Here is a 57,671-nt window from a genome sequence, read left to right as displayed (position 1 = left end):
AGATGATGGACTGCTCGAAGGCGGATGTAAGGCTCAGCCACTGCTGAAACGGGGATTGAGGTCATGACCCTTACTTCTTTATCCGTTTTGCTTTTTAAAACACCTCTCAGCATCAAGCTGTTAATGATTGTTCCAAGCGTCCCGATGCTATCGGCTTCCACTCTTTCAATTCCCCACTTATCTGCCAAACTTCCACGAAAAATATTTCCTCCTCCCACTACTAAAGACACTTCAATACCCATATTTACAATGGATAAGATCTCGTTTGCAATATGCTCAAGCTCTGACGTCCCAAAATTATTGCCTTCGTTATCCGCCAAAGCACCACCGCTTAATTTTATTAACACTCTCTTATATCCCATTTTCATTCCCCCCTAGCATAAAAAGAGCTAAAAAGTAAATAAATTACCTTTTAGCTCTTAATAGGAAAGGAGAAATAAAGCGATAAACCAAATTAAAAGTGCTCATTTCTCCTCCCCCTTTCTTTGTATTCAGAATTTTCCTTCTGTTAGTTTATAGAAAATAAAGGAAATGGTCAAGGGGATAATGAGTATTCCCTACCCTTCCCTTCCTACAATTAGTGAAATTACTTTTGCTGCCTCACCTTTCGTCAGTCAATCTTTGAATGACTTCATTTACTTGAAGTAAACCAAGATTACCCTCCTTCCTTTTTCTAAGTGACACCGAGTGTTGTTGGATTTCTTTATCCCCGATAACCATCATATATGGCACTTTCTGCATCTCGGCTTCCCTGATTTTCAACCCCATCTTCTCAACGCGATCGTCCAGTTCCACCCTGAATCCTTCTCTTTCAAAAAGTGACTTCACTTCTTGGGCATATGGGATGTGATTTTCAGAAATTGGAAGGATTTTCACTTGATGCGGAGCTAACCAAAGGGGGAAATCTCCTCCGAAATGTTCAATGATTATGGCCATAAACCGTTCAATTGATCCATAAATAGCACGGTGGATCATGATTGGTCTCAGAACTTGATTATCCTCCCCAATATATTCACACTGAAATTTTTCAGGCATTTGAAAATCAAGTTGAACTGTTCCACACTGCCAGCTTCTTCCGAGACAATCCAGAATATGAAAGTCGATCTTCGGTCCGTAGAAAGCTCCATCTCCATGGTTGATATGATAATCAACGCCCCTTTCTTCCAATACTCCTTCAAGATCCCCTTCAGCTTGATTCCAAAGGTCAACAGACCCCATAAAATCACCCGGACGAGTAGAGAGCTCCACTTTGTATTCGAAACCGAATTTCCCATAGAAACGATCAATGAGATCGAGGACTTTATGAAGTTCTGCACGAATCTGATCTTTTCTTACAAATAGGTGGGCATCATCTTGAGTGAACGAACGCACTCTCAATAATCCACTTAACGACCCTGACAGCTCATGACGATGGACCAACCCAAGCTCCCCATATCGAAGGGGTAATTCCCTGTAGCTTCTCCGTTTACTTTTATAAATCAGGACTGCTCCGGGACAGCTCATCGGCTTGATGGCATATTTCTGATCATCCACCTCTGAGAAATACATATTTTCATGATAATGATCCCAGTGACCTGACTTCTCCCATAATTCCTGTTTCATCATGATGGGAGTCCTGATTTCCTGATAGCCTGCTTTCAGGTGCTCCTTTTTCCAAAATTCCTCCAGCTCATTCCGCAAGAGCATCCCCTTCGGTAAATAAAACGGCATACCGGGTGCTTCTTCCATGGAGATGAACAATTCTAGCTCCTGGCCTAGTTTCCTGTGATTTCTCTTTTCCACCTCTGATTGAATAGACATGTCTTTTCCTCCTTGAAATTTTGTATATAAAAAACCGCACCCATCCCTAACCAAGGGACGAATGCGGTCGTGGTACCACCCTAATTCCGAAAGACAAAAAATACTTTGGTCCTTCGCTCAAGTAAGATAACGGTTTTCCCGATTATGGATTTCCCCATAATAGCTCCAAGGTGGTAAATCATTTTCCTTTCTTCAGGGCTTGCAGCCTGATGACCCTGTTCTCTGGTAAGAAAGTTTAAATGACCCGTGTCCTCTTCATAGCGCAATGCATATTTATAATAAAAAAACCGCACTCATCCCTAACCAAGGGACGAGTGCGGTCGTGGTTCCACCCTAATTTCGAAGTTTATAATAAAACTCTTCGCTTAAGTAAGATAACGGTTTTCCCGATTATGGATACTGTTATTTCTCCATAATAGCTCCAAGGTGGTAACACATTCAATTCTCTTCAGGGCTCTCAGCCGGTGACCCTGTTCTCTGATCAAGAAAATGGTGAATGAATCATGTCCTCTTCTTTGCTTTCGTATAGTATATTCAACTATAGATAAAAGTGTTATTGAAATTATATGGGAGTATTTTCTAACTGTCAAGTGCTACATTATACAAAAATCAGTAAAATAATGCCCACCAGAATAAGGCGGTAAATGGCAAATGGGATTAACTTGACTTTGTTGATCACTTTTAAGAAAAAGCGGATCGATAAATAAGCAAATAGGAATGCGCTGATAAATCCGACAACTAAAAAGGGCATGAACTCAGCATTGAAATACATCCAGTTTTTCATCAGAGACAGAGCACTAGCACCCAGCATGATCGGTACAGCCATAATGAAGGTGAAATCAGACGCTGCACGGTAGCTTAACCCAAGTAATACGCCACCTGAAATGGTAGAACCAGACCTTGAGAACCCCGGCCATAAAGATAGACATTGAATCAGTCCAATCATCAACGCTTTCTTGTGGGTGATCTCATCAACGGTTTCCACCGCCTGCACCTTTGGCCGGAACAGATCGGCAGCGATCATAAGGAAAGCACCTATGGCTAACCCTGCAAGGACCGTATTTAGTGAAAAGAGATGTTCATCGATGTAGTCCTCGAACAGTAACCCAAGTATTACTGCCGGGAGCAACCCGACTAATATATGTGATAGTTTTAATTTTGATGATCTATTTTCTTTAAGGGAATTCATCCCTAATAAATCCTTGAATCTCTCTCGAAACACTATGACTACTGCAAGAATGGATCCAAGTTGAATGACTACTTTAAATGTATTGGCAGGGTATTTCCCCAACACTTCTATCGAATTGATCCATAGATCATCCACCACGATCATATGGCCGGTAGAGGATACCGGAGCAAACTCCGTCAAGCCTTCTACCATACCGAGAATAAATGCTTTAATCAGTATTACAAGTTCCATGATTCCGTTCTCCTCTATTGAAGATGATATTTTTGTGACTTCTTGGAAGGTTCCTCATCGAATTTTCGGTATCGAGTAATTTCTTCATCCTAATCTAGATAATAGTACTACAAGTACAAGTAGCCGACAATAAGAATATCTACATAATCCAATACAGAAAGCATACTGAATAGACGGGACACATTCGGCGTCTTGGGACTTCACACATAAAAAAACACAGAACCAGGAGTTATCCCGATGCTGTGCATTTATATGTAGCTTTCATAAAAGCGGCATCAATGAATGTCTTTTTTCTTAAACCTCCCTCCCCTTACCTCAGCAATATCCGCTATCGCGAGAAATGCGGAAGGATCATGCTCTGCCACGATGTCCTTCAACTTTGCCTCCTCAAGTCGTGTGATGACACAGAATATGACCTTTTTGTCATCTCCTGAAAAGGCACCTTCTCCCTTTAAATAAGTGACACCCCTGCCTAACCGATGTAGGAGGGCGTCTCCAATCTCTTCGTAATTCTCACTGATGATCCAAACGGATTTAGATTCATCCAGCCCTTTAATCGTAATATCAATGAGTTTAAATGCAACATAATAAGCGAGTAGAGAATACATGGCCCTATCCCAGCTGAAGACAAAGCCTGCACTGGCTAAAATGAAAAGATTCACAAACATGATGATTTCCCCTACAGAGAAAGGAAGCCTTTTACTTGATAAAATGGCCAGGATTTCAGTTCCGTCAAGAGATCCCCCGTATCTGATGACCATACCAACCCCTATGCCGAGAACAATGCCTCCAAATAAGGATGCCAACAGAATATCTTGTGTAAAGGCAGCAACAGGATGTAGAAATGTTGTCGAAATTGAAAGGATGATAATGCCATAAAGCGTAGAAAATGCGAAGGTTTTACCGATTTGTTTATATCCAATGAAGAAAAAGGGGATGTTTAAAATAAAGATAAAAAGTCCCAACTTAATGCCTGTTATGTGTGAGAGCATAATGGAAACGCCGACAATCCCTCCATCGATGACCTGGTTGGGAACAAGGAAAATCTCCAGACCGACAGCCATGATCACAGCTCCTATAGTAATCAGGATAGCCCTCTTCACCACTTCTTTCAATGGGATTTTCTTATGCATGATTTTCACCTGCTGGCGTTGATCCAAGACCTGTCCTTCCATCACCTTCATCCCTCCTCATATGATACTCTAACAGAACGGCCGAACCACCCTATGCACTTGGCAACACCCAACTATCCAACTATGTATCAACTCTTTACATCCAATACCCCTAAACAAGCCATATAAATTATATATTCTATTCTACCTGCTAAAATACCTGCTTATAGAGAGGGACGGACCTTGGATTAAGTCACATTTTCGATCTCAAATTTCCATGTAACATGCTTCAACACTACATTTTATTAAAGTGATTGCTTAAAAATTCAAGCGATTTAGAGGTCCGTCCCTGAAATTTGACTAATAGGGGGAAATGAAGTATTTTTAGTATTTGTATGTTCTTGTATATTATTAGACAGGGAGCTTTTGGTGTTCCTGAGTCAAATCGTTTTTGGAGGCTTTTATTTGATTACATTAATCAAAACTCTACTGATCAATATTACAATCTTATTTTCTTTTACCTATAATGCAAATGTCCTTTTTCCATTCAGAGAAAAACAGGACTCTATCTTCAAACACAAAATTACATATGGGTTGGTCGGAGCATTTGGGGCACTTTTATGCATGTTGTACCCCATCGAGACGCTTGGTGCCACTCATTTTGATTTACGCATGCTTGCAATCCTGATTTCCACCATATATGCAGGTTTATTATCAGGGTCTATCGTACTCGGGTTTGTCATCATCTTTCGTTATTTAATAGGCGGTCCTTACGTTGCAGTGGGTATTGCCGTTTCAGTTTTGGCCCTTGTAATAGGGGTCATCTTTCGTAAGATGCTGTTGAAGACTCAATACAAATTTTTAGTGAGTACTCTTATCTTTCTTATCCATTCTATATTCTACATAGCGATTATTACTATTACTATCCCTATTTTACATCTGCCCTTTTATATCATTTATTTTTCAGTTTTTTATTTTACATTTCTCGCTTTGGTGTTCATCATTGAGCATCTGATCCGGACGAATAAGCAGATTGAAGAAATGGTATATCTTGATAAACTGAATATGGTTGGGCAGATGGCCGCTTCAATCGCCCATGAGATCCGCAATCCTCTTGCAACTGTGAGGGGTTTCATTCAGCACCTAAGCGAGGACTCACAGGACAGCAGGTTAAAGAGGTACTCCCCCCTCATCCTCAATGAATTGGATCGAACCAACAAAATTATCACAGACTATCTGAGCGTGGCAAAACCAAGCGGATTCCAACTGTCAAGGCTCAACATTGAACATATCATCGGGGAGTGTGTGGATCTATTGATACCTTTTGCATCCTACTCCAATACTACCATCGTTTTTCACAGAACGGGCACCCATCATATTAAAGGTGATGCGGACCATTTAAAGCAAGCCATCATGAATGTTATTAAAAATGGCATCGAATCCATTGAGAATCAAGGTAAAATTTCAATCACTTTAAAAGAAGATCCCTTGTCTCGCTCTATTCATATCAGCATTTCGGATAACGGAAAAGGAATGACCGGAGATGAGTTAAAGAAAATCGGCTTACCCTTTTATACAACGAAGTCCAAAGGGACGGGGTTGGGAAGCATGGTGACAAATAAACTTATTCGTGAAATGGGCGGAATGATTGAATATGAAAGTGAATTAAACAAAGGAACCGTTGTAAAAATCACACTGCCGCTTCTTCCTTAAAATGAATCTTTGAAAAGAGCTTGGGACCCCAGGCTCTTTTATTATGGTGTTTTTCACTCTTCTCTCGCAAACTGTGATAAACTAATTTTATCAGTATTTTCCAACATTTACGGAAAGAAGGAATCGAACAATGAACAAAAGATCGACGTTTCTTTTTGTAATGGCTGTAATCGTTGCACTTAGTATCGTTACGATTCTTAACAGACCGACTGAACAAGATTTTGAAAAATGGCTTCAAAAAGAGTATAAGATCGATTGCAACGAAGATTGTTCCATCATTGAAGTGGAAAGTGTCAGTGGAGATATAACAGAGAGGACTAAGTTCGCTGATGCAAGTGGTAGTTATTCTCCCGGAATATTCATATCAAGGATAAGCAGACAGTATAAGAGCTTAGATGACCCTCTGCATAGTAAACAGATCAACGTGATTGGTTTTAATGGCAGGTTTTATCCCCTTCATACTCACGATGAATTTTAAGCATCCTTAGTATTGTTTACATAATAAAATTACAGTCACTACACAGCTTCATTTCCGTTAATAAACCCCCGGCTCTCACTTGAGCCGGGGGTTTACATTGCTTCTATTCCAGAAATCTCAATAAGTCACCATACAGTATGTCATCTGACATCCTCAACTCTTTTCTAACCGTTTCCTTAAATGGATCGCATAGGGAATCACTTACAGACTCCTCACTCTTTTTATTGTAGCAGACATTATCCTGGAAAATATACTTATCTGTAATGAAATCCCCATCACGGAAAATAACGGGATGATTTTCATTCCGTGTGAATAGGCTATGACCAAATGACAGAGCGTTCTTTGTGTCTATACCCAATAAATGCAGGACCGTTGCCCGGATATCAATCTCTCCTCCAATGGTGTCTATCGTCCTTGCCTCTTCCCCTGGAACATGAATGATCAGGGGAACTTGCTGAAGCTTGGCATGGTTGACTGGAGTATCCTTCTGACCCAATAGCTCAAAAACACCTGGTTCGTATTTCTCGGAAATCCCATAATGATCCCCGTAAAGGACCACTACCGTATTCTTATCCATCCCATTTGCTTTAAGCTTTTCAAATAATGTTTTTATCGCTTCATCCTCGTAACGGACCGTTGTGACATAGCGGTTTACTACATCTTCACTCGTAGAAGCTGTATCGATGAATTGATCATCTTCCTCCAATAAAAAAGGGAAATGATTTGTCAGGGTTATGAGACGTGTATAAAACGGCTGTGGGATATTCTCAAGATAGGAACTTGTCTGCTCGAAAAAAGGGATATCCTTTATCCCATAATTGATTGAATTATCTTCTGTTACGGTAAAGTCCCTCTTGGAAAAATAGCGATCGTACCCCAGGGTCTCATACATCATTTCACGGTTCCAAAATGTGCGCTCATTCCCATGAAAAACAGCTGAATAGTAATCTTTCTTCTTTTTCAGCATATGTGGAAGACTGGCGTATGTATTATCGGGTTTTCTCACAAAAGCTGATCCGCTTGATAGTGGATACAACCCGGTATCAATCATGAATTCTGCATCCGACGTTTTCCCTTGTGCCGTCTGGTCGTAAATATTATTGAAGTAAAAACTGTCCTTAATCAAGGAATTCAAAAATGGTGTGATTTCTTCTCCATTCACTTTTGCATTGATAACGAAGTTCTGGGTGGATTCCATGCTGACTAATATCAGGTTTTTCCCCTCAGCAACCCCAAATAAGTCAGAGGTGTCCTGCTTCGTTGATTGAGTATACTGCACGGATGCCTTGGTGTCAGATTTGTTCGCAAGTAGATGAGAAAATGGGTTCGTTGCGGCAATCCCAATGTCATACATATGATAATTATAAGGCCCAACGGATTTTACCATTTGTTCCCTATCATAGGACTCTGCAAATAAGTATGGTGATTTAATCAATCCCATTCCAATGGTCAACACCAATAATGAGAGACTAATCACGATAAAGGTCAACTTCCATCTGCGTGACAAGATGTCAGAACCCGGCCGGTCCTTCTTCAACATCCAGGCTGCAATGATAATATCAACCAATAAGAGTAAATCCCAAGGGCTCATCAATTCAAACGTACTGGGTCCGATGCCCCCTACATTCTTAAATTGAAATAGAATGGGAACCGTTACGAAATCTGAATAGAAACGAAAGTAAAGAAGATCGCCATAAAGGAGACCGGTCGCAACCCCCATAAAAAGTACGACCAGAATCTTCTTGACCCTCTTAAAGAAAAAAAAGCTGAAACCGATCAATATCATGATGGAACCGACCGGATTTAATAATATGAGCATTATGTCCAGAAAAGTTTCTACATGGATGTTGAATCCTATTAAGGAGACCAATACGGTTTTGATCCATAGTGAAAGCAGGGCAAACCCAACCAGTTTATTTGTCTTAAAACGCGAAAAGAAATCTTTCATCCCACTCATTTCACTACCTTTGTTCCAACCATACTGTTATATTCTCTGATGAGCATTGTCATGGCATCAAAAACCTCTCGTTCGTTGTGTTCTCCCATAAGTGCCACCTGCACCCAATTCCTATTAATCAAATATTCACTTTCATAGCTTAATAAGATGCCCCTGCTTTTGCAGGCATCCCCGAATTGTCTACTACACTGTTCCCTATTTAGTGCAATGGTAATCACACCGGGGGAGTAATTTTCATCCCCTAAGATTTGAATCCCTTCATCAGCTAGCCTACGCCTTACATTTTTAGAGATGTTCAAGGTCCCATCATAGTGAATCAACTCGATGGCTTCATTTAATGCGGCTAGTAGATTAGATGAGTGAGTATAAGGGACACTTCCATTCATAGCATACATGCCCACATCCAGATATCTTGGGATCGACGCACTTGGATTGATTATCTCCCGATGAAAAATGAGGGCGAGTCCTGGATACGAGCCAAGTCCCTTTCCGCTTACAGAGGTAGCGAGAAACACTTTACTAAAGTCGACTGGAACTGTTCCGACCGAACTGCAGGCATCAATACAAAGTTCTACATTATATTTTTGACAGAGTGAAAGAATGTCTCCTACACGATATAAATATCCTGTCGATGTCTCACAATGAACCGTCCACAGCCACTTTATATCGGGATCACATTGAAGGACGGTTTCTATTTCTTCCACTGTAATGTGTTCATTCCACTCCTTTTCGATTGTATGATAGGTTAAATCGAAACGTTTACCATGATCCATCAATCTGCTGCCAAATTCCCCATTTGAAAGAATTAGACCTTTACCCTTTATTTTTGTCAACTGAGCTGCCACCATATCATTAGATAAGGTTCCTGTTCCCACAGCCACCTGTACATGATTCGCACCCGTTATATCACGTAAACTCTTTCTTACAACTTCCATTTCATGCAGAAAAGGACTGCTTCTGTGAGACATTGCGTCCCTTCTAAATGCGGCCTCCACTCTTGTATGACGCTGCACTGGCCCTGGCAAAAAAGAACGTGTGGGCAGTTCAGCGGTCTTCCGGATCATTAAGCGCTGAAATGCTTTAGTTGAATTCTCGAAGCTCTCTCGGGTCAGGTACATGGGTTGAAATCTTGCTTCCTCTTCTCCCACAAGTTCAGCAAAAGGGAGAAATCCAATCCGCTTATAAAGTTTAAGCTGGCGTACCGTACCGGAAATGAGCGCCATAGTATACCCCTTTTCCAAACAATAGGACACGAGGCGGTCACATAATTGATAAAAGACCCTTGTACTCCTATACGCTTCTTTAACTGAAAGCAGTCTGATTTCACATGGAACTGCCTGATCAGGTAAATACTCATCCAGATTGCCGAGCTTATGATCCAACGAAAATGGCCGTTCGGACCTTACGGCAATCATCCCGACGACTTCATCACCCGCTTTTGCTATCACATATGTATTCTCATCGTGAAATTTATCCACCAGCATACTCGTATCATTTTCTTCATGCTGAGGGATTTCTTCCACGAACGTTTGATAATTTAACGAGTATATTTGTTGAAATTCATCCTGTTCGCATGCAATTTTATAGTGTAAAGTATCATTATTCATTCTCGTACCTCCTTTGTTTCGACTGAATGATGAAATGATCTGTTATGGAAAAAGAGGACAGTCATAAATAAAGCCCCCAGGCCAGCAGATATAGTGAATGAACCTTCAATCACATAGGCAGTTATCGGGATTGTACCCATTGAAAGAAGACCTGAGAATGTATATCTCCTAATGACGATGTATGCTCCGCCCATCATAATAGCGAAAACACCAATACTTAACGGGCAGAGAAATAATGCTGTAGCCAAATACGCTACAACCCCCTTCCCACCGTGAAACCCGAGTTGAATGGGAAACAGGTGCCCAATCATGATCAAGAACGAGCTTAAGATCAAATATGCCTCCCCATCAGTCAGGAGAGAAGTGAAGGATAATGCCAGTATTACTTTGCCTGCATCTACAACGAGAGTCAGTAAAAAACCTTTCTTACCTGTCGATCTACCTGCATTCGTTGCGCCGACATTGCCACTTCCGATCTTACGAATATCCTTGCCAGTGAATAATTTCACTATATAATAAGCTCCTGTTATACTGCCCAATCCGTAAGAAACAAGAACGATTACACTTAAGATTAATAGTTGAGTCATCAAACCTGCTCCCTGCTTTATATGTTAATAGACGAATGAAGTCAAAGGAAAGTTTCATATATTTACCTTTCACCTTTCCGATTCTTTTTAAAAAGATGAAAAGGAGCATAGAGAATTAAAAATAATACAACACTCACCCCTTCGAGTGAAAGGAGATACCAGGGATACTCCCCCAAATAATCGATCGGACTTGCGTTATACGGTTTATGCATAAGAAACATGTAATTGGCCCCGGCTACTTTATTAACAGCATAAGCTACGACTGCGATTACATTCAATGCCATAAATGCCCTGATCACCGATCCAAAAGACAACCTGTACCCTTCAATCCATACCATGTACAAACATGATAAAACTATCGATAAATGGGCCAGAAAAAATTGAAAAAAACGGAAATGAGGAAAGCCAAAAAATAATTCAGGTGTGACGATGGCGATAAACGCGCCGGACATACTGGAAAAGAAACTAATTTCAAACATTCTATAATTGCTGCTTATAAGCATGATGGTACAAAGATACAAAGACAAAGAGCATAATTGAAAAGGTAAGTTTATCGTTACATCCCACTGATCATTCAAACCATACCAAACCTGGAAAGACACTTCGCTCAATACAAGTAAAATAATCAGCACCCATTTCAGCAAACCCTTCACACTACCCTGTACACGCTCTCTAAAAATATATAACCCCACAATACATCCAACTGAAACCAAAATTGCAGCCAAATGAGAAGCGGAAAACAGCTCAAACGGATACTCCTCTTGCCTGAAATTCAAAACCTCACGAATCAAACCCTCAAACCCCCTAACATACACCCCACTATACTATATTCTCCCAACAGGCCCCCATTTCCTTTAAAGGGACGGACCCCGATTTTTCCTCTCACTTTCCTTCATTAGAGCCTTTTATCCGCCACCCTTTAGGGACGGACCTTTCATCCTGTTTCTGAACATTCAGTTGTGTATATTCCTTCCTATCCCACCAATCCAAATACAGGCACAAAAAACATCCCATTTCATTCAAGAAATGGGATGCATGCACGTTATTGAACCTTCTGCAGAGGAAGGACCTGTTTAGTATTAATGAAATCCAGTGCCAGACGATTAAATTCAGACGGTTTTTCTACATTGCAAACATGTCCGCAACCGTCAAGGAATACCTTCATAGCTGAAGGATCTCCTTCCGTATCTTCATCAAGCGAACGGACAAACAGATGATCTTCTTTTCCTGTAATGTAGAGTTTCGGGATGTGTGACGCCCTTTCCTGCACAGAGGCATAGGTCGATTTAACAAATGGGGTAAGTTGATACCACCCGAGAAAATCTTTCCGTTTCATTTTCTTTGCTTCCCGAATAAATAACTTCCTCGAAATTCTATGGTTTCTTTTGGGCATCATGACGTATGCGAATAATTTATATAACCACATGAAGGGAATCATGCCTTTCAGAGCATGACCCGCCTGCAGCAAAGTGTTTGAAAATAATGTAAACCGAGTGATGCAACCACCTAGTATCGCCGTTTGCACGCGATCGGGAACTTGTTGCATCAGTTCATGAATAACCACTGAACCAAGAGATATCCCGATAAAGTGAGCTTGTCCAATCCCAATCTCATCCAGGACTTTTACGATCTCACGGACAATTAAATTGATTGTGAACGGCTCATTATATGAATCGACCCCTGGTGAATCCCCATGACCAGGCAAGTGAACCGTCACTACATTATAATGATCCTTAAAGGTTTCCATTTGTTTACAGAAGATACTTGAGGTCCCCCCGATTCCATGAAGGAAAACCACATATTCTTTGCCGACTCCCTGATGTACGATGTATTCTAGCATCCATTTCTCCTTAAGAACAGCACAACCTACCAAAAGCTTGGAATGAATCAGGAGGTCAATCAAGCACCGCTTTCCTTCTATTATAATCTTCTTTAAAAGAGAAACCGTATTGTTTGACCAAATCATGTGTCACTCTCAACACTTTTGAAGCCTTACCTTGATGTCTTATATTCTATCCTATCCACACGTTCTTTGTCATTTAGAAACAAAAGAAATTCCGAACATTTTGTGATGATAGAAAAAATACTTTTAGAGATTCTTTAACTACTTAAATCTTTTCGGTCTTCCTGTTGTGGAGGCTGCTCCATCCACCCTCGCTCAACTAAAAGCTTAAGACCATCCGCACCATATTTCATGATTTCTGACACAAATAGCATGTAATGCACGGCTAAGTCCTTTCTTGTCGACATTGTGATGGCATGACACAGCGTAGAAAGGCCGACTGAATTAGAGGATGAAATGAAAAAGAGCATCAGCTTTTCTGAAAAAGGCGCAATACTGGAAGCCGTCACTTCCATAGATACAGGGTAAGTGGGAAACGTATCGTCTTTTACCAGAATGTGATTGAACGTTGTAATTTGCTTTTCACTAAGTTTTCTCCCTTTTTTAAGATACTCTTTTACTTCGTTGTCTCTGGAGGTTTGGATGAAACCCTTCAATAATATGATGCCTATACAATTGCGCTCAATCACAAAGAATAATTCGCTAAGTTCCAATGCATTAAGAGGTCTTGTTTCCCCTAACCAGGTTTCCAATAAAGAAGCCTGATGGGTAATATATTCGGTGGACTGAGGATAATTTATTTTTGGCGGACGATCATAAATCCCTTTTTTCAACATCAGTTGAAGTGATCGTTTATACAGGGACAGAGATTTCGTCAGACACTTCTCGAAAAAGTCATATACATCTGAACGGGCAACCGATGCTACGATTGTCGTAAAGTGGCTGTTAGTGACCTGTCCTCCCCGATAGACAAAGCTGAGAGCAAATAAATCCGTGTAAAGTGGTGGAGCAGACGTATCCACATCCTTGTCTGTAAAGCCTGAAGGGATGGGAAAGCCCTCTAAGATACATAGTTCCCCGATTTCTTGCATCGTCTCAAGGTTTGTGTTCAAGCTGTCTTCAATAAGGGATGTAACACTTTCATCTTCTAGATACGTAAGAAAATGAGTATAAAAACAATTCAATGCCGAGCATTTAATATACGTCGTCCATAAAGCGGAGATTTCTGATGTAGTCAATCTGATGTCCTGTTTCTCCATCTTTCGGCTCCTTTACTTTTTCTTATAGCATTTTCCTAATGCTGTAAATTATTCTACAAACTTTGGACATGCGCCTTTCGCCTCAACTGTCATATTCTATTCATCCAATTTTCACATTAGCTTTTCATTCGTCTGCATTTCTATTCACATTCATTTTATATCCTTTAATTGAGCTAAAATCAGAAGGGAGAAAATAAAATGAATACATTTATGAAGAATGTTTGTTTATCGGCAGCAATCATGGGCTTCGGAGCCGCGATCGTTCAGCCAGCCTCCGCTCAATCAGGTCACCCGTCAATGAATGATAATAAGATTCTAAACATTGCTCACAGAGGGGGATCAGGTTACGCCCCGGAACACACGCTGCCTTCCTATGAGTTGGGTGACGAAATTGGTGGGGACTACATAGAACTTGATCTGCAGATGACCAAAGATGGTGAATTGATTGCCATGCATGACGAAACACTTGATCGAACAACGAATGGGACGGGACTTGTTAAGGATTATACGTTGGATCAAATCAAAGAATTGGATGCGGGATCCTGGTTCAATGAAATGTACCCTGAAAAGGCTAATTCGGAATATAACGGCCTGCAAGTACAGACTCTTGAAGAAGTCATACAACATTTCGGAAAAAACAAACATTATTATATTGAAACAAAATCTCCTGAAGTATATCCCGGTATGGAAGAAAAATTACTTAAGATATTAAAAGACTATCATCTGATAAGACAAAACGGCCCTTCCAGTAAAGTGATCATTCAGTCTTTTAGTGAAGCAAGCCTTCAAAAAGTTCATGAAATGAATGAAGACATCCCTCTTGTCCAGTTAATTGACTATAAGAATAATGCAACCATCACGGACGAAGAGCTTGACCATTATGAGGAATATGCTGTTGGATTGGGTATGAGTTTTAAGAAAATCGATGAAGAATACGTAGATAAAGTGCGTGAACATGATCTTCTTATCCATCCTTATACTGTCCTCGAAAAAGAAGATATGAAAAGGCTGATTGAGTGGGGAGTGACAGGAATGTTCACCAACTACCCTGATCGATTGGAAGAAGTATTAAAGGAAATGAAAAAGAAATAGTGAATGTTTAAAAATGAGACTGGGAAACTAAATCCATTTCCTCTAAAGACGAACAATCAAATAATTTGTTAGGATCACTTGTTACACCGTTTTATACAGTGTATATGCTTTAGCAATCATATTATAATTCCAGGTTCATCATGGTTGTCTTTATTTATACACAGACTATAGTTTTCTAATGTTCTGCAATTGTGTTGGGTCTTAGCAGAATGGGTCATTCACATTAGGTAAGGAAAAGTATTCGTTTTATTAACTCTAATCTGTCACTGCAACTAATAGGATTAGAGTTGGTGTATGCAATGATGTAGCAATCTCGTCACTACACTGTTATAGTAAATCGCTTACGCTTAGAAAGTTGATTGGAGTGGAAGGTGCTCGACTCCTGCGGGAAACGCTGGACAGGTGAGACCCCGCAGGCTCAGCCGAGGAGGCTCACCGCCAGCCCCGCGGAAAGCGAGCACCTGGAGCGCAAATCAACCACTACTCACTATATCCAAAAGCAAGAGTATTTACTTAAACAGTTAAATGATAAAATCCGAACGACATCGATTTTCAAAAAAAAATTTCGATGATCGTTCGGATTTTCTTTTAACTAAACTCTTTTCCCAGCCTCTCTTCATCCTTGCTTATATTCATATTTAACGAATAACGGGAGGATAAGTGAAATAACAAATGCCATCAGGACGATGATTCCGAATGTCACCGGTTTTGATAGCCCTTGAGAAGGTGCAATCAATAAACCAAAAACTACTGCCGGGATAATAATCAAAAAGGAAACAATGAATTTTGAGACAAAATTGATTGCATGCCTTTTTCCACATTGACTACATTCAATTGGTTTATATGAAGCCCAAATTGAAAATAACAACTCTTTCCACTGAAATTGATTTTTACATACATTACATTTCTGCAAAACATTGCCCCCTATGTCAAACAACTACCTTTTCTCTAGTTTACCATTTTCGGCATACGAGTAATAGATGATATTTCAGGTCCGTCCCTAGAAAAGATGTAGATATTAGCAGGGATTTTCACATTTTATTCGAATATTGTACTATAACAATTTTTGGTGAGGAGTAACTGAGTTGATACAATCTTTCAAGTTAAGCGTTCAAACATTTGGTCAAAAAATGCCCGTTTATATTTTTAAAGTCGATGATGTTCTTATAGACACAGGACCATATAGTATGAAAAATGAAGTTCGTTCGATCTTCAGAGAGCTTCCCATCAAACGGGTCATTCACACTCATCACCATGAAGATCATACCGGCAATAGTGCTTGGATAGAACGCTTTTATTCTATTCCTCAATGGATCCACCCCCTGGGAGTCGACAAGTGCAATCAAGTTACCAAACTGCCTTTTTATCGTGCCATGTTTTGGCATAACCGTCCTTCGTTTCATCCTATGCCTCTTCAAGAGCCTGCATTTGAAACCGAACACCATTCGTTTCAAATCGTCCATACTCCCGGCCATGCTGATGATCATATTGTTCTTATCGATGAAGAGAAAGGAATCTGCTTTTCCGGAGATTTGTATTTGTTTCATTCTCCCACGTCTAATTTCTCGTTCGAATCTGTACCAGAACTGATTCGATCCATAAACAAAGTCCTGACATATTCCTTCGAAGAGGTGTATTGTTCTCATCAAGGGTACCTAAAGCACGGTAGAAAGCTGCTAGAGAAGAAGCGGGATTACCTTCTCCGCCTCCAGGATTCTGTCACGAAAGCCCACCAGGAAGGAAAATCAGCCAAGGAAATACGTAAAACCCTACTGCCAAAAAACAAATTGTTTCAATACATCTCTTTCTTTGAAAATTCTCCTACACATACCGTAAAATCAATCATCAAAGAAATATCCTAGATAAAAGGTCCGTCCCTCAGCTGAGGGACGGACCTTTTATTTAAACATTTTCAATATGTGTAAGTCTTCGCCTGAAGTCAAACTTGATGATGATATCCAAGATTCTTGTAGCGATAAATTGACACGCTATGGCGAATAGAATGATTTTCAGATCCACTACGATTCCAGTTAACAGTAATACACTACCATTTATTACGAATAATGTCTTCCCTGGTGAGTATCCTTTCAACTTTGAAATGATGAGGGCTAAAATGTCCATCCCCCCGGAGGAGGCACCCATCCTAAACAGAACTCCGACGCCGATTCCAAAAAGGATGCTTCCAATGAGAAGATCCACAAATACAAATGAAACAGTACCTGTCAGAAATGGCTCTGCCGCATCGACCATCCCTGATGTGACTGTTACGCAATACATGGTCCAGAAGGCATTTCCCTTCCCCAGCCACTTCACAGCGGCACCCAATAAACAGGCGTTCATTACCCACAAGGTGACCGCAAAAGGGATATGCAGTAAGTAGTTTAATAACACACTCACACTTGCTGCACCACCGGAAGGGATGAAGTGGGGAAACAAAAACACTGCCATAGCCAAACCTTGTATAGTTGATGCGAACCCTAAAATAACTGCTTTTCTCAACACATTCATATCTACATTGCTCCCGATTCTGTAAAGGACTCTATTTCATAGTCTAGTAGCTCTTATCAGAGTCTGCAACACCTATTTCCTTACGGTTGCATTGAAATCCTTCACTTATGAGGAACCATCTGCTGAACATCATAATACATGACCCTTCTTATTTGCCACCTTCCGTTCATGCTCAATCAACCACTTTTTCCGGTTAAGACCTCCTGCATATCCTGCTAGATCACCATTTGCCCTGATCACTCTGTGACAAGGTACGATGATGGCGAGCTGGTTACAGCCATTTGCCCTGGCAACTGCACGAACGGCTGTGGGATGATCAATGTGTTTGGCGACCTCGGTATAGGACCTTGTTTCTCCAATTGGAATCCTCTCAAGCTCCTTCCATACATTTAATTGGAATGGAGATCCACTCATATGCAAAGGAGTGCTAAACGCGGACAGGTTCCCGTCAAAATAAGCTTCCAGTTCCTTTTCTATGGAACGAAGTGGCTCTGATGTGCCTGGGATGATGGCTGACTTTGTTTTATGCCTCAACCTTTCCACTTCCCGTTCCAGGCCCCGTCTGTCAACAAACTCTAATAAATGTAATGCCTTTTCATCAGAAATCCCGATCATTGGCCCGAGTTTGGTATCGATCCACGCTGTTCTTAACACACGATTATGTTCCGAGGAAGCCGGTGCAGAACCCATGATTTTTGAAAAAGCGTCTCTAAATCCGCTTGCCGAGCCATAACCGGTTACGTGTTGAGCGTCAATGACTTTGGCACCAGATCTGATTTCCTTCATGGCAATCCCCATCCTGCGGGCTCTCGCATATTCAACAAATGTCATTCCAAATCTTTTCTTAAATTGGCGCCTGGCAGTGGACGCATCAATCGATAATTGCTGAAAATCCTTGTCCTTCCAACGCTTCTCCGGATTTTCCTCTACAGCCTCCACCAACATTTTCACAACTTCCGATACACTATTCGGATGAGATAATGGTTTACATCTCTTACAAGGACGATAAGAGGAAAGCAATGCTTGCTCTGCTGTCTGAAAGAATTCACAGTTTTCAAATTTTGGTTTTCTGGCTGGACAAGAAGGGCGGCAAAACACTCCCGTTGTTTTTACTCCGACGTAAAATACACCTTCATAGTCCGTTCTCTTGTCTACTAATGCCTTATAGTACTCCGTTTGCAATTTAAGCGAGATCATCCTCGAGTCCCCCTATATCCTTTTTATAATCCTATTATACATACATCAAAAAACGATGCCGCCGAAAATCAGGCATCAATTTTTCAAAAAAGAGGGTCGGACCCTTGAATTTATCACTTAATAAGCAGGGATTCCCCTTGCGAATAGATAATCTATTACTATAACCAATTATGCTTAAATAAGGAGTTTTTCATATGAACCTTTCCCCCGAGCAGTGGAACAAGGCAAAAGATTATATCCGCCAGAATGCAAGACCACTAGAACAGAAATTATTCAACTTTCATTTTGAAAAAGGAAGTAAAGAGGAAGCCATTCATGAGTTAGCTTGCTTCCAAAATGGTGACGGGGGTTTCGGCCGGTCAATTGAACCTGACTTTCGCCTGGACAGTTCCTCCCCACTTGCTACTACCGTTGGTTTACAAAAAGCTAAGGAATTAGAACTTTCCGCCAGTCATCCTATCGTTCAAAAGGCAATGAGTTATTTACAGAACGAATACGATGAAGAAATTGAGGGCTGGAATGCTGTACCTGAAGCGGTCAATTCAGTGCCTCACGCTCCGTGGTGGCATTTCGATCCTGAGAGAGGTCATTGCGGCGTCCAGACTACTTGGTCAAATCCAAATGCAGAGATTGTAGGATATTTCCATCGGTTTCAACCAGATCATCCCCGCCTTCAAGAATGGACTGAAAAAGCGGTCAGTGAACTTATTGGATTCATCGAGCCAATCGACATGCATGATTTCCTCTGTTACGAAAGGTTGTTAAATGAAGTGAGTGGGAAAACGAAAACCACTCTATTTAAAATCCTCTCGACTAATGTTCGTAAAACGGTTTGCACGGATCCTGCGAGGTGGAATGAATATGTGGCAAAACCGCTTCAGGTAGCAAGTGAACCTTCATCACCCTTTTATGAAATATTGGAGGATGTCATAGAGATACAATTGGGGAAGGAGTTAGAATCTCAACATCAAGACGGGTTCTGGCAGCCCACTTGGTCCTGGTTTGGGCACTACGAAGCAACATGGCAAGTTGCGGAAACGGAATGGCGGGGAATTTTGACCATGGAAATGTTAAGAGTTTTCCAGGCGTATCATAAGATTGGCATACCATTTGAAAGATAGGATTCTTCTATTGTATTCCACAAAAAACTCTGGAAGACAACTGTCTTCCAGAGTTTTCCAAATATCACTTAAAGTTCTTTTCAAACCATAATTTCGCTTCATCCACCTCTTCACGACGAAGCTCATGCCCTCCATCTGTCCAAAACTCAGTAACGGGAGAATTTGCTTTTTTCAGGTTTTCCACAAGTTCCTTAGTTTCATTCATTGGTATAAGGGGATCGCGCTTACCGGCACCAATAAAGACTGGGACATCGGATAAATCCGGGAGTTCGATCCCGCGTCTTGGTACCATGGCATGAAACAGGATACCGGCTTTTAGTGAGTCTTTTATATGATACATCATGCTTGCCGCGATGTTTGCTCCATTTGAATAGCCCAATGCAACGACATGATCACGGTCAAATTCATAGTCATTCGCGCTTTTATCGATGAATTGTTTCAATTCATTGGTACGGAAAATTAAATCCTCTTCATCAAAGACCCCTTCCCGTAAGCGGGCAAAAAAGCGGGCCATTCCATTCTCATTCACGTTCCCTTTCACACTTAAAACGGAAGCCTCCGGTGCAATCATTTCGGCAAGGGGCAGTAAATCGCGTTCATTTCCCCCTGTTCCATGCAGCAATAAAAGTGTAGGGAGATCTTTATTTCCTTGCTTGAAGATATGTTTCAAGAGATTGTCCTCCTTATTCTTTCGTATCCAATGGTTTCAGTTTCGCTTCAATGGATTCCCTTTGAGCTTCGAAATATGGTGGAAGAGATAAATTTTGTCCTAAAGCATCAAAGTCCTCATCAGTTTCAAAGCCCGGACCATCTGTTGCAAGTTCGAATAGAATACCATTTGGTTCCCGGAAATAGAGGGAACGGAAATAGTATCGCTCCACAAAACCTGAATTCGGCAGGCGGTTTTCTGTTATCCACCCTACCCATTTTTGCAACTCTGTTTCATCTTCCACCCTGAATGCCACGTGGTGAACACTTCCTCTTCCCGGTCTTTCCTGGGGCAGATCATTTCTTTCTTCAAGATACACTTCTCCACCGGTTCCGCCTTTCCCTGTTTCAAATACACGGATGTCAGCCTGGCCTTCTATATCAGAAGGAAAGCTCCCAATTTCTTTAAAGCCTAGGACATCTTTCAGCACACCAGCTGTACTCTCCCCACGTGCGACGGTTAAAGTGATGGGACCTAAACCGACAACCCCATGTTCAACTGGAACTGGACTCTTATCCCAGGGCTTACCACCCGGTACTCCTTCATTCGTTTCATCAGATACTAGCATCAACCGCTGACCTTCGAAATCACGGAAACGTAAAGTAGACCGTCCGGTGTAGTGAGAAATAGGGTCATGATCGACACCCTTCTCTTCAAAACGCTTTTTCCAATAAGACAATGCCTCATCTGTGTTCACCCTTAGTGCCGTCAATGAAATACTGTTCGTGCCTTTATACGTGTGTCCTGCATGTGGAATCTCAAAGAATGTAAGGTCCGTCCCTGGATTCCCTCTTTCATCTGCATAAAAAAGGTGATAAACAGAGGTATCGTCTTGATTTATGGATTTTTTCACTAATCTTAATCCCAGGGTTTTTGTATAAAATTCATAGTTTTTCTTTGCATTTGCTGTTATGGCAGAAACGTGATGCTGCCCTTTTAATGGTTTTAGGTTCATCTTTTTCACTCCTTAAGAGATAGTATTACCTTATAAATGTATCATACACGATAAATATCTTTAATTCAAGATATTTTATTTCAGAGTTTTATCATCTCATATTTAAGTGAATATGATTGATCCCAAAGTAAAAAAAGCATCCATACACAGTACTCAGTGTAAAGATGCTTTTAATCTGTTGGATTATACTTCATTGTTTTTGATTGTTAAAGCTTGTGACAAGGTGGAGGTAATGGTGAGGTTTTCAAAATTCAATCCAAGTTGAACCGCTGTTTGAGCAATTTCAGGTCGCAGTCCGGAAAGAATTGGTTTCACCCCAATCAATTGAAGTGCGTCGATTAGCTGAAAAATTTGATGGGCTACCATCGTATCAATTAAAACGACACCGGATAAATCGATGAACAATTGGGAAACTTCCATGTTCACACATTGGTCCAACGCATTTTCTAAAATCAGTTCTGCTCTTGAAGGGTCGATGTTACCTACAAGAGGCAACAAAGCAGTATGTGAATTCAAACTGATGACGGGCGAGCTTAGTTCATTTATGATTTCCTGTTGATTCTGGAGCTGCTGTTTCATGACTTCAGATTGTAGCTCGACAAAACGCATCATGACCCGGTCAAATGCTTCTATGATTACATTGCTCCACAAATTGAACTGATCGAATATCCCCTCATCCAAATGAGAATCCGCATATTCTTTTATGAAGTCCAGGTATTGATTTCTCACCCTCATAAATTCCTTGAGTATAAAATGGGTTGGCGTATTTAAATGTTCCTTATCATTTGCCAGTTTTGACACCCATTCATCAATTTTCTTACTAAACGTTTCTCTATCTTCCGCAAATATGTTGCAGAGGATTCCGTGGAAATCAAAGTTTTGTTGTTTCAATGCTTCAATCACTTTCGGGTCAGTGGAAGAGTAAACCCCGCCAGTTGTATTTTTATCCAATGAGTCATACCATTCATCTGTTAATTGACGAGCCTTACTCAATAAAAATGTATGTACTTCTTTGTTCCTATGCATGTATGATTCCTCCTATAATATCCATCAAAATGTTCCGTTTCCTCTTCCCTAACTGACGTTATGAGTAGTCGGGAAATCATACTCTTCTCAAGTAAAATTTTCAAAACTATCTTACATCTCCTTTTATTATATAACACATTCATGCAACAATGTCATTCAGAGCATACCCGGGGAATGAATACAATTTGAAATGTCAGGGTAAAAAAGCGGCTCATTTAATGAATAATATCAAAGTGTGAATAATGAGCATTTTCAAATAATATTACATTAAATTGTAAATACCCTCTACAATTCACAATATAAAGTGTATAATGGGGGTATTAGCAGAGAAACAGGCAGCAAGGGTATGTCTCGATATACTATATTGATGTATAGGGATCTCCTATTAGACACCAACCTCTGATCTTAATATGATGTCGTATTCTTACTACTGAGTCATATGTCAAAATAGTTGGGAGCTGATGAGAGAATGAATAACAAACTGACCAGGAAGTGTATCGAAACACTTGCTATCCAAAGTGCCTATCATTTTTGTGAGACAATAGGTCTCAAGCCCAGTTTACTTAATCTAACGATGATTACAGGATTTTCCGAAGAAAAGATCCTCGAAATACTTGAAACAAAGTTTAGTAATCAAAGTGTAAAAGCAGAAGATCACTCTTTCTAACTCTGTGGTTCCCCTTTATTACTCTACCAGCCGATTTCCCTTCATCTCTAACGTTCCGTTCTGTCATTGCCAAAATATCCTTCATTATTTTGAATAGCGGACTACCGTCTAACATAAAAAAATAAATTTAAAAAGGCAACTCCATTTTCCGGAAGTTGCCTTTTTAATTAGACGATCACAATACATTAAAATATCTTGCTTCCGGATGAGCGAAGACCATCGCTGTTACCGATGCTTCAGGTTCCATCATGCATCCGTCTGTTAGTTGGATCCCAATTTCTTCGGGTTGGATAAGCTTAAACAGCTTCTTCTGATCCTCCAGTTCGGGACACGCAGGATACCCAAATGAAAAACGTTGACCTTGATAATGGGTACGGAAACGGTCCTGCATCGTAAAGTCTACGGGATCCGGGAAACCCCATCTGCTTCTCATCATTTCATGAACTCTTTCAGCCAGTCCTTCTGCCGTTTCCAAGGCAATGGCCTGCAATGCGTGACTTTCCAGGAACCTCCCTTCTTCTTTCAACTCCTTGGCCCACTGCCTGATTTTCACGCCGGCCGTTACGGCGAAGAATCCGACATAATCCATTTCACCACTTTCAACTGATTTCAAGTAATCAGCTAAACACAGATGCTGATTCCCAGATTGCCTCGGGAAATGAAAGCGTTCCATTTCTGAAGATGGATGTTCCGGGTGATAAATAACTACATCTTCACCATCTGACTGGGCTGGAAAGAATTGATAACGTGCAGATGCATGGATCATTCCTTCTCTTTTTGCTTTTTGGAACAACTCATCCGTAACGGCTTTCAAGCTGATAGTTCGTTTATCCCCTTCTTCCAGCAATCTTGAAATCTTCCCTTTTATGCCTAAATGATGTCCAAGCAGCATTTGCTGATTGATATAGGGCTGGATTTGATCCAGAGAAAATTCTTTTATAGTATGTGGAATCAAGTCTGGCGGAACATGAACCTTAACATCAGTTGATATGGCGGAACGTGCTTTCACCGCAACGGATGATGAACCTCGACTAGGCGATTCGTCATGTACTACGAGCCTGCTTTGTTTCTCACGGCTTTCCTCTTCCAGTTGAAGCCTTGTTTCTTCATGTTGAATTCCATTCATAATACTCAACCCATCCATTGCATCCTTTGCATAAAGGACCAGCCCATCGTATTCCCTGCCGATTTTGTTTGTAGTGAACTTTCTGGTGAGGGCTGCACCTCCTACTACAAGAGGAACTGAAATACCGGCCAGCTTTAAATCTTGAGCAGTAATGACCATTTGTTGTGCAGACTTCACGAGGAGTCCGGACAAACCTACGATATCGGGCTTCTCTTCCCGTATGACTCCGATCAGTTCCTGAGGTGTTACTTTAATGCCTAAATCAATCACATTATATCCATTATTACTTAGGATAATATCTACGAGATTCTTACCGATATCATGAACATCCCCCTTAACCGTAGCTAAGATCACCTTGCCCTTCGAAGATGAACTTTCCGTTTGTTCCATATGCGGTTCCAAATGGGCAACGGACGCTTTCATGACTTCGGCACTCTGTAATACCTCCGCAACAATCAGCTGGTTATCATTAAATAATCTTCCGACTTCACTCATTCCGGCCATAAGGGGGCCATTGATGATTTCAAGAGGAGCGTCATATTTTTTCAAAGCGATGTTTAAATCAGGAATCAGTCCTTCCTTCGTCCCTTCCACCACATAATGAGCCAATCTTTCTTCTAGAGTCATAGTGTTGACAGGTACCTTTACTTCTTTCTTTTTCCCCCTATAGAATGCTGTAAATTCAGCAAGGGTTTCATCCGTCGTCTCAAATAGTAGTTTCTCAGCCATTCGGACTTCTTTTTGAGGAATAGAAGCAAAGCGCTCTAACTTTTCCGTGTTCACTATGGCATAGTCGAGCCCCGCCTTTGTACAGTGATAAAGATACACTGCATTAAGTACTTCTCTTCCTACAGGAGGCAGCCCGAATGAAACATTACTGACTCCAAGTATGTGAGGGCAGTCCGGTAATGCTTCTTTAATCTTTTTAATCCCTTCCACGGTGCTATTGGCCGACCCTATATATTGCTGATCGCCCGTGCCGACAGGGAATACGAGAGGGTCAAAGATGATGTCTTCAGAAGCTATCCCATATTTCTCCGTTAACAGTCTATGGGAACGAAGGGCAATGTCCACCTTACGCTCTACTGAGACACCCATTCCCTTTTCATCAATCGTCCCGACCACCACTGCAGCTCCGTAGGCTTTCATCAGTTTAGCGACCTTCTCAAATCTCTCTTCCCCGTCTTCCAGATTAATTGAATTAATAATCACTTTCACTTGAGAAAATTTTAAAGCTGCCTCCAGCACCTTCTCATCCGTTGAATCGATGACTAGTGGAACTTTCACTTTCTTCACAACTTCCTGAATAAAAACATTCATGTCCTCTACTTCTTCACGATCGGGGTCGGCAAGGCAGATGTCGATTACCTGTGCCCCATTTTTCACTTGTGCCCTTGCAATCTCTGACGCTTCCTCTATCTTATTCTCTGCAATCAATCGTTTGAATTTTCGGGAACCGATGACATTCGTGCGTTCTCCGACCAGAATCGGTCTTCTGTCTTCATCTTCATAGATGAAGGCTTCAATTCCCGAAACCGCATGGGGATGAGATTCTTTCGGTGTACGAGGCGGGAATCCCTTCACCACCTCTGAAAGAGCACGGATATGCTCCGGGGTCGTTCCACAGCACCCCCCAACAAGATTCAGCCAGCCTTTCTCTGCAAATCCTTTCATCTTAGCACTGAGTGAATCAGCTGTCTCATTATAATTCCCTTCTTCATCGGGGAGTCCGGCATTTGGATAACAGCTTACATAGGTGGTGGCTAAATCCGATAATGTACGGATATGGTCACGCATAAATTCTGGACCTGTTGCACAATTCAGACCAACGACCAAAGGGTTTAAATGTTCAAGTGATAAATAAAATGAGTCGATTGTTTGTCCGGCGAGTGTGGTGCCCATAGGCTCAATGGTACCGGATAACAAAATCGGGATTTCCTTCCCTCTGGATTCAAAAGCCCCTCGAATTCCGAGGTTCGCCGCTTTTACATTTAAAGCATCCTGACTTGTTTCAAGTAACAGAACATCAACCCCTCCATCGAGAAGACCCTCTGCTTGAACACGGTAGTTGTCTGCTAGTTCATCAAAGCTTACTCCACCTGTTACGGATAAGGTTTTCGTAGTGGGACCAAGCGATCCCGCGACGAATCTTGGCCATTCGGAAGTTGAGACATCTTCTACTGCTTTCCTGGCGATTTCAGCCGCTACTTTGTTTATTTCGTATGCTTTATACCCTAAATCATATTCGTCCAGAACGATCGGGGTTGCGCCAAATGTATTCGTTTCAATCATATCAGCCCCTGCTTTCAAATATTCCAGGTGAATCTGATAGATTACTTCCGGCGCTGTTAATACAAGGTTTTCATTACACCCTTCAAGTTCCTCTCCACCGAAATCCTCTGGGGATAAGTTCGCTTGTTGAAGCATCGTCCCCATTGCTCCATCAAGTACGAGTATTTTTTTTCTAAGCTGTTCTTCAAACAATGTGATGGCCATAGGGAACCTCTCTTTCTGTGTTGGTTTTCTCCTGTATATGATGAATCAGTTCAATGCTCATATCAAATCGAACAAAAGGTGTGATGAGATAAATGCCATTAAACAGTTCTATTGCAGTATCCAGTAAGCCTTTGGCTATCTCCATTCCGACTGATCTGGCTATGACAGGATCATTTCCAGCATCCTTCATTCTTTGTCTCGTTTCTTCCGGCACGTTGATTCCAGGCACTTCATGATGGAGAAATTCTGCATTTCTTGAGCTGATCAACGGCATGATTCCGATGAAGACCGGAACATCCAGATGCTTTGTCGCTTCATGTACTTGAATCAGCTGCTCCTTCCCAAATATCGGTTGAGAAATGAAATAGTCGGCACCGGCTTTCTTTTTCTTCTCAAGCCTTTTTACAGAAGCGTCTAAATGCCGGAAGTTCGGATTAAAGGCTGCCCCTACTGAAAATTGAGTGCGTTCCCGGAGTGATTTGCCGGAAAACGATATCCCCTCATTGTTCTGTTTAATGAGTTCAATTAGTTCCAGGGAAGAAAGATCATATACAGATGCAGCACCGGGAAAATCACCGATCTTGGCAGGATCACCGGTTATCGCTAATAGATTGTGGATTCCTAATGTGTGTAAGCCCATTAAATGGGATTGAAGACCGATCAGGTTTCGATCACGGCAAGTGATGTGAACGAGAGGTGTAAGATCGTGTTTCGACTTCACCAGGCTCCCGATCGCGTCATTACTAATTCGCGGCGATGCCAACGGATTGTCTGCAAGGGTGAGCGCGTCAATGCCGGCTTCTTTAAGTGCAGCCGCTCCCTGGAAGAACAATTTCGTGTCGAGATGCTTTGGTGGGTCGAGTTCAACGATGATCGTTTTCTTTTCTCTTACTTGCTTATGCAGTAAACTTCCATTGATGGATGGGGAAGATAACTGAACTACTTTTTTCTTTTTTACCTCTTTTTCTATTACAGGCTCCCTGCTTTTCAACCGGGAAGCTACAGAACGAATGTGATCGGGAGTGGTTCCACAACAACCCCCAATGATTCTCGCACCCTGGAGCCGCAGTTCATTACTGATATCCCCAAAGTAATCTGGCTCAGCAGAGTAATAGAATCGGCCTTCTTCATAGTTTGGCAGACTTGCGTTCGGATAAACGGATAGAAATGCCCTTTTCGGTATGAGAACTTCCTCTAATGAATTCACCATATGAAATGGTCCCATTCGGCAATTGATGCCGACAACATCTGCCCCCAGTAACTCCAATTGCTGAAGAGCCTCTTTGAGTTCCATTCCATTTTGAAGCACCCCCGTTTCGTGCAGGGAAACTTGGGCAATGACAGGAATATCGGCTTCACGTTTGACAATGTTCAGCACGGTGGTCAGTTCCTCGAAATCATAATAGGTTTCTAACAGAATGCCGTCGACGCCCTCTAATAATAAACAGTAAAGTTGTTCCCTAAAGCTCCTCTTGATCTCTTCCAGCGACACATTTTGTTTAATGCCTCTGATGCCACCTATGGTGCCGAGAATATAAATGCTTTCACCTGCAGCTTTTTTAGCGAGACGAACTGCAGCTGTATTTATTTCTTTAACGGAATCCTCCAGTCCGTATCTCGAAAGCTTTTGATAATTGGCCCCATACGTATTGGTCTGGATAATCTCTGCTCCTGCTTGGATATACTCTTTATGGACTTTCAACACTTCATTTGGATGAGAAAGATTCAGTTCTTCAAAGCATCTGTCCACTCCATATGAATACAACAATGTTCCAATTGCTCCATCTGCAATCAAGATCCTCTCTTTCAATGCTTCCAGCAACGGCTTCATTGGCTTCCTCCCCCTTTACAAATTTATCACGTTGTTTCGATTGATTTTTTGTATACTATCCAAACCGTTTTGAAGGTCCTTCACTAATTCATCCACGTTTTCAAGGCCGACGGATAAGCGCAGTAATCCATCTGTAATCCCCCTTCTTTCCCTTTCAGCCTCAGGCATAGAAGCATGTGACATTCTTGATGGATAGGAGAGGATCGATTCAACAGCTCCTAAACTGACGGCAAATACGGGAATGTTTACATTTTTGATGAGCTGCTTCACTTCCGCTTCCCCTTTTAACCGGAAGGAAAGAACCGCTCCGGGACCCTCTGCTTGCCGTACTTGAATTTCACGACCTGGATGATAGCTTAAGCCCGGGTAATACACCTCTTCTACTTCCTTTCTACCTTCTAAGAAGCTTGCAATTTTATAAGCCGACTCTGACGATTCCTTCAATCGAACATGCAATGTTTTCAGACCTCTTAAGAGCAGCCAGCAATCCTGTACCCCGAGCACCGCCCCAAAGGAATTCTGCAGAAAAGCAAGTTTCCCCGCAATCTCTTCATTTCCCGTTACTGCTAGACCCGCTAAGACGTCACTATGACCGGCAAGAAACTTCGTCGCACTGTGCAGGACAACATCCACCCCGAGACTGATTGGCCTTTGCAGCAGTGGCGTCATGAAGGTATTATCTAGAAATGTTAAACAGTCATTTGCCTTAGCGAGCTTCACGACCCCTTCAATATCCGTAATATTCAATAACGGGTTCGAAGGGGTTTCCATATAAATCACCTTCGTATTGTGCTTAATTGCACAAGCCACTTCATGCAAGTCCTTCATATTCACAAAGGAGTATTCTATACCAAACTTAGTAAGGACCTCTGTGATCATCCTATAAGTCCCCCCGTAGACTTCCTCCGAGACTAGAACGTGATCGCCACTCGATAATAAAAGAAAGCTTGTGGAGATTGCCGCCATACCGGATGAAAAGGCAAAGCCCCTTACCCCGCCTTCTAATTCCGCAATTGTTTCTTCGACAGTTTCCCTCGTTGGATTGCCTGAACGGCTGTAGTCGTACGTTCCGTATTGATCAAAATCCTGTTGATGAAAAGTTGTTGCATGATGAATCGGCGTAGAAACAGCACCTGTCTCTTTATCAAATCCGCGGGAATGAATGAGTGACGTCTGAAGTGAAAATGGTTTTTTACTCATACGTGAACACCTCTTTTTCCAATTGATGAAAAACATTCTCCAAGTCTTCAATCAGGTCATCAATAAATTCAATTCCTACAGAGAATCTGAGCAGTCTGTTGCAGATACCAAGTCTTTTCCGCTCTTCTTCAGGAATATCGGCATGTGTCTGGGTCGCAGGATAAGTGATAAAGCTCTCTACTCCCCCTAAACTTTCAGCAAACGTAATGACTTTCAGATGTTTAAGGAAGGGACCGACCCATTCTTCCTTTGCTATACGAAATGAAAGCATGCCCCCTTTACCGGGATATAAGACGTCTGCTACACAATCATGCCCTTTAAGATATTGGGCTAATTCTCTTGCATTTTTTTCATGCTGAGCCATTCTGAGACTAAGGGTTTTCATCCCTCTTATTAAGAGCCAACAATCAAAAGGTGCCAGAACTGCCCCGATCGAATTTTGTATCGTATAGATTCTCTCAGCCAATTCTTCTGAGTTTACAACGACAACTCCTGCCAGAACGTCATTATGGCCGCCTAAGTATTTGGTGGCGCTGTGAACAACCAGGTCCGCACCCTCTTTGAGCGGTTTTTGCAGGACAGGAGTGTAAAAGGTATTATCGACGATCAAGAGCAATCCATTCCTCTTTGAAATGCCGGCAATCTCAGAAATATTTGCTTCATTCATTAATGGATTGGTTGGTGTTTCAAGAAAAATAGCCTTGGTTCCCTTCGATATTCGCTCTTCTATGGAGCCTGTATCACTTGTATCAACGAAATGAAATTTTATTTTGTATTGGGCTTCATACTGAACAAATAAGCGGTAGCTTCCTCCGTAAAGATCCTTCGATACAATCAATTCATCGCCACTTGCGAATAAACCCAGGATCGCCTGAATCGCAGCCATTCCCGAACTGAATGCAAATCCTCTATGACCCTCTTCCAATTGAGCCAGTGTTTCTTCGAGGGTAGTCCTGGTTGGATTTCCTGTTCTCGTATAATCATAACCGGTGGATTCACCGATCCCTTTATGTTCATATGCTGTCGATAAATGAATGGGCAGGCTGACGGCACCTGTAGCAGGATCCCTCCGAGTGCCTGCCTGGACAAGCAAAGTATCAATATGTTTTTTCAACATTCTTCTCTCCTTTTCTCTCTGCGAATACGAAAAGGGAATAAACAAAAAAACCTTCTTAATGAAAATAAGAAGGTTTTGTACGTTCGTTCTCCCTCTTATCGTCCAAGTTGATATCAACTTGCTGGAATTAGCACCATACCTAAAACGTTGGCTGGTTGCTGAGGTGTCTTCGGGCCAGTCCCTCTACCTCTCTTGATAAGAAACAATATGAATTTGTAAAGTGCTTTCCCATAACTTATAACAAACAGAGGAGGCTGTCAATAAAAAGTAAGAATTTTTCATTTATTTCTTCATTTATCTAAATTCCCTTCGTTCATGCGCTTGAATAAATAGTGGTAATTAAATCCAATCAATATTTGATGGAGTATTGCTCAAACAAGATTTTCTATTAAGACATCCTCATCGGTTTCTTCAGTTTTTCAAAATTGGGAAGCCTGAATGTTTAACTCACTCCAAAAGAGTTTAAACACATAGAAGAATCTTACAAAAATTACAGGAGTGATGATAGTGAAGGGTGTTACGTTCCAAGGAAAAGAAAAGATGGTCGTGAAAGAAGTAGCGAATCCAGCCATTCAGGTAAATACTGATATCATCGTAAGGATTACTGCAAGCGGAATTTGCGGTTCAGATTTACATTTATACAAAGGAGGAATCGAACCGGAACAAGATTACGTTGTGGGACATGAACCGATGGGTATCGTCGAAGAGGTCGGATCGGAAGTGAGGACCCTAAAAAAAGGCGATCGCGTCGTTATCCCTTTTAATATTGGCTGTGGGAAATGTTTTTTCTGTGAGAACCAAATGGAAAGTCAATGTGATGAATCCAATCCCCATGGAGAAGTTGGCGGTCTTTTCGGATTCACTGAGATGAATGGCGGGTATCCGGGTGGTCAAGCGGAGTATCTGCGGGTGCCGTATGCAGACTTCACCTCATTTAAAGTCCCTGAATCAAGTGAGCTGGAGGATGAAAGTGTTCTCTTCCTTTCCGATGTTATACCGACTGCTTACTGGAGCGTAGAAAACAGTGGTGTAAAAAAAGGCGATACGGTCATTGTGTTAGGTAGCGGTCCAATTGGATTGATGGTCCAGAAATTCGCTAAATTGAAAGGCGCCGAAAGAGTCATCGCGGTAGACCAGGTGGATCATAGACTTGCGCATGCAAAACGTACCAATCAAGCAGAAATATTTAACTTTCAAAATCATAATGATATCGGGTCACTCCTGCATGAAGAAACAAAAGGGGGTGCTGATGTTGTGATTGACTGTGTGGGAATGGATGGGACCGTTCAGCCAAATGAATCGTTCGGTTCTGACTTTGATAATCAATTTGGGACAATAAGTCCGATCAAGACAGCATCAGAAGCGGTCCGGAAGTTCGGAACTGTTCAATTGACGGGTGTATATGCAACAGAAGCAAACCGATTTCCCTTAGGGGACTTTTTCAGCAGGAATGTTTCCATTAAAATGGGCCAAGCACCGGTGATTCATTTGATGCCAAAATTATACGATATGATTGAAGAGAAGCAATTTGACCCAACCGACATCATCACCCATACCTTTTCAATTGAAGAAGCGGCCAAAGGGTATGACATTTTCGATAAGAAGTCCGATGGAAATATTAAAGTAATCCTCAAACCTTAAAAGGAAGAAGAAAGCCGCATTCTGATATAGATGCGGCTTTTTCAATACTTTCTTTCGATACATTTTCTATAACAAGTGTATTGATCAATGATACAAACCAATCCTTTGTTTGATTTCTTTCATAAAAGGGATGATTTTTTTTCTTGCCTTTTCGGCACCATTCTGCAGAATCTGATCCATTGCCTCTGTATCACTTAATAATTCGTTGTACCTGTCACGTGGTTCTTTCATAAACGAGTTCATCACAGAAAACAATTCTGCTTTTGCGGCGCCCCAGCCAATTCCGGAATGAAGCCTCTTTCTCATGATTTCGGTTTGTTCTGATGATGAGAATTCTTTATACAACGAAAAAATGGCAGATGAGTCGGGATCCTTTGGTTCTTCAGGTAGAGAGGAATCCGTTTTGATTTTATTGATTAGTTTTCGAAGCTTGTTTGGTTCCTCGAATAATGGAATTGTGTTGTTATAGCTTTTACTCATTTTTCGTCCATCAAGTCCAGGGAGGACAGATGTCCCTTCCTGTATGACATATTCTGGAACAACAAACGTTTCACCATATTGTTTATTAAAATTTTCTGCTATATCCCTTGCAATTTCAACATGCTGAATTTGATCCTTTCCAACCGGAACCAATTCAGTTTGAAATAAGAGGATGTCCGCTGCCATCAATATCGGGTAGGTGAATACTCCCATATTGACTCCTGAATCCAGATCTCTGCCACCATTTTGATTATCTTCCACCATGGATTTATATGCGTGAGCACGGTTCATTAACCCTTTAGGTGCAAAACAAGATAAGATCCAACTCAGTTCAAAGATTTCAGGTATATCAGATTGACGGTAAAAAATCGCTCGATCTGGATTCAACCCTAAAGCTAACCACGCTGCAGCCACTCCGTAGGAAAGTTCATTCATTTCAAGTGGATCATGGATTTTTGTTAAACCATGGTAATCCGCAACAAAATATGCAATGTTATAAGATTGATTCTCTGCCAATCCCAATGCCGGTTTAATCGCGCCAATATAATTCCCCAAATGTATACGACCAGTTGGTTTGATACCAGTCAGAACTTGTTTTTTCATCCCCATCATACCCTCCGTTTTAAAATAATAAAAAACACAAAAAGGGCTTCCCATCCTCTAAAAAAGGACGGGAAACCCGTGGTGCCACCTTCATTCGCTTACACTTTAGTAAACGCACTCATCTGTACAGAAGTCGCCTTCGATACATCGTCCCTTTTATCGGTGAGACCTTCCGCCAAAACCTACTTCATTTCAGCCTGGATGCTCAAAAGCCCATTCAACGATTCCACATACTGATTCTCACCAGCCACCAGCTCTCTTAAATGTTTCAATCGTCTACTCTTCTTCTTCATCGCACTTAACCATTTATAGTGTTTCCATTATTTTAATGTATAGGAAAATAATGGTCAAGTAGGAATAAACACATTTTAAATTTCTTTAGACGAAAGGGGAAGGAAGAGCTTTATGCCTCTCTTATTAAAAGGAAGAACCTTCATATCCGCGATCAAATGACTCGCATATCCGATGAGACATGCTTCAAACACTCCATCAATCAAGATAGAGGACTCGAGATAACGAGCGATGATGGCATAATATATCACTCCCAGTATGGAGTGGGTATAACTGCGATGTGACACGAATGAAGCAATAAGTATATAAATGCCTAGCAGCCATAACCATATTTCATTCAATTGCCAACCACATGCCGTCACACCTATGCCAGTAATCATCAGCATCCTTCTCTGGGTAATGAAGCTTGTGAGAACCATCATCCCTGCCCCATAGCCAATCCCAAGCCACCGTTCTTTCCCACTGCCTTCAAGGTAGCTGTACACCATCATGAGAAAGCCGATGATTTGCGCCACCGACCTGATCATTTTGGGGGAGAAAGTAACTTTGTTACTAAGCTTCCCGTCAATATCCAAATCCGGCATGAGTCCTGATACCCCGCCAATTGCTACAAGTGCGGCTGTCGCACCCGGGCCGGATCCAAATGAGTTCGCCACGATAAAACCTGTTGCTGCTCCAATTGCCATGTGCGCTGTGCCGTTCAATGTTTCTCCTACTCTCTTTCACAGTATGTATGTACCAAATATTCATGATAGCCTTAATTATCCATTCTGGCTATGGGAAAGAGGCATTACTTTCTTACATTTTCCGTTCTATTCGAACAATGATTTCTAATAGGTAGGACCTTGCATGGGGGACAAAATGATGATAACCCACCTTATGAATGAAATGGTTCTTAACCCCTTCTTGGGTGACAACAAATCCTTCCAATTCGATTTCGGCTTTATCTTGTTGAATCAACGATTTGAAATCAGCCAGGGTAGAACGGAAGATCCCTGCTACTTCCTCCGGCTGAAGCTGAAATTCATCGTATGAGACCGGCTTCGTATAAAGGAACACATTTGTATGCTCCCTGTCTATCATTTCTGCTTGAATGAGTTCCCCTTTTACAATTCCCAGATCCTCCAGTTCCTCAAACAGGACGTTGATTCCCAGCTCTTCATGGACTTCCCTCACCCCGTCTTCCATCTTTTCATCCGACAAGATATGTCCGGCGGCAGTAACGTCCAAAAGTCCAGGAAAATCCTTCTTATTGTCACTTCTTAATTGAAAATAGATGAAACTTTCCTTCAAATCGGCATTATAACCTGCAAACCAGCAGTGAAAGGTCTCGTGCCAATACCCTTTCGCGTGGATCTCCGAACGGCTCCTAACCCCTATCCTTTCTCCTGATTCATTCAAAACGGCCAGTTTTTCCTGCTCCACCTGATCACTCCTGTTCTTATTTCTTCATTTCACTTTCTCCAAGTAGTCTCTGATTTCTATCAGATCACCGACCACTATATCGGCATCTTGCAATTCATTTTCCTGTGAAAAATCAAACGCACATCCGATGGAAAGGAACTCATTCTCCTTGGCTCCTTTGAAGTCCGATCCTCTGTCTCCTATCACAATTCCGTGACTGAGATAATGATCCTCCTTCACTTTCCTTATTAACTCACCCTTTTCCTCAGAGTCAATTTCTTCAATACTATAGCAGGATAAGATCCATCGATCCAACGCGTAATACTCCACGATTGTCTGCAGATAACGGGGATAGCCGTTACTTGCCACAAAAATCGGAAATCCCCTTTTGCACAAATAGGCTAAGAGGTCCTCTGTATGGGGATAGAGGGCACCCATTCCACCCAAGATATTTTGAATCAATTTATCCTGAAATACTTCATTCACTCTTTCATGTATGTGAAAGGGATGTAGAGGCAATAGAGTCTTCCACACTTTCGAAAGAGGGACTCCCATTATTTCTCTATATGTTTCAAGAGGCGTATCCCCTTCCCACATTTCTTCGTCCCTAAGTAATTGGAAGGTATCATGAAGTGAAGCCTCAAGTATACGGTTTGTTTGAAATAATGTACCATCCATATCAAAAATCATTGCTGCTTTCATCTTGATTCTCCTTTATTTCCATACGCACAGTCAGTATCCATGATGATTTGATCTTTCCTCGAGCTTTAATAAAGTCATATCTAATCATACCAAATTCACGCCCGCTTAGAAGCAAACAATCTATAAAGAAGATTAAATGGGTTCTCAAATCCAGGGTCATAAAAAAAGACACGTGAGACCTTCCTCTTGTGTCTTTTGCTTTTACAGTATTCTCCGTTTTCTAAGAAGCGTTCGGAAGGTAGATAAGGACCGCCAACATCATTCCTATCACAGAGAAGATGACAATGGTGACTGCTATCGACCTGTGATTCTTTGAAACATGTTTCTTCTTTGACACATTAAAAAACGTAAATGCCATTAACGAAAGAACAAACAAAGCTATAAACAAGAGCTCGCTCATGGACAATCCCTTTCTTTAATAAGGTGTTTACATCTAAACTATATGAAAACACTTTACCATAATTTCTTATTCAACAAAAATTTTTACATCCGTACACGTTGAATCGAAGACGCGACTAAAAGTAATAATAAACCCACCGCGGTGTCTTTTGTAACGCTTTTTCCCAGAACGGGAGGTCATCAAAAGCTGTCCTGGTCAGCTTTTCACTATCCTTCATATCCTTTTCGATAAGGGATTCCAAGTGTCTCGCCACTTTTTCATCCCGAATGATGCAGTTGCTCTCGTCATTTAAGTAAAAGCTGCGCGGATCCCAATTGGCTGTTCCCACGTCGGCCCATGCATGATCAACTACCATTACCTTCCCATGAAAAAATCCCTTCTGATAAAGATATAGATTCACCCCCTCTTCTAAGAGGCTCTTTTCTATCCGGTAGCTGACAGGTTTGGTGAACCAAGCATCCGTATTATCGGGTAGAAGGATATTCACCTCGACCCCTCTCGTCACTGCTTCTTTCAATGCAGAGATAAGCTTATTATTTGGGATAAAGTATGGGGTCGTGATGGTCACACTCTTTTCTGCTTCATTAATCCAATCAATGGTTCTTTCAAGGAGAGGATTTCCGGTGGAGAAGATGAAATGAATATCCCCTCCAGTGCGAGTTGACGTGTATGGAGGAAGATCACTCTTTATCTTCTCACCACCGTCCTCCGTCCAATCTCTTTTGAACTGTTTATACACTTCCTTTCCCGCATCGCCTGCCAACCGAATATGATAATCCCTCCAGTAGCCAAGCTTTGGATCTTTTCCCAGATACTCATCACCCATGTTGAATCCTCCAATATAGGCAATGTTGTCATCTATGGAAATAAGTCTGCGATGGTTACGGTGGTGAAGGGAATAGAAAGCATTCTTGAAAATAATGGGTCTACTTTTGACAATCTTTACTCCTGCCTTTTCCATTTTCTTGATGGTCTTCTTATGGATGTCCGATCCAATAAAGTCTACAGATAAACGAACATCCACACCCTGTTGAGCTTTTTTCATCAGTAAATCAAAGAACTCATGAGAAACATCGTCATCCCGAATAATAAAAAAGTGTATCCACACATAATGTTCAGCTGTCTCAATGTCATGAAAAAGGTTTTCATAAAAGTTTTTTCCGGTATTAAAAATGTCAATGGAAGCATTGCTTGAAAGGGTTTCTGTCATCGGGTGGGTTCTCGTATAGTTTTTCACCCCTTGTCTTACATCCCATTGCATGATGAGGATCAATACCACGGATAACCCGGTGATGACCATGATTGTTATTATTGCTTTTTTTAACAAGAGAATCCCCCCTTTCATAGTATTGTTAGCTTTTGTTTAAGGGGAAGGACTATACATCCACTGTCAAAGTTTATCGAAGAACAAGCTAAATGAGAAGCAATAAAAAGGCTGGGAAAAATGTATTTAGTTAAAAGAAAATCCGAACGATATTCGAGATTCATTTTTTGAAAATCGAATTCGTTCGGATTTATCAGTTTACGAAAATATTGTTACTTTAAATGGAGTGAGTGATGGTTGATTTCCGCTGCGATTGTTCGTCTTTTGAAATGGAATTAGTTATATTCCAGCCACTTACTTGATTTTCTTATTGATTTTCAACAATGTATAGATATAGCGAGCGGTGACGAATAAAATACCACCCATGAACGATCCCATTGTATTCATCATCCAATCATCAATATCCGTTGCTCTTCCCAAAGCCAAGTAGTATTGAGCAAACTCAATTCCAAATGAAAAGATCCCTCCAAGAAATGTGACCATCAATATCAATTGTTTCGAATGTCTCATCCACCATGCGAGAAAAAAGGTGAAAGGAATAAACAATATTATATTGGCAAGGAGATTACGGATCGGCACATCCAAATGATTACGATACAATAAATTTAACTTCAAATTGGAGAAAGGATCGAAATTCACAGAACCCTCTGAAACGTTTTCCAGGGGAGTCAAGGTAATCAAACAGATGCCGCCAATTGAAATACACGTAAATAATACAGGAAGTAAGTTCAGCCACCTGCCCTTCCCCCTTTTTTTCTTCCAAAAGGAGATCGCAAAGATAAGGGTAACCGTCACAATGATCATAATCGGAAGAACCCAGCCAAATGCGCTCCATAATTCTTTCATAATTTCCTATCCTACTTTCTACTATGCCACAGAATGAATAGCAGCAATTTGTACTTTATTTATTTTGATCAAGCGAAATATACTTCCTTCCTATTCAATCTTTATCAATATTGCCAATCCATTTTCGTTTACCTTCTATGCGAAGCGTCAACCCTTCTTTATCCAGCTTTTCTAAAAAAGGAATCATATATTTTCTGGATAATCCCAGCACTTCTTTCGCTTCACCTACCTGAAATGTAGCATCTGTATGCTTCCTCAAGCGAATGATTGCGTCGTTAAAAACACCAATGGAATAAGCTTTCTTTTCGTCGAGAGGTACTATTTTCTTTTCCTGTACGAAAAACCGAGTGAAGTCAGAATGCCACTTCTCCGGTATTCCCACCTTCTTAAAATACTCCTCCATGTCCCTTACCTGTGTACCGTCCATTTCCAGTAAATCGAGAAGCTCAATGCACCGTTTCTCCCATGCAGTTGGCAGATGGGGGGTGAAGTCACCTAACCGCACGTGGCCATTTCCATGGACCCAATCCCCTTGCTCCAACACATAATCTATCAGACTTCCAGGATATTCATTCAAGTGCTGCTTTAATTCTCCACGATTGGCTCCCTTCAATAAAGGGGAATTCTCATGAAACGTAAAGAGGAAATGTTTTATTGCATTTCGACATTCTTTCAAGATCTTACAATGGGATATAGTCAAATCAGAAAGTTGAATCCATTCCTCATCCTCAAGTAATACATTCAAATTTCCCACTGAAAGGGATCCTTCCTTTTTCAAACTTTCCCTATCAAGGGATTTATATCGCTCAAGTACTTTTAGTGCCCGTTCACCTGGAGTTCCTTCAATCAGGGATCTGAGGTAGCCAATCGTTTCTTCTCCAAACCGGTAATTGCCCCCGTTTGGCTGAATGATCCAACCTCCACCGATGGTTTCAACCGGTGAGGGTCTCCTGACAATAAAACGATCCCCCCGTTTAACCATTAGGGATTCATCAAGGTGAATCTGGCATAGGATCGTGTCTGTGCCTGCTTCCACTTTATTTCGGTCAAAGAGCACAAGCTTCCCCATGACCTCAGACGTTCCTGTATGAATCATGACCCGCATTCTCTGCTTAATATCATGTCGGACAGTATGTAGCACATGTAGGCAAACGTCAATTGTCTTCGTCACTAAATGGTGAGGGGACGAGACAAGTACATTTCCCCGTTTAAGGGATTTATAGTCCACTCCGGGGAGATTGACAGCAGCCCGTTGACCGGCAAATCCCTTTTCTGCCTTACGGTGGTGAACCTGAATTTGTTTCGCTTTCGTATGTATCCCAAGTGGGAGAATGAACAGATCCTGACCCGTTTCCAGACTTCCTTCATAAATCGTCCCTCTCACCACCGTTCCCTGCCCCTTTACAGTAAAGACCTGATCAACAGGTAATCGAAATTCCCCGGAAGTATTCCTTGAGGGAAGACTTTTTAAGGAGGAAATGATGGTTTCTTTAAGAGTCGTCACTCCTTCGCCTGTTAAACCATCTGCCGTTAGAACAAGAGAGCCTTCAAATACGGTGTCCTTCAATTCTTCAATGACTTCTTGCCGGGCGATCTCTATTAAATCTTCTTCGACTTTAGAAATTTTCGTCAAGACGACAAGGCATTGACTTATTCCAAGAACTGAAAGAATATCAAGATGCTCTTTTGTTTGCGGCATTACTCCTTCATCTGCGGCGACTGTCAAGACAACAAGATCGATTCCCGCTATACCTGCGATCATTTGACGAATGAAGCGCTCATGACCCGGCACATCCACTACAGAAATCTCAACCGTATCATCCTCATACAAAGGAGCAAATCCGGGTTCAATTGAGATATTCCGCTCCTTTTCTTCTTTAAGGCGATCGGTGTCAACCGACGTCAGAGCCTTTGTGAGAGTGGTTTTCCCATGATCGATATGTCCGGCCATCCCAATCGTGTAATGGTCCTTTCTCATCCTCTCACCGCTTTCTATCTTTTCGTCTTGAATCGGAAAAGCAGTACTCCTGCCATGATGGCAAAACAGACTGCAAACAGAACTCCTTTCCATACTTCCCCATCTAAAAAGGACTTCACTACCCATATGGAAATGAATAATGTAATCAATATATCAAATATCAGCATTGCCTTAGAATTTCGAATATGCCCTCACCTGCTATCCTATCATTTTGCTGTAGATTCCTTTACATTATCATATTCCCGCTTAACAGTACCACCCGGACGAAATCTCGCCATGCAATGTTCGCCCGCAAAACGGCCATTCTGGACAATGGTGCCATGTTTAAATCCCTCATCCTGAAATCCCAATTTCTCATATAATGCTTTTGCTTTGGTGTTAACGTCTATGACAGTCAACTCAATACGCTCTATCATCAACCAGTTATCCGCTAAATCAATCGCATTTTGAATAAGGCTGGTGCCGATTCCCCTGCCATGATATTGCTCATCTATAAATATGAATAAACTTCCCGTGTGAGCACGCCTGCCTAGACCTTGACTTAATCCACAAAGCCCCACTACGATTCCATCCACTTCTGCTATAAAATCATGCTGATTGGAGGAAGGGTTCTTCAATCTCGATTCAAATTTTTCTACCCTTAAGCTCGGTAAAGAGATGATATTGGGTAAAACCGTTTTTTGGCGCATGATTTCTACTATTCTTCCAGCATCTTTTATTTCTATCGGACGAATTTTCATTGTTTCAGTCCCCCAGTCCTTTTCATCATTATAATCGTAAGCATCCTAATATTGGAATGGGAAATCACAAAAAAAAAGAGAATCACGCATCCTGTGATTCTCGTAGAAGGATTTATTCAGATCCTTCCTTGATTAATGTTTCCATATCCTGAACGATTTCATCATATGGAACGTCACTATTGCCACTGTACGTTTTAACGACGGTTCCCTCCTGGTTGACCAGGTAGAAACTGGTCCCATGAATCATCTGATCGGAATTGGGGTCGTCTGCTACGATTGAACGGAAGGAATGTTCCGCAAGGTTCTTCACTTCGTCGAATTCATAACCGGTCAAAAGCTCCCATTTACTTGTGTCTGCTTCGAAGTTAGATATGTACTCTTTTAATGCGTCTGGTGTATCTGTTTCCGGATCCACACTGAAGGAAACGATTTTATAATCCTTTACCCCTTCTTCTTTTAACTTCTTTTGCAGCTTTGTCAAGTTGAAGGTCATTGGCGGGCAAACTGTTTCGCAGCTGGTAAAGATGAAATCGGCGATCCAGACCTTCCCCTTTAAATCTTTTAGGCTGACTTGTTTATTATTCTGATTCGTATAGGAAAATTCTTTCACTTCATAATCCGTTTCTGCTTGAAAGTCACTATTGCTGCAACCTGCAAGGAGTACCCCGATGATGGCCATCACCACAATGAATGTTTTGGTTTTTGACATCTTTATCTCCTCCGACTTTATCTGTCTCTCCCATCTATGTTAGTAAAAAGAGGATGAAAAAACAATTCCTGCAGAAAGGATTCATTGTCTATTTTGTGAAACCTCTATTCCTTGGCATATTTCCTGAAGGATGTAAAAATCACATTCCGACCTCAATAGCATTCAATCTTCCCGCTCCTTCAGCTTCTTCTTTGAAAAGAGATAATGCAGGGTGAACCCATGAACGACCATAATCGTTAGGAAGGCAAGGAAATAATAGAATACCCCCATCACCCCTTTCGAAATATCCTCGGTTATAAGCCACCATACAGAAGCAAAGACAAGAAAAACAAATTGCAGGGCGACTCCTTCTAAAAATGGTTTCTTATAAGAATTGAAATCCAATAATCTCTTCCAGCTCCAACCGATCGCAATAACTGCAGATACTACTAATAACATGATATAAATGCTTATTTGCACAGTGATTGTTCCTCCATTCCCCTTAGACCTACCTTCATGTTATGCAATTCAAGTGGAAAAAGAAAGAGAAAAAGGAAATTCATTTGGTGATTCCTCTTTCTCTTTTGCTATTATCTCGTTTCTTTAATATATCGATAGGCATTGAAATGTTTAATATCGACTGTCACCTTTACTTGTTTTAGTGAAGTGTCTGTAAGGTAAAACCTGTCACCACTATTATCCAGCTCGTTAAATTTTTCTGGATGGGAGCGATACCATCGTTCACCGACATCAAGTAGATCCATTTTTTTCTCAATTCCCTTTGTATAAACCTTTGCTATTTTTTCTTCTAACGATTTTTGAAGCTTACCATGTAGTTCTTGGAAGGGGATATCCTTAATCTTTTCTAACAATTCTGCTTCCACGCTTACTTCCAATGAGAATGTCGGGAAATTCGCGTGATCATTATTATATTTCACTTTAGGTTCATCTGATGTTAATTTAAATGTTGACAGGATCTCGCCATCTTCATAAAGGGCATAATCAAGAGAATTTTTCTTATTTTGAAGCCAATCCACAGTCATGGAATCATTTGCCGGAATATCACCTTTTAACGTTTTATCTTGAAAGACGCTATATCCATCCAGATAAAGAGAAGCGACTTCCCCATCCGCCTGCCATGATTGACGGTCGATTTTGACATTTGGAATCAATGCGGTTCCCATCGGTTCATAATATTCCCTTAAGAAATGCATCATGCTCGTTGAATCGATGTCATTTTGGATTCCCTCTGATTTTTCTTCGGTCAGAAGAACCGTGTAAACAGGCGGGTAGTCAAATAATCCCTTCGCACTAAAAATATCTCCTACACTCTCGTCCGTAACAAAAAGTTCAAGGCTTGGTCGCAGGGAACGGTTCCTGCCAACATCCTCCAAGACTTCTTTGAACTTATACTTCAATAGGTTCTTGGACAAGACAAGCGTTTTCGTATGACCAAAAAACAAGGGTGGTCTCGATACTTTATATAGGTTACTGACTGCCATGTTCAAGGTCTTTCCTTTTGCAGAACCTACAAACGGTGGAATCGGATCAGTTGACCTGCTTCCTTCCTGCTTCGCAACATTTGCAAAATTCAATCCTTGAACATAGGCCGTATATTCGTCTTTCCCTTCATCGTAATCTAGTCCAATCGCGACAATGTATGTTAAGTCCTGGATATTTTTTGACCCTGTACAGCCTGATAATATAAAAATCGAGAGAATGACCATGAATTTACTCATCTTGCTGTTCATATGGTCCCATACCTTTCCTCGTCTGGTCTTCTGGATTAGTAGAAGACGTCCTCTGTTGATAGAATTGGATCGGCAGCCTCAAAAAGGATCGTATAGCTTCCTTCCAGCCAATAGGCGCAACCGTTCCTAAATACGGAGCACCGAAAGATGAGATGGTGGATAAGTAAATGACCGTCAGGATAAAGATCATGACCACACCAAACAACCCGAAAAATGTACTTACCAGTAACACAATGAACCTCAGTACCGTGGTACCATATTTCAGGGATTGATTGACGAGAGTAAAGGACGAAATATATGTAATGGCGCCAATGACCAGCATGGTGGGAGAGGTCAGCCCCGCCCGTATGGCAGCATCCCCTACAATCAAACCGCCCAAGACCGAAACGGTTTGTCCAATCGCCCTCGGAAGCCGTACACCCGCTTCATTGAAAAACTCGAACAAAAACAACACGATAAACATTTCCACCGGTGCTGACAGAGGGAGTCCGAATCGAGACATCGAGATGGTTGCCACTAGTAGATAAGGGATTTGTTCAATGTTATAGGCGGAGAAAGCCACCCATAAACCAGGTAAGAATGCAGAAATTAATATTCCCACCATCCTTATGATTCTTTCAAGGGACACATACATATAATTGATGCTTGAGTCTTCCGGCGACTTAATCTGCAACAATAAGTTGACCGGTGCTAAAGATATTGTCGGAAAACCGTCTACAATCAGAGCAAACCTGCCCTGATTTAACGAGTCTACAATGAAATCGGGTCTGCCTGTGTAGTCGAAACTTGTGAATATCGAATAAGGATTATCATCAATAAGGGATTCAAGATGTTGATTCCCTGTCAACACGTCGATGTCTAACTTATCAATCCTGCTGTATAATTCATTCAGCACACTCTTATCGATGACATCATCCAGATACAAAACCGCAATTTCAGTGTGAGACCTTGTTCCAATTTTATATTTTTCCACACAAAGGGAAGGAGTGAACAATCTCCTTCTAATTAAAGAAATATTGGTATTCAAGTCTTCAACGAATCCGTCTTTAGGTCCGCGGATCGATGTTTCCAAAGATGATTCTTCCGGCAATCTTTTCGGTAAATTCCCGGCGTGGATGGATAAGACCTTTTCTTCAACAAAGAAAAGGACAAACCCTGAAAATAGTGCCGAAGCCAATTCTTCAATGGATTTCTGCGTGATTTCCTCTGCCTGAAATAAACTCATGAGTTGTTCTGCAAAGGTTTCATGTGGAGCTTCTTTAACCTTTGGAAAAATAAATTGATCTAAATAATGGCGATCCACTAGACTATCAAAATAAACGATGGTCGTTTCCGTTCCATTAAAGAAATGGACCTTTATCAATAGATCCTGACTGTGTGAGAATAATTCTCTCAATTCTTCCAGGGGGGCTCCAATGGATTCCTTACTAGTTGTCTTTTCTTTAGAGGCTTTCTTCATTGAGAACATCCTTTACTTAACTCGCTCTGTTTTTATTCGTGGTGAATCCACCATTTTATTTTACTAACCGTAAAATGATGGCTGAAACGATGATTTGTACCATGAAGAGGATGACCGTCAGTGGAAAAAATATATTAAACAAAAATATATAAAAATCATATGTATCAATTTTGAACAGGGCCAGTCCAAAAAAGACGATGAAAATCGGTAACAATACCTTTAAAGAGATCCGATGTTGATTCTTCTTTTTAATGAGTAGTGCCCCCAATAGGAACATAAACAGACTGATCCTAATTAGTGCCCCACTCAGCCACTGATAAAGGGCAAAGAAATCCAGATGAGTGATGAACTCTCCTATGGAGAGAATCCTCCATTGCTCATACGCAGGGTATCTCAAGTTCGCCGATTCCACTGGACCGAATTCCATGATGGATGCTGTGAGTGGACCGAACATCAACCCCAGAAAGATTAAGCCAAGTACGATTAAATGATGAAACTTTATTTTCCCTTCACTATATGGCTGTATCAAGACAATCAAATAAAGTTCGAGCAGTCCGCTCAATACATAAATCATTCCTTTTATAACCGGCTCATATCCATTGCTCATAATTGGAAACAATAAGCTTGGATCCTTTAAATTCGTATTCGTAATCGCAATGAAAAACCCGAAGATCATGACAAGGGGTAACAATATCCCGCTAGCGATCGCCATGTGTTTAATCCCGGCCCATGTGATCAGGAAACAGATGATGAAAATACCTCCCCAGACAATGAAAGAAGGTACATCAGCAAGGAAATAAGCACTTAGCCATAGTATTAAATCAATAAAGGTTATGTATGCACTTGAAAGTAAAAATAATCCGATGGGTAGAGAAAATAATAAGACCGCCCATCTCGGCCATTTCTGTTGAAGCAAATGAAAGAAGCCTTCCTTAGGGGAATGCTTGATGATGTAAAAGATTAAAAACGTCATGAGGAGGAATATGGGATAGGCAGCAAGGATACTGATCCACCCATCCCGGCCCGCTGCCTGAAAGATACTCGGTATCAACATGACATGATTCAATAAGCCTGTTGAGAGGATTAACAACAACAGTAACTGTCTAGGGATTAAGATTTTGCGGATACTTTTCATTTGAACTCTCCACTTGATTAGTCGTTTTACCTCTATTTATGTCCCAGTTATCGTGTTTAAAAACATCGTAGAAGGATCGACCGCTCAAATTTCATATAAAAAAGGTCAAGGGTGAAGATCCTTGACCTTTTTTAGGAGTGGCATTGTCTTAAACTAAAAATTGGAATTCCGTCCTGCTTCCACTTTGTGATGAAATGACTTCCAGTCGTGCATCAATTCTCTCTTTCAGCTCAGGTACATGTGATATCAACCCTACTAAACGCCCGCTGCTTTGGATATCCATCAATGCTTCGATTGCCTGATCAAGCGATTCTGGATCGAGTGTCCCGAACCCTTCATCAATGAACATCGTCTCTAATGATACCCCGCCTGCATATTGCTGTACCACATCAGCAAGTCCAAGGGCTAATGCCAAGGATGCCTTGAAGCTTTCCCCTCCGGATAATGTTTTGACATGTCTTTCCTGCCCTGTATATTGATCAAAGACCAGGAGTTCTAAACCACTTTGTACATTTCCCTTGCTTCGGTCCGTTTTTCGAATCAACTGATACCGGCCTGAAGTCATTTTGATTAATCTCTCATTCGCCACTTGAAGGATGTCTTCGAGGAATGATGCCAGAACATATCGTTCAAATGTGATCCGGTTCGCGTTCTGCCCCCTTGCAACTTCTGCTAAATGTCCGACCGTTTGATATCTTGATTCTAAATCCCTGATCCCCTCATTTATGGCTGTCACCCTGGTGAGGATAAGTTCATTTTCCTTTCTATTCGTCATGACCCTATTCAGATGATCATTTACCATTTTTAATTCTTCTGTAACCTTGATGATGTCTTCTTCGATCTTTTGCAGGTCCGGCCGCATTTTATCTTTTAAGATTTGATCAATATCTGTCAGACGATCAGTAACTGAACGAAGATCCTCCCCGAACTTCTTCACTTTTTCTTGAAGAACCGAGACCTCCGCTTCCGACTTTTTCGCTTTCAGAAAGGCATTATAATGGGAGAAACCCTGTTCTTTAAGTAGGGATAGGAAAGCATCTCTTTCAGCTTTCATCTCCACATTCACATTCTCTATATGGTTCTCTTTATCTCTGACTTGAGACTCCTTTACACTGTTTTGGTTCATCAGATCATAATACTGCTTTTGAGCCTGTTCAAAAGACGCCTTTAAATCTTGCAGTCTTTGTTTCTCTTTCTGCAACACTTGTTCAAATTGAGTTTTTGTCCTGAGTTCACGGGGAATGGATTCCATTACCTTTTCCAGCGTTGTATTCTTAGTGTGAAAAAGAGTATTGAGTTCTTGGAGCATGTCTTGATTCTTCCCTCTTGCCCCTTCAAGTTCTTCTAGCTTTTCTCTTCCCTTTCTAATTTCTTCTCCCATGACTCTTACCTGCTCCACTTCTTTCCTCTTCGAATCGATGTCCGACTTCAACGATTCGATTTCTTTCATTAGCAACGAACGTGTCTCCCCGATTTCAACCTGATTGAAGTCAGGTTTCTTTTCAATTATTTTCTTTCTGATATTCTCGATTTGCTCTTGAATGCTTTGGATTTTTGTTTCCTCCTGGGCAATGACGAGGCTTAATTTCTTCTCTTCCGTTTCCAATTCCTGTTGCTTAGCTTTAGCCATCTTAATATCTTCCCCGGAAGGGATGGAATCTGCCTCTAAGGCAGGGTTTGGATGATGTTCTGATCCGCAGACCGGACATGGAGCATCATCTGATAATCCTTTCGCGAGCAATGACGCCTGAGCAGAACTCCACTTCCCCTCCAAAAATGCCAGCGTTTCGGACGCATCCTGAAGACGATCCTCAAGTTGACCATATTGAGTCTTTAATTGATCACGCTCCGATTTGACACGATGAAGATTTTGTTCCAATTGAATCATTTCATTTATCTGCTCCAGCAAAAATTGTTTCTCTTGTACGTTTTTTTCAAATTGAAACAAAGTTTCCTGACCATCTTCTCCTGCCTTCACACGTACTTCCCGTTCTTTTATTCCTTTTTGTAATAATGAGACCTGCTCGTTCTGTTTTGTTACAATATCCTGCTGTTTTTCGTACCTTTTTTTCACTTCATCCGTTTCTTTCATCAACGTATGTAACGAATCTATATCTTTTTCCATATTTTCAAGTTGAGTGACTCTTTTGGAGGCTTGCTCCCTGAGATGTTCATTTTTTGTTTCTTCTTCAAAAATCTTTGTTGCTGTCATTAGCTTTTCAGAGATTGTTTGTTTTTCTTGTGATAGTTTTGCTAATTGATTTTTCAATTCACTGAGATTCCGATTAAGTTTGTGGCAATATTCATCTTGTTGAACCAAATGGGAGGCTCTCCTGGCCAATACAATTTCGTGATCGATCGATTCGATTTCAGGCTTTAAGGCTAAAAGGGATTCTTTCTGAATTCTAAGCTTTTCCTGAAGATCGTATTGATCAACCAGACTTTTAGCCTCTGCGAGATCCTTTTGATAGGCATCCCGCTTTTCCTGAACGTCCTCATACTGTTGTCTGAGATTCTTCTCCTTCTTTTCCATTTCTTCAATCTGAGGGGATAGAAGGTGCAGAATGCGATGATCATTCAAGGGATTCTCCAATAAAAGAGATTGAAGTTCTTCATTTTCTTCAAAATGGATTCTTACTAATTCCCTTGTTCGTTCTTCTATGGAAGATTCCACAGACCTTTTCAACTCGTCAGCTTCGGATTTCAGTTTTTCCTGAATTGTCTTGTAAAGTTCTGTATGAAACAGGCGCTGCAATATGAGTTCTTTATCTTTACTGTCTGATGTAAGGAGTTTCCGAAACTCGCCCTGGGGAATCATAAGGATCTGTCTGAATTGATTGGCATCAAGTTGTATCAACTCTTTGATTTTCTCATCCACTTCTCTCACATTTGCCGCAAGAAGCTGTTCTTTCCCATCTTCATCGTATACATATAATTCAGATCGCGCATTGATGGTAGTAAATCCCTCACCCCTTGCTTTCTTTTTTTCCTGCTGGGGTGAACGCCAAATACGATACGTCCTCCCACGTAAACTGAATAGAAGATCTACTTCAGTACTATCATCATTATTGGCAAATTGGCTTCTTAATTCTGTCGGATTTCGGTCTTCTCCGCTGGCCTTCCCGTAGATCGCGTAGGAAATCCCATCGAAAATCGTGGTCTTTCCCGCCCCTGTTTTACCGGAAATCACGAACATGGTGCGGTTATCCAGCTCTCGGAAATCAATGGTTTCTCTGCCGGCATATGGTCCAAACGCCTGCATTACTAATTTAAGTGGTTTCAAGCAGGATCAACCTCCCTTCTTGCTATATCAATCACATTCCGTACCACATTTTCCTTTTCACCAGTGAATTCACCCGTCGTCATGTCTTTGTAAAATTCTTTAAACAAGTCCAGTTCTGATCGTTTTTTATCCTCCAATACTTGGAATGAAGTTTTCTTTTTGGCATCAGTCAAATCTCTCTTTCGCTCAAGATGAAGGACGTTTGGATAGACTTGTCTCAGTTGATTGATCGGATCGATTAACGTTCCTTCATCATGAAGTGTAATTTTCAAATAGTCATTCACCTTTTGCGACTGATAAAAAGCCGGATCGAGCAACTCATCCATATGCCCCTGCAGTTCCCTCATATCCTGTTTAGGCTGAAGTATCTTTTCCCTCAATTCAAAGGTCCCATCTTCCCCCATTTCTACAATGGTGACAGATTTCCTCTGGGCAGCTTCTGAAAAGGAGTATTTCATCAGGGAACCCGAATACCTGATTGTGTCATGCTTAATGGCATCGGGGCTGTGAAGGTGACCGAGGGCAGTGTAATGGAATGGTCTGAATACGTCTGCCCCCACACAACCCGATCCCCCTACTGAAAGTGTCCGCTCCGAATCCGTCGTTTTCCCTCCCAGTACAAATGCATGCCCAACAAACACATGGGGTTCATCCGGGTTCATTTGTGCTTCGATTCTCTTAACGATGGCTTCCATTGCTGCATGATGACTATTGATCGAGTCATCATCAAGTAATTGTCTCACTGTACCAGGCTCAGCGTAGGGAACGCAGTGGAAGTTCACCCCTTTTATATGGATGGGTGTAAAATCTGCCGAGACCTTCCCTTTTAAATAAAATCGACTATGTTTGTACCATGAAGATCCAAATGAGAGCCTCTCTGCACTATCATGGTTGCCTGAAACGGCTACAATCGGTGTATCGAGCTCTACATTTATCCGGAATAATACTTCATCTAATAGCTCAACTGCTTCTGTAGGTGGCACAGATCGATCATAGAGATCGCCGGCAATGACGACTGCATCGGGTTCTTCCTCTTTCACAAGTTCTATGAATTCCTCCAATATGTATCTTTGTTCTTCTGTCATATATATGCCATGCACCAACTTACCCAGGTGCCAATCAGCGGTATGAATGAATTTCACTACTGTTTTCTCCTCTCCGGACATTCTTGTTTTCTAACTGAATTATATCAAATTCACAAGGTTTCCGTGTAAGGAAAACATTGAAAGGACATCAGGCGCTTCTCTATTGTAAAACTATATAAAAAGTAGGACCACATAGAGCGGTCCCATTTCCATTATTCTTTGAGTTGCTGAGGCAGTGTTTGAATCGAAGTGATGACAGCATCAAGCTTTGTCTCGATTCGATAAAGAAGATACATCGTGACCACAATCGGAAACCCTACTTCAGAAACTAATGAAATAAACGACTCCATCCTTTCCCTCCTCTCATCCTATATATAGGTAGTTGGAGAGAAAATGGATACATGGACAGAAAAAAAGCGAATCCCGGATAATACGGACTCGCTTTCCCCAACTATATGTGGTCGTAATAGACCTTTATACTTTAGAATTAACCGTTTAAATCGCTGATCAAGCTTGAACTTACCAGGCCAGCTTCATCAAGGATTTCTTTGATTTGATTTTCTGCATCGTTCAATTTTTCATCAGCTGCCGTGAAGTCTGCTTCGCCTTCTTTAGCCAGTTCATCAGCTTTCATGGTATACGATTCTGCCAGTGTAGATTGGAAAGATTCAACTGCATCCTTTTGGTCCCCAAGACCCTCAGGGATCTTCATTCCTTCTACTGCTTCTGCAGATGATTTCGCTGATGCTTGAGCAGATTCTTTCATTGCTGCCAATTCGTCTCCAGTAGGAGGCTCTTCACCTGCCATTGCTGCTTCATAACCATTTAAATCAATATCAACACCATTAACGGTCGTTGTTAAATTCAAGTAATAATCCATTAATTCCCCAGCGGTATCCGTGTTCTCTTCAGCACTTGACGCCTCATCCTTTTTCTCTTTGTCAGAACCAGAGTCAGAACATCCTGCGAGTGCCAATGATAAACCAAGACCTAATACCCATATTTTTTTCATACTTGTTTCCCCTCTCTGTCTATATCTATATGTTCAAGTACAATAAGCAGCTCCCATAGGAAACGCTTACTTCGTCTATAAAAAGCCGGCAAAAAGTATCTTATCATGGAGATAAACCAATGGTAAAGAAATATTTGCAGATTTCTACAAAGTTTAAATCTTGTAAATATTTCAAATAAACAGCTTTCAATATCCTGAGGACTGGTATATAACCAGGACATTTGTATGACTCCACTTTTAAAACAATTGAACAAGTTTTCGTCCCGTGGTATAACTTATATATCCTTATCTTACGGGGCTGATTGTTGAGCTGGTGCTTGCCTTAGTCTTCAAAACTTTCGGGAGGCGCGTGTCGTCTCCGCTGGGTTCGATTCCCAGGCAGTCCCGCCATTTTGAAGAACTCATCCCTAACCATACAAAAGAACCCTTACATTATCCATAAGGGTTCTTTTTCTCTATTTCTGCAGCGCTTCCCGTTTCTTTCTCTCTGACGCCTGTACGCCGTCAAACATTATATGAAAGGTTGTACCTTCTCCCTGTTCACTTTGTACCCGGATATCTGCACCATGATCTCGAAGGATCCTTAAGCATATAGTAAGGCCGAGACCTGTTCCTTTTGTTTTTGTCGTAAAGAAAGGCTCTCCCAGTTTATCCAGGGCTTCCTTCTTCATTCCTACACCTTCATCCTTAAACATCAATTGCACTTTATTATGAGAATTGAAATCTGCATGAATGGTAATCGTCCCGCCATGAGGCATCGCCTCTATCGCATTTTTTAATAAATTGATAAAAACCTGCTTTAATTGGTTTTCATCACCGCGTATAAACAGCTCTCTCTCATTAAACTCCGTTTGAATCTCGATATTATATAAGATGGCATTTGTATTCAGTAATTTAGAAACATGATCAAGTGTTTCGATGATATTAATTCGTTTATACGTAACAGATTGGGGTTTCGCAAGAATCAACAACTCGCTCAGTACAAGTTCGATCCGCTTGATTTCAGAAAAGACAATTCCTAAGTATTCCTTCGTTTTTTCATCGGCGTCATCTCTTAACAGCTGCAGAAATCCATTTATTGATGTCAATGGATTACGGACCTCATGAGCAATCCCAGCAGCTAATTGACCGGCAACAGAAAGTTTTTGAGATTCAATAGCCAGTGTTTCATTCATTTCCATCAATTCTTCTTCGTTATGTACTCTCTCAGTAATATCTGAAATGGTTCCCACTGTACCCAGCAGCTCACCATTTCCATTATAGTTGAGCTTAATGTTAACCTCTCCCCAACGAAATTGACCGTCCCTTTTTTGATAGGATAAATCCATCCTGGTTTTCTCCCTCTGTAATCCGATGCTTTGCCTTACCAGGCGAAGGATTTCATGACGTTCATGGAGGGAAATGAAATGGAGGGCATTCTTATGCAGGCTTTCTTTGACCGTATATCCCGTAAATTCTTCCCAGGATTGATTGAGGAACTGGAATTCTCCCTTGGCATTTGTGTGAAAAACCACTTCATCAATACTTTGAAGGACGTGCTGCATTTCTTCATTAAGCACCTTTACCCTTTCCTCACTCGTTCTAAGAGCTGCCAACGTCTTATGGCTGATATCGTAACTTTTTCCCATATAATAACTGATAAAAAGGATCAATAGAGTGAATACCATATCCACCTTTAAATCCACCGGATAATGGAGAACAAAGTAATAAATAAAATCCCACGTAATGACTAATAAAAGTCCAGTAAATAACGATACGATCCTGCCAGTATATTTCATCCTGCTAGCCTCCTATTAGCACAAGCTTAAAAACAATCGAAATAGAAAGAATTTTCACGATATTTGTTATTTATTAGTATATCATTTCTAATTAAGAACAGTATAGAGATCTTTTATAAAATCGATGATATTCTTGTCACGGGCAAAGTCCTTGTCTATAATTGAGTAGGATATGCTTTTAAACTGAGGTGAAAAATATGCTTGAAGGTTGGTTCTTATATTTCATCCTTTTTTGGGTCGTTTTTTTGGTGGCTTCATTTGCAATCGGTGGATTCTTCATGTTCCGGAAATTTTTAAAGAGATTCCCAAAGGAAGATGGCAAATCTGATTTGGATTGGGAAGAGCATTATGTGAACGAAACCATCCATTTATGGGGTGAAGACGAAAAGAAGATGCTGAATGAGCTGGTTACCCCGGTTCCAGAATTATTCAGGGACGTTGCAAAACAGAAAATCGCCGGAAAAATTGGTGAATTAGCTTTAAAAGAAAGAGCTGCAGCCATAACGAAAGAATTAGTCATCAGAGGATATATTTTGGCAACTCCAAAGCGGGATCATAAATTTCTAAGAAAAAAACTCGACGAAATGCAGATAGAAGTTACACCCTACGAACATTTATTCTAATAAAACAGGCAGGGAATAGAATGGGCTCGATACTTGTCATTCCAATTGTATTATATTTAATCTTCATTGTTGGGGCTGCTATATTGTACGTAAAATGGAAGAATGCAAAAAAAGGTAAACGTTAATCGTTTACCTTTTTTATATGGGCAATTAATCAATGGGATCCTCTGCTTTGCCAAATCGAATGACATCAAGAATAGCTTGGCCATCACTCGGCTTTCCGTCTCCATTCCTGTAAGGAAACAACGAGAAAAAGATAAAGTAAACCGAGAAATACACAAATTGGTAGAAAAAGATGTGAACAGGAATCACACCTTCATAAATGAGATAGTTAATGAATAAAATCGCCGCAAGGTTGAATAAACTTCCTGATAAATAGATAAGCACATGCACCCAAACCTTGTTGTACTTCAAATCCCGATATTGACACCATCCTTCCATGAAGTACATTCTCTTCACTTCTAAAGGGCCAATATTTATCAGGTGTTTGCCGGTTCCAATGGCAAATTTAATCTTGGCTCCAAATATGCGCGCAATCAAGATATGACCCAATTCGTGTAGAATGGTGACCAATGGCAATGTAAAAAAGAAGGCCAGGAAAAAAGTCCAAATATCTGCTAATGTAAACAATCGTAATCCCACCAATATCATTTGTTATTAATTCATCTTCTCCCTCTTTGCCCTAAAACATTTACTCTTATGCATATTCCTCTCTTTTGTCACAAAACCGTCATCTTTCAGTAAGATGGACAAAATAAAAAAGCAGGAGTTACCTCCCTGCTTTTTAAAGGTGTATTAAATTGAATTCGTCGTTAAATCCTGATTTTCCTGGTGCAGCTTTCTATATTGAAAATACATGGTTATCCTCCATGGCACGATCATGCCAAAAGCAAGTAACCAGAACATCCCGCTCAGTTCTCCGTAATCAATTGAAGTACTAAGGATCGACTTTGCTACAATTCGAATTAACAGAAGGCCGATCAAAATGAAGGCAAACGCTTTCGAACGCTTTAAATAAATATCATTTTCTCGAATTTCAAACTTGGATGTTTTGATTAACAACAGAGAAAATACCATCCCGACAGTAACGGCCTCAAGAAACTCACTCACATTGACCCGAAAGACAGGAAATAAGAACATCAACGCACCCGTACTCATAAAGAGAGGTGGTAAAATAATCTTCTTACCGCTTACCGGCCTTTTCTGAGCCTTCATCCTGATAAATATCACCATAAATCCCATGCAAATCGCTACAATGGATGAAGCAATCATCATAAAGCATCATCATCCTTTTATAATCTACTTTCATACCTTCCCTTATTATAGCCCAAATGCAGGAAAAACGAAAACAGAAAAAAGAGAGAATGAATGGAAGATTCAATCTCTCTCGGTTTATCACCCTAACACTCTTTTGATGGCTTCTTCTACTCGCACTTCATCAAAGGGTTTAACAATGAAGTCCTTCGCCCCCGCTTCAATTGCTTCCACTACCACTTTTTGTTGTCCCATTGCAGAACACATGATAATCTTGGCTTGAGGGAATTCGATAAGGATTCTCTTAACCGCCTCGATTCCATTCATATCCGGCATGGTGATATCCATCGTTACCAGGTCAGGGTGAAGCTCACGATACTTCTCCACGGCAATATGGCCATTCTCAGCTTCACCAACGACTACATGCCCGCTGGATGAAAGCATGTTTCCAAGAGTCAATCTCATAAATTTCGCATCATCCACTACAAGTATCGTTGCCACAGATGTTTCCTCCTCGTACACACTATCGATGTCAATTGAGTCTATTTACCTAATTCACCCAATTAAACTATACCATAAATCGTAATATATATTCAATTTATTCTGTTAATTATCACCTGATTGTTATTAAAATCCTTTAAAGCCTCCAAACACAGTCGTAAAGTAAGCAAGTATGACAGTCATCCAGTCAAAGAACAGCATGATCCCAACTGCAATCATGACGTATCCCCCTACTTTTACAATTCTTCCACTGTTCTTTCTGATCCACTGCATTCGTCCAATAAAGAATGACAGAATGAAGAAAGGGATGGCAAAGCCTAATACGTATGCTGTCATGTACATGACACCTGAACCCGGATTAGTTGCGGCAAGCGCGAGAACTGAAGCAAGGATCGGACCGGTACAGGGTGTCCATCCTGCTGCGAATGCCATTCCGATCAAGATCGAACCGATAAAGCCCGCCGGCCTATTCTTGAATTCAAATCTTCGATCCTTCATCAAGGATTCCGGGGTGAACACACCAATGACGACCAGGCCAAAGATGACGATAAAAATAGCCCCAAGCTGTCGAATAAGATCTTTATAATTTAAAAAGAAGTTTCCTATAAAAGAAGCCCCGAAACCAATCGCGATAAAAATAGCTGAGAAACCAACCAAGAAGAATAATGTATGCAGCAGACTTCTTCTCTGCAACATGGCATTATCCGTTTTCAATTCACTGACACTCATCCCGGTTATGTATGAAAGAAAGGCGGGATACAAAGGTAAGCAGCATGGGGATATGAAGCTTAAGAACCCTGCCCCGAATGCTAAAAAAAGATTAATATCAGACATTTCCACATCTCCTACATTTCAGTATATATGTCTATTCTATCAAACAATGCTTCAAACTATGAGGAATGTTTATGTGAAAGATTTGTGACCATCTTATTACAATCACCTTTTACTCTTTCATTTGTATTAAAGTCTCTTTTCTTTTTTTTAAATCCATTAATTTTACTTTGAAAAAATGTGCTATTTTCGTTATACTAATGAAAAGTTACAGTTATTACTAGTTTTGTATTCCACTTGTCAGGACATACAAAAGAAAGGAAACAGCCGTGTCTAAAAAAGAGCTTCTAGAACGAATTGAAAAAAAGCGTGCTCAATTAATTGATATTGTTGCTGAAAATGGACTGACGTCACCTCAAGCTATTCAATTTAGTCAGGAACTTGATCGTCTGTTAAATAGCTACAACTCTCAATACATAAAAAAATGTTACACACCACAAATGAGCTGAAGTAAACATTCCATACCAATAAATGATACTAATATAATGCTAAATATGAACAGGGAGACCCGAATCAGGGTCTCCCTGTTGCATGAGCATCCCTTTTCAGCTTTCTGATGTGGCATTCTCCATATCATCGACCAAACCATTCTGCAGAAGATACATTTAATGAAAAATCCCTTTCTGATGAAGTGAATCCTGGTGGCTGCCACGCTAACTACTTCCCCGTGCTGCAAAACCAGGATGAGATTCGTATCCGGTATGGTTGATAGTCTGTGAGCAATGGCGAGGGTCGTTCTGCCTTTCCTCATTTCCCTCAAGGCATTTGGATCTGTTCTTCCGTTTCTGTATTGGCAAGGTTATTTCCCCTTTTTCGATCGTTGCGTTCTTTTCGTTAACAGTAGTCTCGTTGGGGCTTGCTCTAATCCCCCCATATCCTGGAAATCTTTTTGTGCTTTTAAAAACGACTATATAAAAAGAGCCTCTCTAATTTTGAACTGCGCCCCTAATAATGGACAGTTTATAAAAAAGGACCTATGCTGCTAGTAAATGACCCCGGTATTGCGCTGGGGTCATTTTTTTCAAGCCCCATTGATAACGA

General features: G+C 41.0%; 51 protein-coding genes, 1 tRNA gene, 1 pseudogene, 1 riboswitch and 2 other annotated features (1 of these 56 running past the window's edge). Of the genes and pseudogenes, 9 read left to right on the top strand and 44 right to left on the bottom strand.

The window, feature by feature from the left end:
- From pyrH to NQ095_RS18125, 4 genes are all read right to left on the bottom strand, one after another.
- Window positions 1-362 carry the beginning of a UMP kinase gene (gene pyrH / locus NQ095_RS18140; RefSeq protein ID WP_375162858.1) on the bottom strand. 367 nt of this gene lie to the left of the window's left edge, so the window shows 362 of its 729 coding nt (coding positions 1-362); the start codon lies at window positions 360-362; its stop codon lies beyond the left edge, outside the window.
- Between the two features lie 238 nt (window positions 363-600).
- Window positions 601-1,800: a threonine--tRNA ligase gene (gene thrS / locus NQ095_RS18135; RefSeq protein WP_258264839.1), complete on the bottom strand. Its 1,200-nt coding sequence runs from the start codon at window positions 1,798-1,800 to the stop codon at window positions 601-603.
- Between the two features lie 303 nt (window positions 1,801-2,103).
- Window positions 2,104-2,325: a binding site (T-box leader), on the bottom strand.
- A gap of 73 nt (window positions 2,326-2,398) precedes the next feature.
- Window positions 2,399-3,220, bottom strand: a complete 822-nt coding sequence (locus tag NQ095_RS18130) for an undecaprenyl-diphosphate phosphatase (protein ID WP_258264838.1) — start codon at window positions 3,218-3,220, stop codon at window positions 2,399-2,401.
- Between the two features lie 275 nt (window positions 3,221-3,495).
- A complete protein-coding gene (locus NQ095_RS18125) occupies window positions 3,496-4,353 on the bottom strand; it encodes a YitT family protein (RefSeq protein ID WP_375162860.1) in 858 nt (285 codons plus the stop codon).
- A gap of 444 nt (window positions 4,354-4,797) precedes the next feature.
- On the opposite strand from NQ095_RS18125, the gene NQ095_RS18120 reads away from it, so the two are divergent.
- Window positions 4,798-6,045, top strand: a complete 1,248-nt coding sequence (locus NQ095_RS18120) for an ATP-binding protein (RefSeq protein ID WP_258264837.1) — start codon at window positions 4,798-4,800, stop codon at window positions 6,043-6,045.
- Window positions 6,046-6,175: 130 nt separating this feature from the next.
- Window positions 6,176-6,523, top strand: a complete 348-nt coding sequence (locus NQ095_RS18115) for a hypothetical protein (RefSeq protein WP_258264836.1) — start codon at window positions 6,176-6,178, stop codon at window positions 6,521-6,523.
- Window positions 6,524-6,626: 103 nt separating this feature from the next.
- Here the strand turns inward: NQ095_RS18115 and NQ095_RS18110 are convergent, their stop codons facing one another.
- From NQ095_RS18110 to NQ095_RS18085, 6 genes are all read right to left on the bottom strand, one after another.
- Window positions 6,627-8,480 (bottom strand): LTA synthase family protein, encoded by a 1,854-nt coding sequence (locus NQ095_RS18110; protein WP_258264835.1) that lies wholly within the window; start codon window positions 8,478-8,480, stop codon window positions 6,627-6,629.
- Window positions 8,477-10,087: an aminotransferase class V-fold PLP-dependent enzyme gene (locus NQ095_RS18105; RefSeq protein WP_258264834.1), complete on the bottom strand. Its 1,611-nt coding sequence runs from the start codon at window positions 10,085-10,087 to the stop codon at window positions 8,477-8,479. The genes NQ095_RS18110 and NQ095_RS18105 overlap by 4 nt, the downstream gene beginning before the upstream one ends.
- Window positions 10,084-10,674 carry a glycerol-3-phosphate acyltransferase gene (locus NQ095_RS18100; protein WP_258264833.1) on the bottom strand — a complete coding sequence of 197 codons (591 nt, stop codon included), beginning with the start codon at window positions 10,672-10,674 and terminating at the stop codon, window positions 10,084-10,086. The genes NQ095_RS18105 and NQ095_RS18100 overlap by 4 nt, the downstream gene beginning before the upstream one ends.
- Before the next feature lie 62 nt (window positions 10,675-10,736).
- Complete coding sequence (locus tag NQ095_RS18095; protein ID WP_258264832.1) at window positions 10,737-11,465, bottom strand: YwaF family protein; 729 nt, start codon at window positions 11,463-11,465, stop codon at window positions 10,737-10,739.
- Between the two features lie 251 nt (window positions 11,466-11,716).
- A complete protein-coding gene (locus NQ095_RS18090; protein ID WP_258264831.1) occupies window positions 11,717-12,514 on the bottom strand; it encodes an alpha/beta fold hydrolase in 798 nt (265 codons plus the stop codon).
- A gap of 260 nt (window positions 12,515-12,774) precedes the next feature.
- A complete protein-coding gene (locus NQ095_RS18085) occupies window positions 12,775-13,776 on the bottom strand; it encodes a DUF3231 family protein (protein ID WP_258264830.1) in 1,002 nt (333 codons plus the stop codon).
- 198 nt (window positions 13,777-13,974) lie between these two features.
- Between NQ095_RS18085 and NQ095_RS18080 the strand changes: the two genes are divergently transcribed.
- A complete protein-coding gene (locus tag NQ095_RS18080) occupies window positions 13,975-14,868 on the top strand; it encodes a glycerophosphodiester phosphodiesterase (protein WP_258264829.1) in 894 nt (297 codons plus the stop codon).
- A 616-nt stretch (window positions 14,869-15,484) separates the two neighbouring features.
- Here the strand turns inward: NQ095_RS18080 and NQ095_RS18075 are convergent.
- Window positions 15,485-15,781 (bottom strand): TIGR04104 family putative zinc finger protein, encoded by a 297-nt coding sequence (locus tag NQ095_RS18075; protein ID WP_258264828.1) that lies wholly within the window; start codon window positions 15,779-15,781, stop codon window positions 15,485-15,487.
- A gap of 172 nt (window positions 15,782-15,953) precedes the next feature.
- On the opposite strand from NQ095_RS18075, the gene NQ095_RS18070 reads away from it, so the two are divergent.
- Window positions 15,954-16,730 (top strand): MBL fold metallo-hydrolase, encoded by a 777-nt coding sequence (locus NQ095_RS18070; RefSeq protein ID WP_258264827.1) that lies wholly within the window; start codon window positions 15,954-15,956, stop codon window positions 16,728-16,730.
- A gap of 40 nt (window positions 16,731-16,770) precedes the next feature.
- On the opposite strand, the gene NQ095_RS18065 is transcribed toward NQ095_RS18070, so the two are convergent.
- Both NQ095_RS18065 and NQ095_RS18060 read right to left on the bottom strand, forming a co-directional pair.
- The gene (locus NQ095_RS18065; RefSeq protein WP_258264826.1) at window positions 16,771-17,376 is read right to left on the bottom strand and encodes a YitT family protein; all 606 of its coding nucleotides are present in this window, start codon (window positions 17,374-17,376) and stop codon (window positions 16,771-16,773) included.
- Window positions 17,377-17,505: 129 nt separating this feature from the next.
- Window positions 17,506-18,573 carry a bifunctional transcriptional activator/DNA repair enzyme AdaA gene (locus NQ095_RS18060; protein WP_258264825.1) on the bottom strand — a complete coding sequence of 356 codons (1,068 nt, stop codon included), beginning with the start codon at window positions 18,571-18,573 and terminating at the stop codon, window positions 17,506-17,508.
- A gap of 194 nt (window positions 18,574-18,767) precedes the next feature.
- Here NQ095_RS18060 and NQ095_RS18055 point away from each other — a divergent pair, with 194 nt between their 5' ends.
- Window positions 18,768-19,694: a hypothetical protein gene (locus tag NQ095_RS18055; protein ID WP_258264824.1), complete on the top strand. Its 927-nt coding sequence runs from the start codon at window positions 18,768-18,770 to the stop codon at window positions 19,692-19,694.
- A gap of 64 nt (window positions 19,695-19,758) precedes the next feature.
- Here NQ095_RS18055 and NQ095_RS18050 read toward each other — a convergent pair whose 3' ends face one another.
- The 7 genes from NQ095_RS18050 to NQ095_RS18020 all read right to left on the bottom strand — a co-directional run bounded on the left by NQ095_RS18050 (window position 19,759) and on the right by NQ095_RS18020 (window position 30,821).
- On the bottom strand, window positions 19,759-20,364 hold the full coding sequence (locus NQ095_RS18050) for an alpha/beta hydrolase (protein ID WP_258264823.1): 606 nt from the start codon (window positions 20,362-20,364) through the stop codon (window positions 19,759-19,761).
- Between the two features lie 13 nt (window positions 20,365-20,377).
- Window positions 20,378-21,358, bottom strand: coding sequence for a ring-cleaving dioxygenase (locus tag NQ095_RS18045; protein ID WP_258264822.1), 981 nt, complete (start codon window positions 21,356-21,358; stop codon window positions 20,378-20,380).
- Between the two features lie 183 nt (window positions 21,359-21,541).
- Window positions 21,542-22,384 (bottom strand): STAS domain-containing protein, encoded by an 843-nt coding sequence (locus NQ095_RS18040; protein ID WP_258264821.1) that lies wholly within the window; start codon window positions 22,382-22,384, stop codon window positions 21,542-21,544.
- A gap of 842 nt (window positions 22,385-23,226) precedes the next feature.
- Window positions 23,227-26,673: a methionine synthase gene (gene metH, locus NQ095_RS18035; RefSeq protein WP_258264820.1), complete on the bottom strand. Its 3,447-nt coding sequence runs from the start codon at window positions 26,671-26,673 to the stop codon at window positions 23,227-23,229.
- Window positions 26,654-28,504, bottom strand: coding sequence for a bifunctional homocysteine S-methyltransferase/methylenetetrahydrofolate reductase (locus tag NQ095_RS18030; protein WP_258264819.1), 1,851 nt, complete (start codon window positions 28,502-28,504; stop codon window positions 26,654-26,656). Before NQ095_RS18030 ends, metH begins: the two co-directional genes overlap by 20 nt.
- 15 nt (window positions 28,505-28,519) lie before the next feature.
- A complete protein-coding gene (gene metC / locus NQ095_RS18025) occupies window positions 28,520-29,704 on the bottom strand; it encodes a cystathionine beta-lyase (RefSeq protein ID WP_258264818.1) in 1,185 nt (394 codons plus the stop codon).
- A complete protein-coding gene (locus NQ095_RS18020; protein ID WP_309137664.1) occupies window positions 29,697-30,821 on the bottom strand; it encodes a methionine biosynthesis PLP-dependent protein in 1,125 nt (374 codons plus the stop codon). The genes metC and NQ095_RS18020 overlap by 8 nt, the downstream gene beginning before the upstream one ends.
- Before the next feature lie 92 nt (window positions 30,822-30,913).
- A riboswitch (SAM riboswitch) is annotated at window positions 30,914-31,023 on the bottom strand.
- Window positions 31,024-31,328: 305 nt separating this feature from the next.
- On the opposite strand from NQ095_RS18020, the gene NQ095_RS18015 reads away from it, so the two are divergent.
- Entirely contained in the window at window positions 31,329-32,462 is a 1,134-nt protein-coding gene (locus tag NQ095_RS18015) for an alcohol dehydrogenase catalytic domain-containing protein (RefSeq protein ID WP_258264817.1), read from the top strand.
- A gap of 84 nt (window positions 32,463-32,546) precedes the next feature.
- On the opposite strand, the gene NQ095_RS18010 is transcribed toward NQ095_RS18015, so the two are convergent.
- The 18 genes from NQ095_RS18010 to NQ095_RS17925 all read right to left on the bottom strand — a co-directional run bounded on the left by NQ095_RS18010 (window position 32,547) and on the right by NQ095_RS17925 (window position 51,643).
- Window positions 32,547-33,545: a tryptophan--tRNA ligase gene (locus tag NQ095_RS18010; RefSeq protein ID WP_258264816.1), complete on the bottom strand. Its 999-nt coding sequence runs from the start codon at window positions 33,543-33,545 to the stop codon at window positions 32,547-32,549.
- Window positions 33,546-33,605: 60 nt separating this feature from the next.
- Window positions 33,606-33,847 (bottom strand) — a binding site (T-box leader).
- Between the two features lie 66 nt (window positions 33,848-33,913).
- On the bottom strand, window positions 33,914-34,540 hold the full coding sequence (locus NQ095_RS18005) for a metal-dependent hydrolase (RefSeq protein ID WP_258264815.1): 627 nt from the start codon (window positions 34,538-34,540) through the stop codon (window positions 33,914-33,916).
- A 94-nt stretch (window positions 34,541-34,634) separates the two neighbouring features.
- Window positions 34,635-35,261, bottom strand: a complete 627-nt coding sequence (locus NQ095_RS18000; RefSeq protein ID WP_258264814.1) for an NUDIX hydrolase — start codon at window positions 35,259-35,261, stop codon at window positions 34,635-34,637.
- Between the two features lie 24 nt (window positions 35,262-35,285).
- Entirely contained in the window at window positions 35,286-35,942 is a 657-nt protein-coding gene (locus NQ095_RS17995) for an HAD family hydrolase (RefSeq protein ID WP_258264813.1), read from the bottom strand.
- Window positions 35,943-36,162: 220 nt separating this feature from the next.
- Window positions 36,163-36,300 (bottom strand): hypothetical protein, encoded by a 138-nt coding sequence (locus NQ095_RS17990; RefSeq protein WP_258264812.1) that lies wholly within the window; start codon window positions 36,298-36,300, stop codon window positions 36,163-36,165.
- 157 nt (window positions 36,301-36,457) lie between these two features.
- Window positions 36,458-37,669, bottom strand: a complete 1,212-nt coding sequence (gene cls / locus NQ095_RS17985; protein ID WP_258264811.1) for a cardiolipin synthase — start codon at window positions 37,667-37,669, stop codon at window positions 36,458-36,460.
- A gap of 291 nt (window positions 37,670-37,960) precedes the next feature.
- Window positions 37,961-38,512: a VanZ family protein gene (locus tag NQ095_RS17980; protein WP_258264810.1), complete on the bottom strand. Its 552-nt coding sequence runs from the start codon at window positions 38,510-38,512 to the stop codon at window positions 37,961-37,963.
- Between the two features lie 94 nt (window positions 38,513-38,606).
- Window positions 38,607-40,616 (bottom strand): selenocysteine-specific translation elongation factor, encoded by a 2,010-nt coding sequence (gene selB / locus NQ095_RS17975; RefSeq protein WP_258264809.1) that lies wholly within the window; start codon window positions 40,614-40,616, stop codon window positions 38,607-38,609.
- Window positions 40,617-40,696: 80 nt separating this feature from the next.
- On the bottom strand, window positions 40,697-41,230 hold the full coding sequence (locus NQ095_RS17970; protein WP_258264808.1) for a GNAT family N-acetyltransferase: 534 nt from the start codon (window positions 41,228-41,230) through the stop codon (window positions 40,697-40,699).
- A 112-nt stretch (window positions 41,231-41,342) separates the two neighbouring features.
- Window positions 41,343-41,939 carry an SCO family protein gene (locus NQ095_RS17965; protein ID WP_258264807.1) on the bottom strand — a complete coding sequence of 199 codons (597 nt, stop codon included), beginning with the start codon at window positions 41,937-41,939 and terminating at the stop codon, window positions 41,343-41,345.
- Between the two features lie 162 nt (window positions 41,940-42,101).
- The gene (locus NQ095_RS17960) at window positions 42,102-42,398 is read right to left on the bottom strand and encodes a hypothetical protein (RefSeq protein WP_258264806.1); all 297 of its coding nucleotides are present in this window, start codon (window positions 42,396-42,398) and stop codon (window positions 42,102-42,104) included.
- Between the two features lie 110 nt (window positions 42,399-42,508).
- The gene (locus tag NQ095_RS17955) at window positions 42,509-43,669 is read right to left on the bottom strand and encodes a Ger(x)C family spore germination protein (RefSeq protein WP_258264805.1); all 1,161 of its coding nucleotides are present in this window, start codon (window positions 43,667-43,669) and stop codon (window positions 42,509-42,511) included.
- On the bottom strand, window positions 43,650-45,128 hold the full coding sequence (locus NQ095_RS17950) for a spore germination protein (RefSeq protein WP_258264804.1): 1,479 nt from the start codon (window positions 45,126-45,128) through the stop codon (window positions 43,650-43,652). The genes NQ095_RS17955 and NQ095_RS17950 overlap by 20 nt, the downstream gene beginning before the upstream one ends.
- Window positions 45,129-45,183: 55 nt before the next feature.
- Complete coding sequence (locus NQ095_RS17945) at window positions 45,184-46,263, bottom strand: spore germination protein (protein WP_258264803.1); 1,080 nt, start codon at window positions 46,261-46,263, stop codon at window positions 45,184-45,186.
- A 148-nt stretch (window positions 46,264-46,411) separates the two neighbouring features.
- Window positions 46,412-49,546 (bottom strand): AAA family ATPase, encoded by a 3,135-nt coding sequence (locus NQ095_RS17940; protein ID WP_258264802.1) that lies wholly within the window; start codon window positions 49,544-49,546, stop codon window positions 46,412-46,414.
- The gene (locus NQ095_RS17935; RefSeq protein ID WP_258264801.1) at window positions 49,543-50,688 is read right to left on the bottom strand and encodes an exonuclease SbcCD subunit D; all 1,146 of its coding nucleotides are present in this window, start codon (window positions 50,686-50,688) and stop codon (window positions 49,543-49,545) included. Before NQ095_RS17935 ends, NQ095_RS17940 begins: the two co-directional genes overlap by 4 nt.
- Window positions 50,689-50,843: 155 nt before the next feature.
- Window positions 50,844-50,981, bottom strand: coding sequence for a YvrJ family protein (locus tag NQ095_RS17930; RefSeq protein WP_258264800.1), 138 nt, complete (start codon window positions 50,979-50,981; stop codon window positions 50,844-50,846).
- A 137-nt stretch (window positions 50,982-51,118) separates the two neighbouring features.
- Complete coding sequence (locus NQ095_RS17925) at window positions 51,119-51,643, bottom strand: hypothetical protein (protein ID WP_258264799.1); 525 nt, start codon at window positions 51,641-51,643, stop codon at window positions 51,119-51,121.
- Between the two features lie 294 nt (window positions 51,644-51,937).
- Here NQ095_RS17925 and NQ095_RS17920 point away from each other — a divergent pair.
- A tRNA-Sec gene (locus NQ095_RS17920) sits at window positions 51,938-52,033 on the top strand.
- A gap of 65 nt (window positions 52,034-52,098) precedes the next feature.
- Here the strand turns inward: NQ095_RS17920 and NQ095_RS17915 are convergent.
- Complete coding sequence (locus tag NQ095_RS17915; protein WP_258264798.1) at window positions 52,099-53,421, bottom strand: ATP-binding protein; 1,323 nt, start codon at window positions 53,419-53,421, stop codon at window positions 52,099-52,101.
- 197 nt (window positions 53,422-53,618) lie between these two features.
- On the opposite strand from NQ095_RS17915, the gene NQ095_RS17910 reads away from it, so the two are divergent.
- Complete coding sequence (locus tag NQ095_RS17910) at window positions 53,619-54,044, top strand: DUF2621 domain-containing protein (protein ID WP_034759880.1); 426 nt, start codon at window positions 53,619-53,621, stop codon at window positions 54,042-54,044.
- Between the two features lie 150 nt (window positions 54,045-54,194).
- Here NQ095_RS17910 and NQ095_RS17905 read toward each other — a convergent pair whose 3' ends face one another.
- From NQ095_RS17905 to NQ095_RS17890, 4 genes are all read right to left on the bottom strand, one after another.
- Window positions 54,195-54,674, bottom strand: a complete 480-nt coding sequence (locus NQ095_RS17905; protein ID WP_258264797.1) for a M50 family metallopeptidase — start codon at window positions 54,672-54,674, stop codon at window positions 54,195-54,197.
- A gap of 165 nt (window positions 54,675-54,839) precedes the next feature.
- Entirely contained in the window at window positions 54,840-55,319 is a 480-nt protein-coding gene (locus tag NQ095_RS17900) for a CcdC family protein (protein ID WP_258264796.1), read from the bottom strand.
- 120 nt (window positions 55,320-55,439) lie between these two features.
- Window positions 55,440-55,799, bottom strand: a complete 360-nt coding sequence (locus tag NQ095_RS17895; RefSeq protein ID WP_258264795.1) for a response regulator — start codon at window positions 55,797-55,799, stop codon at window positions 55,440-55,442.
- Window positions 55,800-55,925: 126 nt separating this feature from the next.
- The gene (locus NQ095_RS17890; RefSeq protein ID WP_258264794.1) at window positions 55,926-56,633 is read right to left on the bottom strand and encodes a cytochrome c biogenesis CcdA family protein; all 708 of its coding nucleotides are present in this window, start codon (window positions 56,631-56,633) and stop codon (window positions 55,926-55,928) included.
- Window positions 56,634-56,899: 266 nt separating this feature from the next.
- On the opposite strand from NQ095_RS17890, the gene NQ095_RS17885 reads away from it, so the two are divergent.
- Complete coding sequence (locus NQ095_RS17885) at window positions 56,900-57,079, top strand: aspartyl-phosphate phosphatase Spo0E family protein (RefSeq protein ID WP_061811297.1); 180 nt, start codon at window positions 56,900-56,902, stop codon at window positions 57,077-57,079.
- A gap of 156 nt (window positions 57,080-57,235) precedes the next feature.
- Here NQ095_RS17885 and NQ095_RS17880 read toward each other — a convergent pair.
- A pseudogene (locus NQ095_RS17880) lies at window positions 57,236-57,422 on the bottom strand (ABC transporter ATP-binding protein); the annotation flags it as partial.
- Window positions 57,423-57,671 lie beyond the last annotated feature (249 nt).

Origin of the sequence: Rossellomorea sp. SC111, assembly GCF_024733565.1 — a bacterium.
In the GTDB taxonomy this organism is placed as follows: Bacteria; Bacillota; Bacilli; order Bacillales; family Bacillaceae_B; genus Rossellomorea.
Note: the sequence above shows the minus strand (reverse complement) of the source record. Positions and strands in the feature narration are given on the sequence as shown.

Coding starts and splice junctions, on each gene's coding strand:
- thrS (WP_258264839.1), bottom strand. CDS start 1,800: ATGTCTATTCAATCAGAGGTGGAAAAGAGAAATCACAGGAAACTAGGC.
- NQ095_RS18130 (WP_258264838.1), bottom strand. CDS start 3,220: ATGGAACTTGTAATACTGATTAAAGCATTTATTCTCGGTATGGTAGAA.
- NQ095_RS18125 (WP_375162860.1), bottom strand. CDS start 4,353: ATGCATAAGAAAATCCCATTGAAAGAAGTGGTGAAGAGGGCTATCCTG.
- NQ095_RS18115 (WP_258264836.1), top strand. CDS start 6,176: ATGAACAAAAGATCGACGTTTCTTTTTGTAATGGCTGTAATCGTTGCA.
- NQ095_RS18110 (WP_258264835.1), bottom strand. CDS start 8,480: ATGAGTGGGATGAAAGATTTCTTTTCGCGTTTTAAGACAAATAAACTG.
- NQ095_RS18105 (WP_258264834.1), bottom strand. CDS start 10,087: ATGAATAATGATACTTTACACTATAAAATTGCATGCGAACAGGATGAA.
- NQ095_RS18100 (WP_258264833.1), bottom strand. CDS start 10,674: ATGACTCAACTATTAATCTTAAGTGTAATCGTTCTTGTTTCTTACGGA.
- NQ095_RS18090 (WP_258264831.1), bottom strand. CDS start 12,514: ATGCTAGAATACATCGTACATCAGGGAGTCGGCAAAGAATATGTGGTT.
- NQ095_RS18085 (WP_258264830.1), bottom strand. CDS start 13,776: ATGGAGAAACAGGACATCAGATTGACTACATCAGAAATCTCCGCTTTA.
- NQ095_RS18080 (WP_258264829.1), top strand. CDS start 13,975: ATGAATACATTTATGAAGAATGTTTGTTTATCGGCAGCAATCATGGGC.
- NQ095_RS18065 (WP_258264826.1), bottom strand. CDS start 17,376: ATGAATGTGTTGAGAAAAGCAGTTATTTTAGGGTTCGCATCAACTATA.
- NQ095_RS18060 (WP_258264825.1), bottom strand. CDS start 18,573: ATGATCTCGCTTAAATTGCAAACGGAGTACTATAAGGCATTAGTAGAC.
- NQ095_RS18055 (WP_258264824.1), top strand. CDS start 18,768: ATGAACCTTTCCCCCGAGCAGTGGAACAAGGCAAAAGATTATATCCGC.
- NQ095_RS18045 (WP_258264822.1), bottom strand. CDS start 21,358: ATGAACCTAAAACCATTAAAAGGGCAGCATCACGTTTCTGCCATAACA.
- NQ095_RS18040 (WP_258264821.1), bottom strand. CDS start 22,384: ATGCATAGGAACAAAGAAGTACATACATTTTTATTGAGTAAGGCTCGT.
- metH (WP_258264820.1), bottom strand. CDS start 26,673: ATGGCCATCACATTGTTTGAAGAACAGCTTAGAAAAAAAATACTCGTA.
- NQ095_RS18030 (WP_258264819.1), bottom strand. CDS start 28,504: ATGAAGCCGTTGCTGGAAGCATTGAAAGAGAGGATCTTGATTGCAGAT.
- metC (WP_258264818.1), bottom strand. CDS start 29,704: ATGAGTAAAAAACCATTTTCACTTCAGACGTCACTCATTCATTCCCGC.
- NQ095_RS18020 (WP_309137664.1), bottom strand. CDS start 30,821: ATGTTGAAAAAACATATTGATACTTTGCTTGTCCAGGCAGGCACTCGG.
- NQ095_RS18010 (WP_258264816.1), bottom strand. CDS start 33,545: ATGAAAAAACAAGTTCTGACTGGTATCAAACCAACTGGTCGTATACAT.
- NQ095_RS17995 (WP_258264813.1), bottom strand. CDS start 35,942: ATGAAAGCAGCAATGATTTTTGATATGGATGGTACATTATTTCAAACA.
- NQ095_RS17990 (WP_258264812.1), bottom strand. CDS start 36,300: ATGGCATTTACGTTTTTTAATGTGTCAAAGAAGAAACATGTTTCAAAG.
- NQ095_RS17980 (WP_258264810.1), bottom strand. CDS start 38,512: ATGAAAGAATTATGGAGCGCATTTGGCTGGGTTCTTCCGATTATGATC.
- selB (WP_258264809.1), bottom strand. CDS start 40,616: ATGGGTAGTGAAGTCCTTTTTAGATGGGGAAGTATGGAAAGGAGTTCT.
- NQ095_RS17970 (WP_258264808.1), bottom strand. CDS start 41,230: ATGAAAATTCGTCCGATAGAAATAAAAGATGCTGGAAGAATAGTAGAA.
- NQ095_RS17965 (WP_258264807.1), bottom strand. CDS start 41,939: ATGTCAAAAACCAAAACATTCATTGTGGTGATGGCCATCATCGGGGTA.
- NQ095_RS17955 (WP_258264805.1), bottom strand. CDS start 43,669: ATGAACAGCAAGATGAGTAAATTCATGGTCATTCTCTCGATTTTTATA.
- NQ095_RS17950 (WP_258264804.1), bottom strand. CDS start 45,128: ATGAAGAAAGCCTCTAAAGAAAAGACAACTAGTAAGGAATCCATTGGA.
- NQ095_RS17945 (WP_258264803.1), bottom strand. CDS start 46,263: ATGAAAAGTATCCGCAAAATCTTAATCCCTAGACAGTTACTGTTGTTG.
- NQ095_RS17930 (WP_258264800.1), bottom strand. CDS start 50,981: ATGGAGTCGTTTATTTCATTAGTTTCTGAAGTAGGGTTTCCGATTGTG.
- NQ095_RS17925 (WP_258264799.1), bottom strand. CDS start 51,643: ATGAAAAAAATATGGGTATTAGGTCTTGGTTTATCATTGGCACTCGCA.
- NQ095_RS17915 (WP_258264798.1), bottom strand. CDS start 53,421: ATGAAATATACTGGCAGGATCGTATCGTTATTTACTGGACTTTTATTA.
- NQ095_RS17910 (WP_034759880.1), top strand. CDS start 53,619: ATGCTTGAAGGTTGGTTCTTATATTTCATCCTTTTTTGGGTCGTTTTT.
- NQ095_RS17900 (WP_258264796.1), bottom strand. CDS start 55,319: ATGATGATTGCTTCATCCATTGTAGCGATTTGCATGGGATTTATGGTG.
- NQ095_RS17890 (WP_258264794.1), bottom strand. CDS start 56,633: ATGTCTGATATTAATCTTTTTTTAGCATTCGGGGCAGGGTTCTTAAGC.